Source organism: Vibrio sp. 10N.222.47.A9, from assembly GCF_963872585.1.
GTDB classification, from domain to species: Bacteria; Pseudomonadota; Gammaproteobacteria; order Enterobacterales; family Vibrionaceae; genus Vibrio; species Vibrio splendidus.
In genome coordinates this window covers 1-57,671 of record NZ_CAWNBB010000050.1, presented here as the reverse complement: position 1 = coordinate 57,671, position 57,671 = coordinate 1, and the positions used below count along the sequence as shown (strand labels likewise).

Sequence of the window (57,671 nt, the reverse complement as noted above, 5' to 3'; positions counted from 1 at the left end):
TTTGTTGATTCTAATGAAACGAGAGTATGATGTTGGATTAATGATAAGGAAATTCTACTCATGAGTGAACCTGTTACGAATTGGAAAACGCCACAAAACTTCTTATTACTGATTTCGATTGTTGTCCCTATTGCGTTTTCGAGCTGGATGGCTTTGCTGAATAACTTCGTGATTGAGAAAGCGAACTTTGATGGTGCCGATATTGGCTTGTTGCAAAGTGTTCGTGAGATCCCTGGCTTCTTAGCGTTTACTGTGGTGTTTGTGTTGGCATTCATTCGTGAGCAACGCTTTATGTTGATATCGCTGGCGATGTTAACTGTAGGCACGGCGATTACCGGTTTATTCCCTTCACTTACAGGTTTGTTGCTGACGACGATTTTGATGTCGACGGGCTTTCACTATTTTGAAACGCTGAAGCAGTCTTTGTCACTGCAATGGCTGAGTAAAGAAGAAGCGCCAGAGATGCTGGGTAAAATGATCTCTGTTGGTGCGTTAGCCTCGTTAATCACTTACGGATCTATCTGGGTGATGTTAGAACAGCTCAAACTCGATTTTGCTTGGGTGTATGGCATCACTGGCGGTATTGGCTTTATTTTGGTTTTGGTGATGACCTTTGGTTTCCCTGAATTTCAAACCAAGACTCAACAGAATAAGAAGTTGGTGCTGAGAAAGCGTTACTGGCTCTACTACGCTCTCACCTTTATGAGTGGTGCAAGAAGACAGATCTTCACGGTGTTCGCAGGCTTTTTGATGGTAGAGAAGTTCGGTTACTCGGCTGCTGACATCACGCTACTGTTCTTAATCAACTATCTGTTTAATTTCTTGTTCGCAAAACGCATTGGTAAATTTATTGGTGTAGTGGGTGAGCGTAAGGCGCTGATCTTTGAGTATGTGGGTTTGATTGGTGTGTTTGTTGGTTATGGCTTGGTGCAAAGCGCTGAGTGGGCGGCAGCACTTTACGTGGTCGATCATCTGTTCTTTGCGTTGGCATTGGCGATCAAAACCTACTTCCAGAAAATTGCGGATCCTGCTGACATGGCATCAACCGCGGGTGTCTCTTTCACCATCAACCATATTGCAGCGGTTGTTATTCCAGTTGCGTTTGGTGTGATTTGGCTGTCTTCTCCTGCAACGGTTTTCTACATTGGTGCAGCAATGGCAGTGGTTTCTTTGGCGCTGTCTTTAAACATTCCTAAGAAGCCTGAAGAGGGTAACGAAGTCCGGATATTTAGCTGGCGCTAAGTTGGTTTCAATCTGATGAGATAGACAAATAGCTCCAATAGCGATATTGGAGCTTTTTTGTATGTGCTATTTGGTAGTCAAAGGCGTGATGTACTAAACGGATTACTTCTTATGCCACCTGTTTTTCTAATGAGCCTGAAAAGCGCTTCTTGTAGCTGCGTAACATGCTCAGGCTGAATATAGCTGTTACGGTTTCCGCGAACAGGATACTTGCCCAAATTCCTTGTTCTGGGAATAGCTTTGGCAAAATTATGATGCCCAAGGCGACGAACACAAAGCCGCGGCCAAGAGATATCAGTGTCGCTTGTTTTGGTTTAGCTGTTGCCTGAAACAGGTTGGCGATCACTAAGTTGATGCCCATCAGTGGTACAGCAAAGAAGAAGAACGTTAATGCAGTGGCTGACAGTGCAATCAAATCACTTGAATCACCCAAATAGAGGGCTGCGATTTGAGGCGCAAGCAGGTACACAATAACCATAAACACCAAGCCGCTACCAATGGCACTTTTTAAACCTAAGCGAAAAATCGCTTCGATTCGGTTTGGCTGGTTGGCACCATGATTAAAGCTGATGATTGGCTGGCAGGCTTGAGCGATTCCGACCATCACAAACAAAGCGAATACCCCGATATTTGCCGTTAAGCCATAGGCGATAATATGATTCTCACCAAACTGATGCAGCAACACGTAGTTGAACAGCAAGATTGTCATCGCGGCGGTTACCTCAATAAAGAAGGTCGGTGTACCTATTTTTAGGATGCTTGGCAGTTTGTCCAAACCAATTCCTTTTAGGCTCAGTTCCAAGGTGCCTTGTTTACGTACAAAGTGGCTCAATAGAATACAAGCGATAACACCTTGCGCAATGGCTGTACCGTAGGCTGCCCCTTTCATACCCCAGCCCCACTTTAAGACGAAGAAGTAATCCAACACTAGATTGACCACAGCACCTATCGACATCGCGTAAGTCGCCAGTTTTGGGTTGGTGTCGTTACGAACAAAGCACGACATGACCCAAGCTAACGAGTACAACACAAAGAATGGCAGCATTACAGCCAGGTAATCGTGAGTCAGTTCAGCCATGTATCCAGAAGCGCCCATTAACGCAATCATGTCGTCTAGAAAATACAGAGCAATGCTGACTGAAATGGTGCTAAGCACGGCGGTACTGAGCATTGATTGACTAAAGAGGGTTTGACCCGACGCTGAATTGCCTTTACCAACTTCGATAGACATAAGCGCTGCGCCGCCAATGCCAACCATCATCGCGATAGCGGTAAATATCGAGAAAGCAGGGATGGTCAAAGCGATAGCACCAAGCCCATCAGGGCCAACACCACGTCCGACGAACCATGCGTCTCCCATGATGAAGAGAGACTTGATCACCATGCCAGTTAGCGCTGGCCAAAGGTACTGATAAAAAGATTTAGATATAGGATCGGTTTTAAGGTTGATGGCCATTCGAGAGTGCTCCCAACAAGTTGGATGTAACCAATGTGGATGAAATAAAGAGGGAGCATTATCCGAACTTAACTGGGCTCTAAAAAGGGATGATCTGCGTGTTATGTTGCACTATCTGCACATCGAGTTCGAAACTCTGCTGGCGACTCATTCATCTGGCCACGGTAAAAACGGCTGAAATAGGCGGGGTCTTCGAAGCCAAGTTCAAAGGCGATGGTTTTAATTGTCTTGGTCGAAAAAATCAATTCTCGGTTCGCTTCCAAGATGATTCGATCGTGGATCAATTGGGTGACCGTCTTACCTCGTTCAGCCTTCACGATCTCATTGATGCGCTTGTTAGTTATCGATAGCGCTTGCGCATAAAACTCACAATGTTTGTGGGTAGTGTAGTGTTGCTCAATCAAATCGACCACTTGGTTTACTCGGCTGTCGCGCACTTCGCCTTTCAATGATGATTGGCTGGCGAAACGTAATATGTAGCGCAAAAAGCTATTCATGAGGGACTCTACCAAATCCCAGTCGCTCTCTTCTCGTGCACACTCCTCTTTAATCATAGTGAAAATAGGCAGTAGGTAGCGGTTGCCTTCTTCACTGCAATCTAAGTAGGGAGGACGACTTTGATGCATGGCAAAAACGGTGTCGACCAGCTGTGTGTTGCGATGGTTGGTTTTGACAAAGCCCGGCGTAAACACCAGTAAACGAGCGCTTTCTCCCACTAGTTCAGATCGGTGAACCTGACCCGGAGCAATGGTAAAAATACGGCCGACCTTGTTGTCATAGTCTACAAAATCAATGCTCTGACTGCCTAAGCTATCTACGCACCACACCAACTCCCAGTATTCATGTCTGTGCGGTTCTAAGAATGCGTCGTCGCTGTTAGTCAGTTCCTCAACCCTACAAGGTTGACCTTTAATCAGACGCATGTGTTTGATGGGAGTTCTCATGACATTCCTTGGTTGAAGACAGATGGTGCAGTTAAGACTAGAGTCGGTTGTTCTCAGCGTTTCTAATGTAGTCGATTGCGACTTTTAAGTCATTCGCTTGCCATTATCAATGAGTGATGGGCAGTGAAAGAATGGACGCGGTGAAATAGATAGGAGTGTGAGAGGGGAGTGAGTTAAAACTTAGATTTGAGCCGCTAAATAGAACCCTAGAAGCGCATTGCGGGCTTCTAGGGTAAATTCATAGAACTTAGTTGCTACTTACTGTTTTCAAAGAAGAGCGCAGCTTGAAGATTCCCTTTGGTGCCTTGGTCAGCAAGATGCCACAAAGTAGAGGGAGCATCATAAGCAGAGACTGTTCAGATAGAACCTCACCATTGATGTAGCAAGAGATCAGTAGCGCAACCACTGGGAAAATCAGGAAGCAGATAGATGCTTGGAAAGGCGTCGAAACTTGTCCTAATTTAAAGTAAGCCACAATGCCACCAACACTCGCCAAAAAACCTAGGTACACGACTGCTGAGATTGAATCCCAAGTGAAGGACTCAACATTAACGCTTTCACCCATCGCTGAAACTGCGAACAAGAATAGAGAAGCAATTAAGCTCGGTACGGCGTTGTAGGTAAGTACTTCGATGCCTTTACAGTGCTTTTGAACTAAAACATACATCACTGCGTGAATGGCAACAGCAAGGCCTAAGCAAACCGTGCCAATAAGGTAGTCATCACCACCCATTTGCATTTCATTGCCAAGGATTAAACATAGGCTCACAACAGCTGTGACCAAACCAAAGATTTGATGTTTCGCCAATCGTAGACCTAAGAATAAACCCGACATCAGCATGACAGCGACTGGCATATTGGCGAAGATGATCGACGCTAGACCAGAAGAGATGTATTGCTCACCATAGATCATCAAAGTGAACGGAATAGCAAAATACATCAGTGCCACAATAAGCAGCCATTGACGTTTACCTTTAGGGAAAAGCAAAGGTTGGTTGAAGACTTTTGCTAATACCGCAAGCAGAGGTGCTGCAAGTAAAAAGCGTAACGCAGTGGCAAAAATAGGTGGGATAGAATGCAATGCCACTTCCATAGCGAACCAAGTGGTTCCCCAAATTAAGCAAACAGAGACAAAAAGCAAGATAGTTAGCGACTTCGAATTCATGGTGACTACTCATTAATAATTATTTTAAATCATAGGCTTGTGGTGCCTTAATGACGTGGCACAGTATAGAAAGGTAGTCGGAGAAAAGTTTTGCCTTTTTATCTCTAATTTGAGTTTATTGTGGAAATTAAATCTCTAATATAGTTATTTTGAAGAAAATTATTTTATTTTAGATAACTTAAACAAAGTCATTATTCTTTGTGAGGTTTAATGTTGGTCGATAAATCGTCAGTTTAGCGACGTATGGCAATTTGGTTGAAAGATATTAAGAATAAGATTCAGCGTGTTGTTTTAGGTGTTCAATAAAGGCGCGAATTCTGGCTGGCACCTGTAACCCATAATTATGGACGACATAGAAAGAGGCTTTAAGAACTTGATCTTTGGGCAAGATGTTTACCAATGTCCCTTTTTTCAGGTCTTCTTCAATTGCTTGTTTAGGTAAACAGGCAATCCCTAACCCATTTAAGGCCATCATGCGGATGGTCGGAACGCTATCTCCGATTCGACTTGCCCTGAATTGATACGTGCTTACTTTGCCCTTATTAATTTCAAAGCTTCTTTGGCTGTTGATTCCTTCCCACTGATTGGCAATGTAGTCATATTGGGAGAGGTCACTTGGCGTGATTGGCTGCGGTATTTGCGCCTTAGTAAGATAATCTGGGTGACAACACAGTACCTGATGAAGCTCTCCGAGCTTAATTGCACGAGACGTTGAATCAGGAAGAGCCCCAACAGTGACCGACAGGTCTATGTATTTCTCGATAAGATCTACGCGCATATCGTTGGCCAATAGTTGAGGCTCGATACGAGGGTGGCTTTTCATAAACTCACACATTGCAGGTCCAATAAGATGTGTCATCAATGTGTGTGGGGATGTGATGGTGATAGTGCCTGCAAAATCAGAACAGGACTCGCGTACTTCTTCTTCCGCAAGCGACATTAATTTTCGCATTTCTAAGCATCGTTGATAAAAACGTTGTCCAGCGTCGGTTAAGGATTGGCGACGTGTTGTTCGAGTGAGTAATTTCACACCAAGGTGTTGCTCAAGCCCTTGTAAGTGATGGCTAACGACAGATTTTGAGAGATCTAGCTTATCAGCCGCTTTCGTTATGGAGCCCGATTCTACAATTTGGGCGAACACTTGCATGCGATGTAATTCGTTTTTCATGGTGGTTTATTGTCTTATTAAATCGAACTATGTTTCAAATATTATTGTATTTATCTATTTTAACAAACAAGTAAGATTCTCCTCGTACCTTAACAAAATAAGAAAACGGAGAAAATGATGACTATTTTAGTGCAATTTACCTTGAGCCATACTGAAGATAAAACGGCAGAGATCGTTGAGTTTTTTAACGAAATATTGCCAGATACTCGTACTTTTAACGGCAACCTTTCTGCGGAGCTTTATCAAAAAGATTTGGCAGAAAATTCCTTGGTTTTATGTGAAGAATGGGAAAGTACCGCTCACTTTAATGAATACATTGCTTGGCGCAAGGATATTGGTGATTTTGACCGTTTAGGCGCGATGCTTACGGATATGCCAATTATCACCGTCATGTCAAAAATCGTCACAGCCTCTGAGGGGTAATGATGAATAAGATATGGAGCCCTTCTTCAGTACCCGCTCCGGCCGCTAATTATCATCAATGTGCGTTGATCCCCGCAGGTTCAACGCGGTTGCACATCGCTGGGCAACTAGGGATTGATCGCGAAGGGATGGTGGCTGAAAGTGCGGAACAACAGATTGTACTGGCTTGGGAAAATCTGAGAGGTGTGCTTCAGGCAAACCAAATGGATATCGAAGATTTAATCAGTGTAAGGCTGTACTTAGTTGACCGGAATGATATGTCTGACTATCAAGCCGCAAAGCAGCGATTGCCCTTTGATGTTGGTGGTCGGTCTCCCAACGACATTACTGTTTGTACAAGGGCTCTTTGACGAGCGATGGAAAGTTGAAATTGAGGCCGAAGCGGCGAAACTGATTTAAGTCGATCGCTGTATGCTCAATTGATACGAAAGACATGATATGAAGCAAAAAGCCCCTTTATTTAATCAGACTATAAAGGGGTGAGAGCTACCACACGAAACGGTAAACTAAAAACGAAGGTTGAAGCCTAGCTCAACGCTACCATCAGAACGAAATACGTCTCCCGGACTAACGCGCTTTTGACCGAATGTATATTTCACATACGGTTCCACCCATTTGGGTTTCAGCGTAAAAGTAACGTCTTGGCTGTTGTAATAGCCTTTTGAACCCGTTAATTGGCGGTCATGACTGAATGAATAAGAAAAGTTCATAAACTGTGTGGGAGAGTAACTGGTACCAACCGTGTTCTTCCATTCCCTATCTGTCATATCTATGAGGGATAAAGAAACATCGCGCCATTCATGCGATGTGTTCGCAAAAACCATAATATTGTTTGTGATAGCTGTGCCACCAAACAAGCCTATGTCGTAAATATCGATAAGATCTGCTCGGCCATAACTCACGAACGCTTCAGTATAAAAGTTACCCAACATCAAGCCGTAGCCAGTCCCAATTTCCAAATAACCTTCAGAATCTATTTCTGCACTAATATTGATTTCTTCAGTCGCTTGAATTACGCCGGATACTGTACCTATCCAGCTGTCTCCGGCTTTGGCTGTTTGAAAACTTAAACTCGGCTCGTGGTAGCTTAATGTTTGTAATTGATGGTCGTTTGCATATATGGCGAAGGGCATCAATAAAGTGATCAATAGTCGTTTCATCGTGTTCTCAACTCTCAAATAAAAAGGAGCCGCTAATAAGCGGCTCCTTTGCTTTTATCTTTATTATTTTTTATTAGCTGCGGCTAGCGCGGTCTTTTACTGCTTGTTTAATTTGCTGACGTTGTTCTTGAGAAAGAGATTGAATTTTTTGTTTCAGCTCTGCTTTTGTAACATTTTGGTTGTCACGGTCTATGTTGGAGCCATCAAATTTATTATTGATAACTGAACCGCCAACTTCAATGTACCGGATAGAATCGTCTTGGTTACGAACGATTGCTACTTGGTGCCAGTTATTATTATTGTTGTTAGTAATATTTAAAACAGTCAGATACTTACTATCGGTTTCGACTCGGATTTCGTAGGTATCTTTTAGTTTATCTTGGATCTTGTTTACGATACCTTCAATGTTACTACCGTCGAACTTGTGATTGAATATTGTCCCACCAATTTCAACATAAAGCAGATTACCGTCTACATCGCGACGCACAACAACTTGATGCCAGTTCCCATTTTCGTCATTCTTAATGTCGTAAGCAGTTAGGATCTTTGTATCGATAATTACTTCTGTGGTGAAGATGTCACCTAATTTATCTTTAAAGCCTGGTAGCTCGTTATCGGGGATTCCTTCGATAGGGTTTGATGGTGTAGCGTCTTCTATAGGATTAGATGGCTCTACATAAATCGGGTTTGAAGGTGTAACAGGAAGTCCATAGTCAGGATCGATAGGACCATGTACATCAGAAGCTATTAAGCGCCCGTCTTCTACACTGATTACAAACGTACCACCGTGTGTGCCTACAAAGATTAGCTCACCATTTTTACTTTGAACATCACCAACTTTTTGTCCTTCTGCATCACTTACAATGTTATTTTCTACTGTGTACGCTTGTCCGTTAATTAGAACATAACTTTTTCCGTCAGCGCCACGTACAATTAACGAATTATGTTCACCTTCATCGCCATTGATACGAGCAACTTCTACGTTTTCGCCTTGGAAATATGTAACATCAGCAATGCCATCTTGTGGATCAATACCGCCGCCGTTATCACTTGAACCAGAAGAAGAACAACCCGCTAGGAAAGAGGCTGCGATAAGTGTGCTTAATAGTTTTAGTTTCATTGTTTACTCTCAAATATTGTATAGGAACAAAGGTTGCTTCTTGCAGTGTTATGTGGCGTTCCTAGCCGATGAGAGAAGTATAGGGATGGAACAAAAAAGCCTCTAATCCCTTAAAAGAATAGAGGCCTTAACGATCAGTTATTAATGAAACAGAGTAAAGAGGGTGATAACTACTGGTTATTATTGAGTTGGAGAACCAGTATTTTCTTAAGCCATAGTGTCATTGGACTATTTCTATTTTTATGGTGGTAATAAGCACAAACGGTTGGTTGATAATAATTACTATCAAACAATAACTTGATAGTTCTTAATGACGTCTCTTGCTCAACTTCTAAGAATTTAGATGCTGGGAATAACATGTCTGAATTTTTGACGACATCAATAACTGCAGACGGCAATTCTGAACGGAAACCAATGTTTGCTTTCAATCCTTTTACTTTTAGTATTTTCTCCGCTTGTGATTGGTGTGAATTCCAATCAACCGCAATGACTGAAGCTAATTCAAAGTTAACTCCGTCTTTAACTTCCAAAGACTCTTTTTCGTATGGGTGATCTTTCCTGACATACCCTTTGAAAGTATCTTGTGCAATGGGCTTTTGCAGTAGCTCTTTAGGTGCGTGGTTGATCTCGTAGTTCAACCCGATGTGGACTTCATCATTAATAATGTCAGTCATGGTGGTACCAGACCAATTCAATAGCTGAATTTGCACTAATGGCGCTTCAGAACGAATGGCATTAAAGAGCTTGCTTGAAAGGGACGACAGCAAATATGGGGATAGTGCGACTTTTACCACTCCTTGTAGTTCGGCGGGGTTAAAATCATTGCTGTTATTAATGGCAAAAGAAAGTTCATCAAGTATTGGTGAAATGCTTTCCGCTAACATTGTCGCGTGATCAGTCGCGCGCAAGCCATGGTGTGTTTTTACAAACAGTTCATCGTCAAAATGGTCACGCAGCCTTTGTAGGGCTTTACTGACCGCTGGTTGAGATACAAAGAGACGTTCAGCTGCTTTTCGCATGTTTCGTTCTTGATGCAAGATGATAAAAGTGCGAAGAAGATTTAAGTCTAAGTTGGAGAAGAGATCTTTTGCCATATCGAACGCCTGAATTGATGATTGAATTCATAATAAGGTGTGCGTCGTTAGAGAACAAATAGATATCTTATATAGATGTGAAGTCGGTAAAATAAAACCCGCACTTGGCGGGTTTTTGTGTAGGTCGTTACTATATGTAGATTCTACTGCGTAACAGGCTTAACTTGTTTGGTTTGTCTTACCGCAAGGATAAGCTGCGGTAGTAGTGACATCACGATCATGCCAGTCATTAGTGAATATTGGACTGGAGTAAACGATTCACCCATCAACACCATACCGGTCACGATGCCCGCAACTGGGTTTGCAATACCACCGAAGGTGAAATCAACCACTGACATACGTTGTAGCAGCCACACATACATGCCATAACCCAGAGCTGTGTTTAGTCCAATCACCCACAATAGCCCCATAGCATTACGAGAATCGAAATGAGTGACAGCGTTAACATAAGGCTGCGGGTCGATGAACGCATGAACGCCAGATGCGACAGATAAAATCGTACCGCCTAGAATCAGCTGCCACGTTAATACTTTCCACCAGTGCATGCGATTACCCAGTGATTTGGTAATGCTGCTGCCGATAACGATACACATGATTGCCGCGAACATGGCACCTAAACCGATCGGGTTTAATGCGATCTGACTTGGATTAAACAATATCCACGCTAAGGTGATCAAGCCAATACCAGACAGGGCTTGAATCAGATGTGGGCGTTGCTTTTTCACTACCCAGTGGAAGATCATCGCGAACACCGGCACAGAGATCATACCCACGCCAGAGATCGCCGAAGGTAGCGTTAGCGCCATTACGAAGATCAAGCCAAAGAAGGTCGCAATATTGATAAGGCCCAATGTGAAAATGATCTGCCACTCGCCTTTTTTAGGCAGCGTTGGTTTTACCGCTAGCAATAACAAACCAGCAGGTAATGCACGCAAAGCACCCAATAATAATGGTGGCCACCCCTGTAGCGTAAATTGCGTCACTGCATAGGTTGTTCCCCAAAAGAATGCGGGGATCATTGCTAATAATATGTTCATCTGAAATATCTTTACGTTAAGATAACTATTGTGTGAACTGTATACTGAGAACTAGTGGTTGTAAAGTATCTTTATGTTAAACTAGTTTGAAGTAATCAGACTAATAACGGAGCGAGATCGCAAATGGATGCTATCGACCGCGTAGTAGAGCAATGGGCAAAGGAAAAGCCTGAGCTAGAAACTGAGCCTATGGCAATGATGGGCCGGATTATGCGTATTGCCAAGTATATGGAGACGCAAGTTGCCGAGCTTCATAAAAAATACGACATGAAGCTGGGTGAGTTTGATGTGCTGGCGACGTTGCGACGTTCTGGAAAGCCTTACCGACTGACTCCGTCAGAACTGATCGGGTCGATGATGCTGACATCAGGCGCGATGACCAATCGCCTTGATAAGCTAGAAGCCAAAGGGCTGATCAGTCGTGAGCACAGCAAAGAAGACAGACGCAGCGTGAGTGTTCAGTTAACAAAAGATGGTCTTGTTCTGATTGATCAAATGATGACAGAGCATGTCGAAACGCAGAAAAAGCTCGTTAAATCACTGTCTACTAGTCAAAAGAAGAATACTAACCAGTTGCTTAAAACATGGCTGAGTGCTTACGAGTAATTGACTGGCTGGATCGGCTTGCTGAATTTATTGAACTGAGTTAACTCAAACTGATTTGAAAACCGAAGTGATGAGCTTCGGTTTTTTTGTGTTTGTTAAACGGGGTTATTTCTCTGACTCATTTAGATGGCTTAGGCTGAGCCGAGGTTCTCCAGCACTTCTCTAGCTTTTTCAAAGCGAGTGTTTCAATGAATTTAAGGCAATGGTAACAGCATTGAGGTTGTTCAATCTTCGGATTTAGTCAGTAATTTGTATGCGAGTATATCTACTAAAATTTCAAACAAGTTGTTCTATTTTTCTCGTTATCATCTTAATGCTCAGTCGAATAACCTATCGGCAATGAAACTTATCAAGGCTTAGAACTATGAACACTAGATTGAACGACACACTGACTTTTTTCACTCGTATTTTATTGGCTTACTTGTTTATTCAAGCGGGTTGGGGAAAGCTATTTAGCTATGAAGGAACGGCGGGATACATGGCATCTCAAGGCGTCAGCGCTCACTTGTTGCCTTTGGTTATTTTGCTTGAACTCGGTGGTGGGCTTGCGATTCTAGCTGGGTTTATGACTCGCTTTACAGCGTTCTCGATTGCACTTTTCTCTTTGATTTCTGGTGTTATGTTTCACTTCGACCCAAGTTCATCGGGGCAAATGATTCACTTCTACAAAAACGTCTCTGTTGCTGGTGGGTATCTAGCGTTAGCGGTACTTGGCGCGGGATCGTTTAGTGTTGATTACTGGCTGTCTAACAAGTTGAAGGAAGACGCTAAATGGACGCGCTTAATGGTTCTTGTTCGTTAGTGCTCTTTGTCTAATCACACGTTATTCGTTAGTGTTGTTGGCGCAACTTATGAATAAAAAAACCGAAGCCTAATCGCTTCGGTTTTTTGTTCCTGTCTAAGAACTTCAAGTATAGCGAATTGGCGAGTTAAGCTTGGATCATCTCGTCACTGAATAGCTCAGCACAACCAATACCATTAATGGCGCAGCTTTCATCAATGTCTGAAATGTCACCGCTGACGCCGATAGCACCCAGTACCGTTTTATCCTTGTCTCGAATCAGTAGCCCCCCTGGAACTGGCACCATGTTTCCGTGTGCGAGCACGTTTACGGCGGAGATGAATGCTGGTCGGTTGTCAGCATCTTGGGCGAGTTTTCTAGAGGAACAACCCAGTGCGAGTGCCCCCCACGCTTTAGCAATCGCGATGTCTGGTCGCATCATGCTAGAGCCGTCTTGACGTTGCAGAGAAATCAGTTTGCCACCGCTGTCTAAGACGGCGACCGTCAAAGGCTCAGTGTGGATCTTGTTTCCCGCTTGTAAGGTGCCATCGATGATGGTTAACGCTTGTTGTAGAGTCAAACTTCCCATGTTATCTCCTAGTTTTTCAAGGGGCCGTGTACCAAGCTAAGTCAGCCAATCATTACTCTAGTTGTGAATATCATCGACTGATTCAGCTCGGTACAAGAGTCCTAACTGGACTCTTGTAATAGCCCATAGCTGGGTAAAGTTAGGAAGGCAGCGAACTCTTCGGCTGTAGAAAGTTGATAGAAAAGATCGGCTGTCTCTTCAAATCGACCTGCTGCATAGCGCGAGTCTCCGACTTCATGTTTTATGGTGTCTAGCTCTTGGTAAAGCCAAGAGTGGAATAGTGATTTGGTAAAGGTTTGGCCATCATCGAGTGTTACCCCGTGGTGGATCCATTGCCAAATATTGGCTCTCGAGATCTCAGCGGTCGCCGCATCTTCCATAAGGCCGTAGATCGGTACACAGCCGTAGCCTTGAATCCAAGCTTCGATGTAATAAAGCGCGATGCGTATATTCTTACGAACGCCCGCTTCGTCGCGACTGCCTTCACAAGGCTTTAGCAACGAGTCTGCATTGATCACGTGCTCTGGGCTTTGGAAATCCATTTGGTTTACTTTGCCATCAAGGTGCTTATCAAAGATCGACATTGCCAAATCAACCAGTGCAGGGTGCGCGACCCATGTGCCATCGTGACCGTTTTGAGATTCTCTCTGTTTGTCTTCAATTACTTTGGCAGTCACACGCGCCATCTCTTGTGGGTCTTTCGCTGGAATAAAGGCAGACATACCACCCATTGCCAATGCACCACGAGCATGACAAGTGCGCACCAACAGTTGGCTATAGGCGTTGAGGAATTCTTGATCCATGCCGATGCCGTGACGATCTGGCAGGATGCGGTCTTTATGGTTCTTCAGCGTTTTGATGTAGCTGAATATGTAATCCCAACGACCACAGTTCATCGCTACGATATGATCGCGCATTGCATACAAGATCTCTTCCATCTGGAACACGGCTGGTAGCGTTTCGATCAATACTGTCGCGCGAATAGTGCCTTTGGGTACTTGGAAGTAGTTTTCGGTGAAGCTGAAAATATCGTCCCACCACTGTGCTTCTTCCATGCTCTCAAGTTTGGGAATGTAGTAGTAAACCCCTAAACCTTGTTGTGCACGTGATTGATAGTTGTGGAAAAAGTACAAGGCGAAGTCCATCAAGCAACCGCCGATAGGCTGATTGTTGAATTGGATGGATTGCTCAGGAAGGTGGATCCCTCGTGGGCGTGCGATAAGCAGTGCAGGATCGTCGTTTAATTGGTAACGCTTCTGCTTCTTTTCATCGAAGTAACTAATGGTGCCAAGGTTGGCATCTCTTAGGTTGATTTGCCCTTCGACCATATTGGCCCAAGTAGGAGAAGACGCATCTTCAAAGCAGCACATGAAGACTTTCGCGCCTGAGTTTAGCGCGTTGATCACCATCTTTCTTTCGATAGGCCCGGTGATCTCTACTCGGCGATCGAGTAGCTCTGGTGGCGGTGTCGCCACTTTCCACTCTTTATTCTGGCGAATGGAAATGGTGTCTTTTCTGAAATTGGGTAACTCACCCTCGTCATATTGAGCTTGTTTTATGTCGCGGTCACTTAGCAGGGCATGACGGCGATCTCCAAACTTATTGACGAGAGCTTCTAAGAATTTTAATGCATCTTTAGACACGATCTCTTTGTACTCGGAGTTGTCCATCTTCCCAAGTACCTGCATACATTGTACTTCTTCTTTCTCTTTTACGTCATTCATCATTGTTGTCTCCTTTAAACAATACGATGTCACTTTGTATACAAAACGCTATTTTTAAGGATATTTATATTGCATAAATTGTAAACAAGCAAAGGGTATTTAACATTTATTTATCATTTGGTCTTTTTGTAATTTATTTTTACGTAAAGATATTTTATATAAAGCAATGAATTGTAAGCTTTTCAGGGTTAGTGCTTACTCAAGGTGGTCGTGTGATGTAACAAAATTGTTTCATTTTGGGGTTGATAAATAGCGAGGATGGTTCATAGTACACAAAAGTTAGTTTAATTGTATACAATCTGAACTGGAGGTTCGAATGGCAATTATGAAAGCGATTGAAGCAGCGGTAGAGGTGCTTAAACGTGAAGGTGTAGACATCGCATTTGGTGTTCCCGGCGCAGCAATTAACCCTATGTATGCGGCTATGAAAAAGCTCGGAGGAATCGACCACGTCTTAGCTCGTCACGTAGAGGGTGCATCCCATATGGCTGAAGGGTACACGCGTACTAATCAAGGCAATATAGGTGTGTGTATTGGTACTTCTGGTCCTGCGGGAACGGACATGATCACGGGTCTTTATTCTGCGACTGCAGATTCGATTCCAATTCTATGCATCACCGGCCAAGCGCCACGTGCTCGTCTTCACAAAGAAGATTTTCAAGCGGTCGATATTGAATCTATCGCTAAACCAGTGACTAAGTGGGCGACTACGGTGCTGGAACCTGCACAAGTGCCACGCGCATTTCAAAAAGCCTTTCATTTAATGCGTTCGGGTCGTCCGGGTCCAATCCTGATTGATCTACCGATTGATGTTCAGCTGGCTGAAATTGAATTTGATATCGATACCTATGAACCGCTAGAACCTTATAAGCCGCAAGCAACCCGCGCGCAGGTTGAGAAAGCATTAACCATGATGTCTCAATCTGAAAAACCGCTAATTGTATCGGGCGGTGGCGTGATTAATGCTGGCGCGTCTGAATTGTTGCAACAGTTTGCCGAGATCACTGGAGTTCCTGTGATTCCAACTTTGATGGGTTGGGGCTCGATCCCAGATGATCATGAATTAATGGCAGGCATGGTAGGGCTACAAACTTCTCACCGTTACGGTAACGAAACCATGCTCAACTCTGACTTTGTGTTTGGTGTCGGTAACCGATGGGCAAACCGTCATACCGGCTCTGTCGATGTTTACACTGAAGGCCGAAAGTTTGTTCACGTTGATATTGAACCAACCCAAATCGGCCGCGTGTTCTGCCCAGATTTAGGCATTGTCTCTGATGCCAAGGCAGCGCTGGAGTTAATGGTTGAAGTGGCGCAAGAGTGGCGTGATGCTGGCAAACTGCCGAACCGAAATGCTTGGGCCAGTGAGTGTCAGGAACGTAAATCGACCATGCTGCGTAAAACCAACTTCGATGAAGCACCAATGAAACCGATGCGTGTTTATGAAGAGATGAACAAGGCGTTTGGTCGTGATACTTGCTATGTGAGCACCATTGGTTTGTCGCAAATCGCTGCGGCTCAGTTCCTGCATGTTTATAAGCCGCGTAACTGGATCAACTGTGGTCAAGCTGGCCCATTGGGTTGGACAACGCCAGCCGCATTAGGCGTACGAGCTGCTGATCCAAATCGCGATATCGTTGCTATCTCTGGAGATTACGATTTCCAATTTATGATCGAAGAACTGGCAGTAGGTGCTCAATTCAACCTGCCATACATTCATGTGTTGGTGAACAACTCATACCTAGGCTTGATTCGCCAAGCACAGCGCCAATTTGATATCGATTATTGTGTACAACTGGCGTTTGACAACCAGAATGCGCCAGAGCTTGAAGGCTACGGTGTTGACCATGTTGCCGTTGTTGAAGGCCTAGGCTGTAAGGCAATTCGAGTGCGTGAACCAGACCAAATTGCCGCTGCGTTTGAGCAAGCCAAAGAGCTGATGAACAAGCACAAGGTGCCAGTGGTGGTTGAGCTGATTCTTGAGCGTGTGACCAATATTGCGATGGGCGTAGAGATCAATGCGATCAACGAATTTGAACCACTTGCCGAAAGCCGCGACGATGCTCCAACGGCGCTGGCGTACAAGTAATCATTAAGTAATGTGTATCCGTAGAGTTGAGGTTTAGCTCTACGGACAGTCTCCAATAGAGCGAGGCTTTACTACAAATAACCAGATTTTTACAGATAAAGAATAAGGACAGAGTCATGGCAAAATTTGCAGCAAACTTGTCAATGTTATTCACGGAAGTTGATTTTATGGATCGCTTTGAAGCTGCCGCAGAAGCGGGCTTTCAAGGTGTGGAGTATCTTTTCCCTTACGCCTTTGATGCTCAGGCAATCAAAGCAAAGCTCGACGCTAATAACCTAGAGCAAGTGCTATTTAATTTGCCCGCGGGTGATTGGGACGCTGGCGACCGTGGTATCGCGGTAGACCCTGCGCGAGTTGAAGAATTTCAAGCGGGTGTACCTAAAGCCATCGCTTACGCAAAAGCGCTCGGTTGTACTCAAGTGAATTGCTTGGCCGGGATTGTTCCGCAAGGTGTGACCCAACAAGATGCGCAATCGGCGTTTGTGATTAACCTGCATTACGCGGCGAACGCGCTAGCAGCAGAAGGCATCAGCTTAGTGATAGAAGCGATCAATACCCGTGATATTCCGGGCTTCTTCTTGAACACGACTGAGCAAGCCAAAGCGATCATAAAAGAGGTAGGGAGCGATAACCTTTCTATCCAATACGATATTTATCACATGCAAATTATGGAAGGCGATCTTACGCCGACCATGCAACAAAATATTGGCCAAATCGCACACGTGCAACTGGCGGATAATCCAGGCCGACACGAACCAGGTACCGGAGAAATCAATTACCCATTCGTGCTCAATTATCTTGATGAGCTTGGTTATCAAGGCTGGGTTGGCTGCGAATACAAGCCAAAAACAACGACGACAGAAGGCCTTGGTTGGCTACACCAGTACCGTTAATTGCGTCTGGTAACCCTCAAACGTTAAGGAGAACAACATGTCTAAAATTGCATTTATCGGAACTGGCATCATGGGTAAGCCTATGGCGAGTAACCTTCAAAAAGCAGGTCACGATTTGATTCTGTCGGATCACTTTAATGCAGCACCTGCCGACCTTGTGGCTGCGGGCGCAACGGTCTGTCATTCACCAGCGGAAGCGGCTGAAGCAGCAGATATCGTTATCTTAATGGTGCCGAATACACCACAAGTTGAAGATGTCCTGTTTGGTGACAACGGCGTCGAGAAAGGTCTAACTGCGGGCGGTGCAGCTGGAAAACTGGTTATCGACATGAGTTCGATCTCGCCAATCGCGACCAAAGCAATTGCAGCGCGAATCAATGAAGGTGGTGCTTCATACCTTGATGCACCGGTATCAGGTGGCGAAGTAGGCGCTATTAATGCAGCGCTGACTATCATGGTGGGCGGTGAGCAAGACGCCTTTGATAAAGCACGACCTCTGTTCGAAATCATGGGTAAGAACATCACGCTAGTAGGCGACAACGGTGCGGGTCAAACCTGTAAGGTCGCAAACCAAATCATCGTTGCTCTGAATATCGAAGCCGTGTCTGAGGCGTTAGTATTTGCTTCGAAAGCAGGTGCTGATCCAGCACGCGTACGTCAGGCGCTATTAGGTGGCTTTGCTAACTCTAAGATCTTGGAAGTGCATGGCGAGCGCATGGTTGAAGGTACATTTGATCCTGGATTTAGAATCTCGCTTCACCAGAAAGACCTGAATCTTGCGCTAACGGGCGCACAAGAATTAGGTGTCGCACTACCGAATACGGCTAACGCTCAAGAGCTATTTGGCGAGTGCGCCGAAATGGGCGGTGAAGGTTGGGACCACTCTGCGCTTATCCAAGCGATTGAGAAACGTTCTGACCACTCGATTCGTTAATTAATTAGGGCTGCTATCGATGCGTAGCCCAACAGTTTGTTTATAAATCGCGTAGTTTCGTCTCCTTTTACACGCGTTCCTGATACGAGGCAAAGGTTGAAGTTGTTCCTTTCCAACTTGATCTTAGCAGGCACCCTTTGGCCTTGTATCGGGGTTCTTTTTTTCTCCGTCAACTAAGGAGTGGATGATGGACATTGATGCTAAGCAGTTTCTGCAAACCCTTTTCTCAAGTGCTGTTAATCAGGCGCTACCTAAAAATCACATCGAACCTTTTCTTCCTCAAGACATTTTTTATCGCTCTGCTAATCAAGCCGGGCGTACTGTGGTGATAGGAGCAGGAAAAGCAGCCGCGTCGATGGCCGCAGAGCTTGAAGCGGTTTGGCAGTCAAAGAAACAGCAAGATCTCGCACTGCGTGATCTTGAAGGCTTAGTGGTGACTCGTTATGAGCACACCGCCCCTTGCGAACATATCGAAGTGATTGAAGCTGCGCACCCCGTGCCAGATGCGATGGGCTTAGAAGTGAGCCAACGTATGCTGCAATTGGTGAGTGGCTTGAGCGCTGACGACACGGTTATTTGTCTATTGTCGGGTGGCGGCTCTGCACTATTAAGCTTACCCGGTGGTGACATCAGCCTAGCAGAGAAGCAACAAATCAATAAGGCGCTGCTTAAATCAGGCGCCGCCATTGATGAGATGAACTGTGTGCGCAAACATCTATCTTCGATAAAAGGTGGTCGACTCGCCAAAGCTGCGTATCCAGCAAGAGTTGTGTCACTGGCGATTTCGGACGTGCCGGGTGATGACATCAGTGTGATTGCATCGGGCCCAACCGTACCCGACACCACCACGCGTTTTGATGCGATGGCCATTTTAGAACGTTATCAAATAGAAACACCACGCTCGGCATTTGAATGGCTAAATAATCCAGAGTCAGAGACCATTAAGCCAGATGATGCCTGTTGGAAGAACGCGGAGCACCATATTATCGCCACCCCGATGTCGGCATTGGAATCCGCTGCAGCAGAAGCTGAAGGCTTAGGTATTCCGGCTTATGTGTTGAGTGATTGCATAGAGGGAGAAGCGCGAGAAGTGGCGAAGGTTCATGCAGCGCTGGCTAAGCAAGTGGCTAATAACAAGCACCCATTCGAGACGCCTTGCGTGATACTTTCCGGCGGGGAAACCACGGTAACCGTTAAGGGAAATGGTCGCGGTGGGCGTAACTGTGAGTTCCTTTTAAGCTTGTATAACGAGCTCAAAGGCCAAGACAATATCTTCGCATTGGCTGCCGATACCGACGGGATTGATGGCGTGGAAGACAATGCGGGCGCATGGATCGCGCCTCAAACATGGCAACAAGGTTCGAGCCTGTCGCTTAAAGCGCAAGACTACCTCGATGCCAACAACAGCTACGATTTTTTCAAGCAAGTCGATGTGCTTCTTACCACGGGACCAACGCTGACCAATGTGAATGACTTCAGAGCAATATTGATTCTTTAACTTGAACAGTTCAAAAACACGGTATGGAATGGTCGCTTCTTAACAAATAGAGCGGCCATTTTATTGTTATCAATGCGGTGACCTTGAGTTCTGAGATTATCTTCTGGACTAATGAAGCACGTTGATTACTATGATTTTAGTAACGAGCTGTAAAGGATGCAATATGTCTAGGATCAGACAAAAGAATCAAGATTTAATCATCGAAGTCGCGTGTGAACAATTCGCTACTCATGGTTATGCCGCAACAAAAATGGCAGATATCGCAAAAGCGGCCGACATTCCCAAGCCCAACGTCTTCTACTATTTCAGCTCTAAAGATAAGCTCTACAACGCTGTGCTTGAAACCGTCACTCAGCCATTACTGGAAGCGTCTCGTCCGATTGAAGAGCTCAACGATCCTGTTGAAGCCTTGTCCCAATATATTCAAACCAAACTGATCATTTCTCGCGACCATCCACATGCCTCTAAAGTGTTTGCCAATGAAGTGATGTCGGGCGCTAAGGTGCTGCCGAAAGAGATTGGCGATGAGCTGTATAAGCAATCCCAGATGATCCTCGATAAGTTCTCAACATGGTCGGCACAAGATCTAATGGACGATGTTCCTGCACATCATTTAATGTTCACCATCTGGGCAGCCACCCAAACCTATGCTGATTTTGGCTGGCAGATTTGCAGCGTGATGCAGAAAGATAAGCTCGATGATAAAGACTATGAAGATGCCGCTGAGTTCATCACCCAGTTGGTGATTAAAGGGTGCGGTGTGAAAGGAAAAGCTTAGTTATTTGACCTCAAATTAATACAAAAAAGGACATCATTCGATGTCCTTTTTTTGTCTGTGTTGCTTTATGGAATAGTGACCTTTATGTGTCGCTTCGAGAAAAAATGGCGGTACAACCACAAGTGTCTGGTATTGAGTCTGAATGCGCGTTATCAGTTAGAGTTGATGTCCAGCCATAACTGTCTCCGATACGATTGACGATGATTAAACCAAGGCCGTGTTCTGTTTTTGTATCATCACTCAGCCCTGCACCAGTATCAGTAACTGAAATGGTATTAGAGTGGATGATTACCGTGATTTTACCTTGCGTGGTGAATCGAAGCGCGTTTTCAATGTAGTTCTTAAGCACCATATTGACGATTGGCAAAGGCATGTTAAGCGTAGTATTTGGCCCAATGTTTAACTGTAGTTCAACACCTGGAGCTAACATCGTGCGGTACTTCGATAAATCGATAGCGGCTTCATCGATAGCCGTTAGTGTCTTTTCGGTGGAAGAGTTCTCTTGTTTAACAATGTTCAGCAGTATTTCAACGGTGGCGCTCATGCCATTGGCTGCGCCGAGAATACGATTACGTTGTTTGGTTTGAAATGCTAGGTCGCTAGGCTTCATTGCTTGCAATTCGGCAGCGCCAGTCACAATCGCGATCGGTGTTTTCAATTCATGGCTCGCGTACTTCGCGAACATCATCTCTTGCTTTGATAGGCGGTCTTTCATCTTTGAGTAGCTATTGAGGTGCGAAGTGAGCAACTGCAGCTCATCAACGGTGTTGGTCGGGACGTGGAAGTTATCGGACTCATGCTTGCTGAGTTGGGTGCTTAGGTTTTCAATTGGTGCCATCAGTTGGTCAAACACCCGCTTGAGGGTAATGCGTAACACAATGATCAACCCAAGCATCAGCAAGGTCGAGGTTGCCATCAATACGCCCCAACTGTCGTCCCACAAGTCCATGTCAAAGGAGCTGATGGCGATGTAAGTCGGAATGTTATTGCCTTGGTCTTCGAAGGAAAAGTGATAGACGACCACGCCGGGAATAAGAGTGTCATTTTCAGAGAGTCTTATTTCAAAACGTTGGCGATCCACTGTATCCAGTGCCATGGGCGGTAGTTTTTTTAGTTGGTCGGTAAAGTCGCCTTCACCATAATAAGCCGTCACGTTGTCCGAGAGTTTTAGGCTACCTTCGGGTGAAAGGCGTTTGTAGAATTGTTCTGCCACACCTTTAAATGATTTCAGGTGGCTCTCGATTTGAGCTTCTTCCTGCCAAACTAAACGAAGCGAGAACACAAAAAATACCACGCATGAAGAAACCAGTGCGATGACAGCAAAGGTACGCATGGTGCGGATCCTGACATCCTCGATGGAGTTGCCTAGCTTGGTTCGAATTTTCATGTTTATTGCGGCTTGCTTGCAGATAAAATCAATTGAAAACCGTGTTTAGGAATCGTCTTCAACATAGGAAACTTGAATGGCTTATCGAGGACGTTTCTTAACAAATAGATATGGCTACGGAGTACATCTTTGTCAGGAATGTCATCGCCCCACAGCATGTATATCAAGCTTTCACGAGATACGACGCCGCCTTGAGCTTTCACTAACTCTCTTAGAACTTGGAACAAGATTGGTGTTAGGGTGAGGGGTTGTTTGTCTCTGGAGGCGGTATGGGTTTTCTCATCAATCGTTACCTCGCCATAGCTTAAGATCTTTTGAGCAACCAAGCCTTTATTGCGTTTGATCAGCGCGCAAAGACGAGCTTCCAGTTCTGGAAATTTAAACGGCTTAGTGACAAAGTCATCGGCGCCGGAATCGAAGCTGCTTAATAGGTCTTCTTGGCCATTTAACGCGGTTAGCATCAAAATCGGTGTCGTTATGCCATTTTGGCGCAATTTAGCTGCCACTTGCATGCCGTTAAGCTTGGGCAACATGACATCGAGAACAATCGCGTCGAAGTCATTGTGCATGGCTAGATTAAGACCTTGTTCGCCATCAGAAGCAAAATCTGCGATTGCCTCTTTAACCTCTAAGAAGTCGGCAATAATGCCTTGTAGTTCGATATTGTCTTCAATGACTAGAATACGGCTGCGTTCAAGCATCGACTTGCTCCACTAAAATATCTGCTCTCATTAAAACGTCTGTTCCCATCAAAACATCGACTCCCAGAAAAAATGTAGCCTACCTAAAATTATGTCGAATTTATGTCTAATTGATAGCGTTGATTAAAAAAATGGAGCTTCATCAGATTCTTTTTCAATGTCGAATCGACTTCGACTTTAATTCGACAAAGCCAGTTCAACAATAGTTCACATCAATAGGTGAAGGTTGAATTATGAAAACTAAAATTATCGCGCTGGCAGCACTTCTCGGTGTCTCAACGACTCAAGTACCACTAGCTCAAGCAACAGAGCTGATCGGTCACGTTCAAGGGTTAAACAGACACAGTGTTGTGGCTGAGGTGCCCGGTGTGGTGGAGATGAATAACCTTGAAGTGGGTGACGCCATAAACCAAGAACAAATACTGGCTCAGATTAAAGCCGATGATTTTAAGTTTAGCGTGGATAAGGCCAAGGCCAATCTTACCCTTGCGCAGGCTGATCTAGCATTACGAAAGGCTACATATAACCGCTATCAAGCTCTCATCAAAAAGAACAGCCTTTCAATGGGGGAGTTAGATACAGCGCGTGCCGAGTTTCTCAGTGCTAAAGCTTCAGTTTCCGTCGCTCAAATCGATTACCAACAATCTCTAGTGGATCTCGAAAACACTCAAATTGAATCTCTTATCTCGGGCTATATCTCTAACAAACCCGCGCAATCTGGAGCTTGGGTGAGTGAAGGCGATTTGCTTTATGAAGTGGTCAATATCGATAAAGTCACTCTGTCATTTATGGCGAGTGAGTATGACTTAAAGCATTTCATCGTTGGTCAGGAAGTCGTGGTGTGGTCTGAAACTAACCCAGAGATAAAAATGGAAGCGAATGTGCAGCGTATTGGTGTCGAGATGCAAAATTTAACTTACCCAGTATTGGTCGAGATCACCAACCAAGGGCATCAATTTAAGCCGGGGATGTCGGTTTACGCCTCGACAGATCTTTCGGTGACAAATATAACAGCTGCTCAAACTGCATCGAACTCGAACCAAGGTAAAGGGCAGTAGAGATGAACTTTTTAGCATATTTCGCGAATCGTCAGTTTTTGGCTCGCATCATTACGGTAATGGTGCTGCTGACGGGGGCTATGTCGTTAATGCAACTCAAGTTGCAAGAGTATCCCGATGTCGCGATGGACACGGCGGAGATCGAAACCATTTATCCCGGCGCGACGGCTCAAGATATTGAACTGAATATCACGAATCCGATAGAGAAAGAACTTCGCTCTGTGGATGGCATTGCCTACTTTTCATCAGAATCCTCAGAAGGGCGTTCTTTTATTGAGGTCGAATATTTACCCGGTGAAGACGCGGCGGTGATCTTGCGAGATATTCAACAAGCCATCGATCGAGTCGGAAACTTACCCAAAGATATTGATTCGCCACCGGTTGTGACTCAACAGAAAACCTCCTCTTTGGATGTGTACCATTTTGGTGTGAGTTTATCAGACAGCAACACCGAACTTGAGTCATTACAGCACTACGCGTATCAGCTAGAAAAGAGAATCAACAACCTTGGTGGCGTAGGTTCTATCAAGCTTTCTGGATTTAACGAACGAGAGTTTTGGGTCGAAGTTGACCCTGAGAAAGCACGCCGTTACCAAGTTGCTTTTGATGATGTGAGCACCGCGATAGAGCAGCATAACCTGTCTCAATCGGGTGGCTTTGTAGAGTCATGGAGCCAAGAGCAGAAGATCGTCACGATGACCAAAGTGGCGTCGACCAGTGATGTTTCTGATATCGTAATTAAGGCGTTAGATTCAGGTCAGGTCGTGCGTGTGTCTGATGTAGCAACGGTGATTGATACCTTTGCGCGAGCAACCGAAGATCCCGTTCTGAGTGGGAAACCTGCGGTGATTTTCTCAATCACAAACAGTGGCAGTGCGGATGTCATTACCACCATCGACAGTATTAAAGCTTTGTTGGGCAAAGAAAGCGAACGCATTGGCGATCAATTCATTTTCCAGACCAGCCTCGACCTTGGCAAAGACATGGGTGAGAAATTCGCTATCGTGGCCACCAATGGTGCGATAGGTCTGGTGTTGGTTCTGCTGATCTTGAGCATGATCCTGCAACGACGCGTCGCCTTTTGGGTATCGGTTTCTATCCCGTTTTGTGTGTTCGGTGTGATGATTGTTTTGCCGATTATTGGGCTTAATTTAGACAGCATCACATTGGCTGCATTGTTGTTGGTGATCGGTATTATCGTTGATGATTCAGTGATCATTGCTGAGAGTATTTTCCAAGAGAAGGAAGCGGGTAAAAAAGGTGTTGATGCTGCGGTGTCGGGTACGTTAAAGGTGATCAAGCCGTTGATGGCAAGCCTTGTGACAACGGCTTTGGTATTTATCCCAATGATGTTTATTCCGGGCACCATGGGCAAGGCGGTTGCGGTGATTCCAATTACCGTTATTGCTGCGCTCGTGTTCTCATTCATTGAATGTACCTTAACGCTGCCAGCGCATTTATCGTTGGCGAAAGAGAGCAACTCAAAGACACAAGAAAAGGATCGATTTGAATGGATAGCGAACCACTACCGTTCGCTGCTCAGTCTCGCTCTGAATTATAAGAAGTCAGTGATTGTATTGGCGTTGGTTGGCTTCTCCGTTGCTGGCTTTTTGGTGTCTTCGTTGAAAGTGGATATCTTCCCGACAGAAGCGGGTAAATACATTGAGGTCTACACCGAAGTGAAGGCAGGCACGCCGCTAAGCAAGGTGCGAGAAGCCCATCAGTCGATAGAGCAAGCGATTGAATCCCTGCCGGAAACGGAACTGGTTAGCTATGAATTGGTTTACTCATCACCGGTATCGCAGGGCATCATCAACCTAACGAACTTTGACCAGCGCAGCCGTTCTGCAGAGCAGATTATTACGGCGCTTAATGAAGAGTTGAAAGTGGTGTCTGATGGCATGTTCATCAAGTTCTCGATTGATGCTGGTGGTCCTCCTCCCGGCGCCCCTGTTGAGGTACGTGTACTTGGCGGAACCGAGAGTGAACGTAATCAAACCGTGGATTTGGTGATGACTTGGCTAGAAGATTACAAAGGCGTGACCAGCATTAATCACAGTGAGGCACTGAAAGATCCTCAGCTGAATATTGTTCCTCAGTATCACTGGTTGGCGAAATACAACTTAACGGTGAGTGACTTATCGAATGCGCTGCGAGTCGGCTTTGACGGTAATAGCGTGACCTCCACTTGGCTTGGCGATCAAGAAGTCGATATCCGTGTTGTTCTGGACGAGCAATTTCGCGATATCGAGAAATTGAAAACGACTAAAATCTACACGGCAGAAGGGCAACAACTACCGCTCAGCCGACTAGCAACGGTTGAACCGATAGAAATCCCTCGTCTGATTAAGCACTATAACGGAGAGCGTGAAGTGACGGTATCAGCGGCTTTATCTGACGAGAGTATTAGTTCAGTCGCATTAGCCGATGAGCTAATCACAGAGCTTACAGGTCAATATCCATCGAGCGTGACCATTAGCGTTGGTGGCGAAGCGGAAAGTACCAATGAGACCATGAGTGGCTTTATGGTGGTGTTCCCCGCGGCAATGGTGGCGATCTACTTTGTATTGGCGGTGATGTTCAACTCATTGTTGCAACCGCTGCTGATAATGGCGGTTATCCCGTTTGCGATTATGGCATCATTAATGGCACTCGTGGTTCACATGCAGCCGATGTCTTTGTTTGGTTTGATTGGTGTTCTAGGCATGACAGGCGTGGTGGTCAACAACTCACTAGTGTTGATTAACCGAATCAACGAGCTAAGAATCGAAGGTTTAGATGCGATAGACGCAGTGATGCAAGCTGCGGTCAGTCGCCTTCGCCCGATTGTGATGACATCACTGACCACGGTTGCTGGCTTGCTTCCTCTGGCTTATGGATTAGGTGGAACAGACGTGTTTATGGGGCCAATGTCGCTAACACTGGGCTATGGTTTGTTGTTCTCTTTGCCCGTTGTGCTCTTGGTGATTCCTGCAATGTATGCGTTGTTCTTTTCTCGATCTAACAACAGTGAGTCATGACGCGCGGTTTTGTGACTTGTTGTGCAATAACTCATTTATCTTGAATTCGGTTCGATTAGGTATGCCATTTCATTTAAATGACAGGTTATAGTATCGCGAAAATTGACGGCACTTACTCTTCTGAAAAGCGAAAAGCTGGAAACTTATAGATGAAGCCGCTAACAATATTACACGCACAACATTAAGGTTTAGCAATGACGCTTAAAAGCTTGGCATGCACCATCAGCGCAGTTCTACTGGCAGGTTGCGGTTCAACGGTCGCGACGCAAACATACAACGCTGATCTGATCATCACCAACGGACAGGTTCTCACCATCAACTCTGAAATGGATGTGATTGAAGATGGTGTGGTAGTGGTGAAAGACGACCAGATTATCGCAGTTGGTAACGAGGATTTGATCACTCAATATCGCGCTGAAAAGGTGATTGATGCTCAAGATGGAATCGTTATGCCGGGCATGGTCAATGCACACAACCATTTACCTATGATCGCGTTCCGTGGCTTAGGAGAAGAGGGCATCTCGAACCGCTTATTCGCTTACTTCTTCCCTCTAGAAGCCGAAAAGCTAAGCCGTGAACTGATTTACAACGCAACCAAGCTTGGCTCTATCGAATTGGCACAAAGCGGTGTGACCACTTATGTTGATATGTATTACCACATGGATGAAATGGCAAAAGCGACCAAAGAAGTTGGCTTACGTGCCGTGTTGGGCGAAACCGTGATTAAGTTCCCGGTGGTCGATGCTAAAGAACCTTACGGTGGGATTGAGTATGCCAAAGGCTTTATTGAGCAATACAAAAGCGACGAGTTAATCACACCTGCTTATGCACCACACGCGGTGTACACCGTGAGTAAAGATAAGCTGTAAGAAATCAACAAGCTGTCTGCTCAATACGATGTGCCAGTGCTGATTCACGTTGCTGAATTCCCGAATGAAGAAAAGCGCATCAAAGACGAAACCAAAGCTACGTCACCGGTCGAATACATGGATGAAATCGGCGTACTTGATGAGCGTGTAGTGATTGCTCACGGCATCCACCTTTCAGAAAATGACCAAAAGCTTCTCAAGCAAGCTGACGCGGGTATCTCATACAACCCAATGGCGAACGCCAAAGGGGCGACAGGCATTGCGCCTGCTTGGGAGATGTATCGTGCCGACATGCGCATTGGCTTAGGAACAGATGGCCCAATGAGCTCCAATCAAGTCGATATCATGCGTACTCTAAGTTACGCAGCAAACATGCAACGTTTGAAGCATTCAGACCGCACCATTATGATTCCTGAACAGGTTATTGAAATGGCAACATTAGGTGGTGCGAAAGCCCTACACATGGAAGACCAAATTGGTTCTCTTGAAGTGGGTAAGAAGGCGGATATCGTGATTGTAGAGACACAATCGGCAAACATGATGCCAAGTTACGACCCATATGCGACATTGGTTTACCAAGCGAACCCAAGCAACATCGACACCACCATTGTTAACGGCCAAGTCGTGATGGAGAACCGCGTGATGCAGACGGTTCAACTGGATGAAATCCGCCAAAGTGTCGATGAGTTTGAAACAGATATCAAAGCGTTTGCCAAAGAGCTTTCAAAGAAGGCGATTAAATCTAAGAGCTTGATGGATTAGGAAGTAAATCGGATTCCAAAATCGAATAGAAGTAACAAGGCCGACATCATGTCGGCCTTTTTTTGTTACGAACTCTCTCCAGAACCTTACTCCTTGAACCTCAGTTCTTTGGATGACAGCAACACTTGGTTAATTGAGGTTGCACTTGGTTAGTTAGAGAAGATCTTGATTAATTAAAGTAGCACTTAGCTAATTAGAGCAACTGTTGCCGTTAGGAATACCGCTACCTAAGAACTCGACGCGAATCTGTTCGATATCTTTTAGATACTGGTTGTTCACTTGCTCGGTTTTATCAAAGTTGTTAAGCGTGACATTCCATGAAGTGAATGGGGTGGGCTGGAAGTACGCGTATTCGAACTCATTCGCTACGGCGCCATCGCTAATGATGCTGATGTCGTTGGTGGTTGGATCATCAAGGCGGTAGTAGAACGCGCGTGACACGGGGTTAGAGCTGAACTGGTAATCTTGATTTTCGTATCGATCGGCATAGTTGCCTGAACTGGAGACTCGCAGGTTGAATTGCTTGCCATAAGGTAAGTTTTCACCCTCTAAGAACACTCGTACCGTGGATAGCCTAACGCGGTCAAACGAACAGAGTTGGACTTGCTCTAATGGAATAGAGAAGTTGAGCTGTCCGGTTGTTGCAAAGCTTTCGAGTTGTTCTGGGCTGGAAATGGTGTAGTTATCGATGGTGAAATCTTGTGGCGCGGGTTGGAAAGAAGACAGAGCATTCACATACTCACTTTCGATGGACGCCAAATCAAATTGGTAGTCCAAGTAGCTTTTGTTGAGAGAAGGCGTGATCTCGCTTGGCTTCAATGCCCAATATTCGTATGCCTGAACATAGTTAGATAAAGCAACGTACATCGGACGTTTGAAGTGCATCAACACTCTTGATAGTTCACGTTCAATCGAATCGAAGCTGTCGGTATCTACCTGGTAACCCCCAATTGCATCATTCAGTCTTTGCTGTTGATTGATGGTTACGTTATTGGTTAACAGTAAGTCGACCAGCTTTGCTTGTTCCTGAGCAAAGTTAAGCTGGGTGATGTTAATTGCCTTACCCAGAAGCACCTGTTTCTCAAGCTCTAGTAAGTACTGTCTTGTCCCTTTAATGCCTAAGCTATCGGCATATCTTAAGTTGCTGCGGATCTCGGTGATCATCAGATCCCACGCTAGATTGCTTTCATTGATGGTTGGGATATTGAAGTTAAAGCCATCCATCGCTTCCGATATCTTCTGGAACTTGATAGTTGATTTAATATCCGCGGTGAGCTGAGAGATACCAGAAATCGTTTTAGTGACGCTATCAATAATGCCCGTGACAGACTTGATATTGGTGACGAGGTTTTTCGCTTTTTCTAATGCTTCTGGGGTTTTAGCCAATTGCTCGGTTAGGTCATTGACCCCTGAAAGGTTGCCTGTGAACACGCCACTCACTGCACTGCCAATCTCGGCTATTGCTTTGAAAATCGCCAAAGCTGCGTTGAGTTGCTGCTGGGTTTTCCAATTCTCTACGCCAACTAGATAAGTCGTTCTTGCATCGAGAGTCACTAACTCCTGAGCTTTGTATTGGCTATCTACTTCGGTCAGGCTATCGCCTATCTTGTCTATGTTGGACTGGGTTTGTGTGATGATTGAAGTTTGTGCTCTAAGAACGTCTTCGATGTTAGCGAGTGCCAACTTAGCCGCTTCAATCTTGTCTTCAATGACCGTGTTTCTGTCTTGAATAATGTCCCACTGAGCTTGATACGCGACCATCGCTTTCAGATACGCTTCGTATTTATCTTGGTACAACACCTTATCGAGATAAGGCACATAGTGGCTCTCTTTGGTGCTGAAGCTAATGAATTGTTTGAACGCGACGGTTTGCAAGTAAAGGTCTGCAAGGATTGGATCGTCTTCTACCACTGAACCTGAGTAACGTAAGCTCTGTTCAACCCAGTTGATGAGGTCGAGGCTAAGTTCTGGGTTGGTATCGTATAAGCTGGCAGCCATATCAAAAGAACGATTAACAATGTCTGTAAAAGGCTCAGAAGCCAATTTCATTTGCCCTGTGATGTTCGAATCGATGGTGGTTCTTCGGTAGTGCTCTCCTGCTAAGACAACGGATTCGCCATCACCGATTTTCCCTGTTAGAGCGTCTCGTGTAATGCTGCCATCGCTTTGGAAAGCGAGCACATTAATCGGTGTCTCTATCTCGCCCGCAATCACAGAAATTGAGGCAGCAGAGCCTTGTTGTCCGAGCACAAATGTCGGCGTGCCTTGACCAACGATTTTGCGTGCAAAAATCAGGATATTTTGATTATTTACGAGCAAGTTGAAGTTCTCTGGAACCTCAATCGTATCTGCAAAAATGACAACTTTTGAAGGCTTAGTGACATAGAGGTTTTGCTCTGCAATCCAGTCACTTAGGTTGATGTGTAAATCGGATGTTGAACGCGATAGGACGCCAACATCGGAATAGGCAGATTGAACCCAGGTTGGGTATTCGGTTGAATTGGGTAAATTGTTCAGTTCAAGCCAGTCGCTAGAAAAAGCCTGTGGAGAAAATGAAAGAGAAATAATAATAGGTAGAAGTCTCATATTTATGTCCTGTCGAAATTAGTAGTCACCAAATTTTGGGTAGCAGAAGCCGCCACCTTAATTTGCTTAAGGTGCGGCTTCTTATTCGGAAGGTAATTTGGCTATCTTGTTATATTTTTAGCAGTTTCGTTGCTGTGTATAGCGTTTCTGTATATAGCGTCGATTTTATCTGTCGCGCTACTTTTCGATAGGTATAGGGACTAATCCATTTTTTGGATATATGCATTGTTTGCGAACGCTTTTGCTTTCTCACTAATATTACTCCAGTTACTTTCTGCAACTGTTGTATTCGCAAGAGCGCCTATCGCACCAAGCATGGTATCGTCTCTCATGATATCGGCATTATCTTGAGCTTGTTCTAGTGCAACGAGCAGTGAAGTGAAGTCGGCATTCATTTTCTGCCAATTCAGTTTCAGCTTATTAATATGTGGAATCGCATTTTCAATTTGCTGAGAAATTATCTCGATACTCTCCGAAGAGCGATGATAAGAGTTATATATTTTTTGCGTGTAAGTTAACTGCTCTTGAAGCTCTTTTACTTCGTTTTGTAATTCGTTACGAAGTTTGCGTGCTTTTTCTGCTTTATCGCCGTAGACGCCCATAATTGGCCCTGCAACCAGAGGGAACCAAGCATAAGTCACTGCGGTAGAGGCGACCGTAACGTAGTGAGTGTAATCTTTGTTGAGCTGAGTGATACGTGCATTGATGTCATTCACTCGTTGCTGAAGCGCACTGCCATCATCGCTTAGATAACCGTTATGGGTACCTTCCAACACATCTAGCTGCAATTTTTGCGTGTCCAGTGTGGCTGAAAATTCCAATAGATTTCCGCCAACGTCAGACACTTCTTGTTGGTATTTCATGGAAAAGTTCTGCAGGCTTTTTAGGTAAGCAATCGCCATTTTTCTGTTGCGTTCTACTGCTTCTATATCTTCCGGCAGTGGCGAGAATGCTTTGGCCAACATTTCATTCAAAGCATCGCTCAAAGGGGTGAGCATGTAGTCTTTAATTTGTGCGTAATTGGCCAAGCTTAATGAAAGGCCAACGATGCTTGGGTAAAGGTCTTTTTTCCAATAAAAGGCAGTATCGTGAATGTTTGAGTATTGCTCGACCAGTGCTTGAAAATTAGAGAAAGGAATGTCGTTAGGAATACTTAAAGTCGACTTCATACTGGCTTTTGTCACGGGCAGTGCTAAAGCACCTTCGACATAGGCTTGGATCTGATACCACTCTTGCTGTTTGAGAATAAAGTTGTCGGTATCTAAATCAATAAAGACGCCATTCTCACCAATTATCGTATCGTAGGTGACTTGAGGTATGTTTTGTTCAGCTGAAGCTTGGTTAATTTGAACTGGCGCTGCTTGAGAAGTGAAAGCAAAAGAAGAAAGTAGCCCGATTGAAATCGAAGATAGTACGAGTGTTTTAGTGATTTTTTTCATCGTTTAGCCCTGTTAGATTTGTTATTAGCTTTTTACAAAGACAATAATCCCCCTACCATTCGATGGCATTATTTAAATATTTATGAAGGGTTATTGAATAGTTTTATATTGTTATTTTTGTAATTATTTTTTTGTTTTTAAAATTGACCCCTTTAATGTGTTTTTTGTTTTTATAAGATTTGGTCAATCTATAGTAGATTTATAATGAAAAGTTATATTTAGATCACATATTTGGATTCATATTGATTGATTGTTGATCTATTGGATTTAATGATATTTAAGTCACTACTCTTGTGTCTTTTGTCAGGCTAGGTATAGAAAGGCCTCGAGAGGTTTTTATTCTATTCATAAATGCGATAAGTGATAAAAGTATAATTATCCTCATAATTCCCATTATTACTAAATCTGTTGATTAATTTGATGAATATATAAATAGAACGAGCGTTTTAAATTTGATCTGTGCCAGATAATGTTCAAGTTTTATATTAAGGAAAGTTTCTGTTAGTGGCTTTTTATTAGCGAGTGTTTTATTAGTGGAAATTATATTAGATGAAGTTAAATTAGATTCTCTTTAATTAATAACATTGTTTTGGATTTATTAAGGCTGGAATTATTTAAGGAAATAGATGGATACGTAGGTTGAGAGGACATCATGTTCATGGGGTTTTAGAATGTTTGCGATATTTTCGAATCTTTAGGATGTTCTGGGTGTTTGCCCATCAAAACCACTCACTTCTGCTTGAAGTGTTTGATGGGCAAGTGTCTGAGTTAGTTGTTATTCATCGCCAGCTTACCGAGCTTCATGGCGGCAGCATGGTGGCGGTGCATCAGTTGCTCCATGTCTACTCCAATTACTGCTCCATCGTTAACTCGCCATTTTCCGGCTACCATCACTTTATCCGCTTGTTGAGCTCCACAAAGTAGTAGTGCAGCCAGTGGATCGTGGCTGCCAGAGAAACGAATATCATCGAGCTTGAACATCGCGATGTCGGCTTGTTTACCTACTTCTAGCGTACCAATGTCGGTTCTGCCCATTGCGCGTGCCGAGCCTGATGTCGCCCAGCGCAGTGCATCAAAGTGTGAAACATTGGCAGAGCCATATTGCAGGCGTTGTAGATACATCGCCATGCGTACTTCGGCAATCATATTTGAGCCGTCATTAGAGGCAGAACCATCCACGCCTAGCCCGACTTTTACGCCTGCTGCTTCAAGGTCGTTGTTCTTACAAATACCGGAAGCCAACATCATATTGGAAGTAGGGCAGTGGCTGATGCCAATGCCTGCTTTGCCCAATCGTTTGATCTCTTCTGGGTTGAAGTGAATACCATGAGCAAGCCAAGTACGTTCGTTGAGCCAGCCGACATCTTCTAGGTAATCGACAGGGCGTAGACCGAACTTCTCGATACAGAAGTCCTCTTCATCGAGCGTTTCGCATAGGTGAGTGTGCATCATCACGTTTTCACGCTCACTGATCTTAGCGGTCTCTTTCATCAGGTCGGTGGTGACTGAGAACGGCGAACAAGGCGCGAGTGCGATTTGAATCATCGCCCCTTCATCGCGCTGGTGGTAATCGCGAATCAAGCGTTGGCTGTCATCAATGATGGTTTGTTCGGCTTGAATGGTGTGTCGTGGAGGTAGCCCACCTTCATCTTCCCCAAGGCTCATGGAACCGCGCGTGAATATCGCTCTCACGCCAAGTTTCTCTGCGGCCTCGACTTGTAAATCGATGGCGTGCTCTAGCCCGTTTGGCAGCAAGTAATGATGGTCTGACGCTGTGGTACAGCCCGACATCATCAACTCAACCAGAGCTAACTCTGTGGCAAGGCTCATCATCTCTGAGTCGAGATTGGCCCAAACTGGATAGAGGCTTTGTAGCCAATGGAAGAGCTCTTTATTCAGTGCGCCGGGGTAGGCACGCGTTAGGGTTTGATAGAAGTGGTGGTGCGCGTTGATAAGCCCTGGTGTTACAACATGACGAGAAGCGTCGACGCTGTAATCTACGGGCAAGGTTGGCTCTTTGTGTTTGCCAACCAGCTCAATGATTGTATTACCTTTAATGACAATTCCGCCTTCTGCATCAGCTAGTGAGCCAGTGTAGATTGCGAGAGGATTCTTAATCCAGATGGTTTCCATTCATAGTAGTCCTTAGCCATCTCAGCCTTTTCAGGGAAGAGGGTCTTTATTGGTATTTGCTGTTGGAAGATAAATTCGAATCAGGGCGTTAAAACGTTCAATGTTCTAATCATTCCCTGATTCTGTGAAAATCGGTTTTACGTCAGTCAGTGAACCAGTTAGTTCTAGACCGGGTTACTTTGAGACTTAGTTAGTTCCAGACTTAATTAGTTCGAGAGTTAGCTTAGCTAGCTAGTTCGCTTTGGGCTCAGGGTTTTCTGATGTCGCTTGAACGTCTGCTTCTGTACTTGCTTGTTGAATCTCTAATTGGTCGTTTGACTGTAACTCTTCTTCAGCTTGCTCTTTCATTTCTAGCTCAACTTGCGCTTGGCTTTCGGCTAGTGCTTCTTGCTCTTCTGCTCGTGAAGATTTCGGCAACACAAGGTTTAGCAGCACCGTCATGATGGTGCCTGTTGTAATGCCAGAATGAAGAAAGTTCGCAAGGTCATGCGGCAAGTGTTGCAGCAATCTTGGTTCGAAAGTGACGGCTAAGCCAGACGCTAAACCAACACAGATTACCAAGGCATTTCGCTTGGTGTCTGCGGCCTTGATCAACATGCGGATACCCGCGTAGGCAATCATACCGAACATCACAAAACCCACACCACCTAGAACAGGTTTCGGAATCGTGACGGCAATAGCGGCTAATTTCGGGAATAAGCCACCTAAAATTAGCAAACCACCGGTTGCAGCCACAACATAGCGACTTGCTACACCTGTGATACCCACAATGCCGACGTTTTGACTGAACGATGCCAATGGCATTGCCGTTAAAATCGAAGATAAGGTACTACCAAGACCATCGCCCAATAGGCCACGTTTTAAGTCTTTACCGCTGACTTGGGTTTGGCAGTTGTTGCCTAGTGCCATGAAATCACCCGTTGCTTCAGCGATAACCACGATGTACACCAAGCTCATGCTGATGATGGCACTCGCAGAAAAGGTGAAGCCATATTTGAAGGGTTCAGGTCCGCCAACCCAAGCGGCAGAGCTGATTTGCTCAAGGTCGACCATGCCGAGCGATAGCGCCACAATGTAGCCGCCCGCTAAACCAATCACGATGGCCGAAGCGGCAACCGCGCCTTTACAGTAAACCGATACGCCGACCACGATGCCTAGCGATACAAGGGCTAGAAACAGTTTAGGTAGTGTGGCGAATTGTTCTGTGTTGGCAGGAGAGTCTCCGACCCAGTTCATGGCAACTGGTAAAATGGTTAAGCCGATTAAGGTAACCACTACACCACTTACCACGGTTGGGAACAGTTTCCGAACCTTGTCCATATAGAAGCTGGCACCAATCACCACGAACGAGCCGATAAGCGCTGAGCCCATGATCGCGGCGACACCGCCTTCATTGCCGATTGAAATGGCGACGCCCAAAAAGGCAAAGCTCGAACCCATCACAACGGGCAGCCGAATACCAACAGGGCCAAAACCGAGACATTGAGCGACGGTCACAATACCTGACGCCAGCAGCGCAGCATTGATCAGCGAAACGATCTCGGTGTTAGGCAAGCCAATTGACGCGCCGACAATAAGGGGAACAGCGACGATGCCACCAATCGAGGCGAGCATGTGCTGTAATGCGAGTAGGAAGGTTAAGCCGTGAGGCGGTCTTTCATTTAGGGTGTACAGAAGTTTCATTTGATATTCCTCTGCCTGTGTTTCCGTTTACAGGCGATTGGCGGTCAAATAATGACTTCTACAAACTGCGTAGGGTCATAAAAAAGGTGCACTAACCGAGCGGATATTTGTGTGTTCCGCTGATTAGCACAATTAGCTTTTTCTTAAAAATGTTGTTCTAGCATGTGACTTGATAGCTCGGCCTGCGAACAAGCCAAGCGATAGTTACGTTGGGTGATTAACCGATGAACACGAGCTTCGCGACAAAAATAGCCGCTAAGAAGTACATCGAAATCGAGACGTCTTTTGTTTTACCTGTCGCCAGTTTCAGCACTGTGTAGGTAATGAAACCCAGTGCGATACCATTCGCGATAGAGAAGGTCAGAGGCATCATTAACGCTGTAATGGCTGCGGGAGCACCGTTGGTGAAGTCTTTCCAATCAACGTGCTGCATGCTGCTCATCATCACGAACGCTACGTAAATTAACGCGCCAGAGGTTGCGTAAGCTGGGATCATGCCTGCAAGTGGAGATAGGAAAATCGCAGCTAAGAACAACACCCCAACCACAATCGCAGATAGGCCTGTTCGTGCGCCTGCTGCAACGCCCGCTGCACTTTCTACGTAACTGGTTACTGGCGGACAACCCACACACGCACCTGCCACACTTGAGATACTGTCGGCTTTAAGCGCTTTGCTTAGGCCTTCAATTTTTCCCGTTTCAGGGTTAGTTAGGTTTGCACGCTCAGCCACGCCCATCAAAGTACCCGCGGTATCGAACATGTTTACAAAAAGGAAAGCCAAGATAACGCTGATCATTGAAACATCGAGAGCGCCCATAATGTCCATTTTTAGGAACGTAGGCGCTAAGCTTGGTGGCGCCGCGAAGAAGCCGTTGTAATGCACTAAGCCAAGCATCATACCGACGAGCGTTACACTCAAAATACCGATTAACACCGCACCAAATACTTTACGCTCACTAAGAACAGCGATGATCAGGAAAGCGATAGCGGCCAGTAGCGCTTCAGGTTTAGTGAAGTCACCTAGTGACACCAGTGTTGCTGGGTTTTCGACGACGATGCCTGCTGTTTTAAGACCAATTAGGCCTAAGAACAAACCAACGCCCGCAGTCATGGAGTAACGTAAACTCACAGGGATACTTTCAATGATCCATTGGCGGACTTTGTAGAAACTCATCCCGACAAACAAGATACCTGAGATAAACACCGCACCCAGTGCCACTTCCCAGCTGTAGCCCATTTCGCTTACTACCGTGAATGAGAAAAAGGCATTCAAGCCCATGCCCGGCGCAAGGCCGACAGGCCAGTTCGCAAATAACCCCATTAACAAACAACCGATAGCTGCACCAATACAGGTTGCGACGAATACCGCTCCTGCATCCATACCCGATGCGGCCATAATTTGTGGGTTAACGAAGATGATGTAAGCCATGGTTGCGAAGGTGGTGACACCGCCGACCAACTCATTTTTCACACTGCTTCCGTGGGCCTTAATTTTAAAGAGTTTCTCTAAAATTCCGTTATTCGCATCTTGGTTGAGTATTTCTGTTTTACTCTCACTCATGTCAGCAAGTCCTTTTATGTTGTGATCCATTTATTGAATACAGCGAGATTTCAATATTAAGTTTTAAGGTTTTTTCCTAGCCGCTATTTCTTTAGCTATCAGTTGATTAGTCATCAACTTCTAACTAATAACGTTATTAGTATTTTTATATGAGCGTGTTTAATGAGCGCGCATCATTTTAGATGCACGCACTAATCTGCTTAATATTTGTCGGTGAGCCTAGTTAGAAGTTCTAGGTCACGAGACTAACTGCCCCGATAGGTTGAGAAACTGTAAGGCGAGACGAGAAGAGGAACGTGATAATGCGCTTCTGGATCATCTAGACCAAAGCGAATAACAACATCGTCTAGGAAAGGCACGCCATCCAATTCCACGCCTTTACTTCTGTAGTAATCGGCTACGTAAAACACCAATTGATATTTCCCCGGTCGGAAATCATTCCCTGCCAGAATCGGCGCATCGGTTCGGCCATCGGAGTTAGTGATTACCGTCGCCAGCTTTTCTGTTGAGTCTTCATTGACCTTATAAAGCTCTACCTTGATCTCTGCACCCGGTAAGCCGTGAGTTGTGTCTAATACGTGTGTTGTTAATCTTCCCATAGTCCTTTAATAGCGCTTTTGGCGCTCCTCTGTTCCGTGGTTTATCTGTCTGTTTCGACCTTGCAAAGAATGCAACTGGTCACTTTGTTATCACTAACTATGTACGAACTGTACACAATTAGTAAAGTGAATTGTTGGAAAAATGTTAACCATTGTGTCGTTTTTCTGACTTTATAGATCTTGATTATCGTTTTTTGGTGAGTTTTGGTTTTATTAAGTTGTTGTTTTTAATTGGTAATGGTGCGTAAATTTAACTTGAATAACAAAGTCTTTACATTGAGATAAATAATTGTATACAATAAATGTACAGGGGTAAGGTTGCTCTGTTTATCGAGAATCCATTTGGTTGAATCATTTGGTGACTTACTTAAAGAGCGGCTAAGCCAACCACTTATGTTAGGAGTACTTGGATGAATAAGGATTATTCAAGAAATTTGATCGGTTACGGAGCTAACCCTCCAAACCCTCAATGGCCAGGTAATGCGCGCGTCGCGGTTTCTTTTGTATTGAACTATGAAGAGGGCGGTGAGCGTTGTTTGTTACATGGAGACGACGAGTCTGAAGCTTTTCTTTCAGAGATCCCGTCAGCACAGCCGATCAAAGGCGAACGTCACATGAGCATGGAATCCATCTATGAATATGGCAGCCGTGCGGGTGTATGGCGTGTTCTTCGCTTGTTCGATGAATATGAAATCCCATTGACCGTCTTTGCGGTCGCAATGGCGATTGAGCGTCACCCAGACGTAGCCAAAGCCATGGTCGAAGCGGGGCACGAAATCTGTAGTCACGGTTATCGCTGGATAGACTATCAATACATTGATGAGTCAGAAGAGCGCGACCACATGACCAAAGCGATCGAGATCATCCAACAAGTGACGGGTCAACGCCCACAAGGTTGGTACACAGGTCGAACTGGGCCAAATACGCGTCGCTTGGTTGCAGAAGAGGGCGGTTTTCTTTACGACTCAGATGCCTATGATGATGACCTGCCTTATTGGCACACCGAGACTGGTCATCCGCAATTGGTGATCCCTTATACACTCGATGTGAACGACATGCGTTTTTCAACAGCGCAAGGCTTTAACTCTGGTGAGCAGTTCTTCCAATATCTGAAAGACACGTTTGATACCCTTTATATGGAAGGCGAAACCGCACCGAAAATGATGTCGGTTGGGCTGCATTGTCGTCTGATTGGTCGCCCCGGTCGTATTGCTGCATTAAGACGTTTCTTAGATTACGTAAAACAGCACGACAGCGTGTGGTTATGTCGTCGAATCGATATCGCCAACCACTGGCACCAACATCATCCATATCAACCAAATAACGCTAATCATCAACAGCAAAAGTAGCAGTGAAGCAAGGAGGCTTAATGTGACTGAATTTCGATCATGCCAACCAACAACCATGGACCGCGATACCTTTGTCGCTCACTTTGTTGATGTCTACGAACACAGCCCGTGGGTTGCAGAAGTGGTGTATGACCAAGGTTTGAATGCCGAAGACGACCATATCGAGAATCTTCATCTGAAAATGGCATCGACCTTGTTAAGTGCAGACCAAGGCAAACAGTTGGCTTTGATCAACGCTCACCCGGATTTAGCCGGTCGAGCCGCAGTAAACGGCGAACTCACCGAGTCGTCGACCAAAGAACAAGCGGGGGCGGGCATCGACCAGTGCAACGCCGAAGAATTTGAAAAATTCACTTCTTACAACAACAGCTACAAAAGTCGCTTCAATTTCCCTTTTATCATGGCGGTGAAGGGAGCCAATCGTTACCAAATTCTTGAGTCGTTCGAGATGCGATTAGGAAATGATAGTGAAACTGAGTTTGCTACGGCGATTCAAGAGATCAACAAGATCGCGATGTTTCGTCTCTGGGATATGTAAGTTAACGGAGTTAACAGCTATCTCAGCCCAGTCTTAGTGCGCTAAGAACTTGATTTATCAAAGCCTTATTGAATAAAGCATAAGCCACTGAGTTCTCATTTTATTATTACTTGATTAATTGGATAGGATTACACGGACATGACCCAAACATTTGAACAATACATAAACCTTGCAGACGAAAAACTCGGCGCAGAAGCTACCTTCGCAACAGACGATTTTTTCGCAGATAAAAGCCGTCTTCTCAGCCACGCAGCGCCAGAGTGGAAAGACGACTTATACGACGATAACGGCAAGTGGATGGACGGTTGGGAAAGCAGACGTAAACGTGGTGAAGGTTACGACTACTGTGTCGTTCGCCTTGGCCTAGCTGGCACTATTGCTGGCGTTGATATTGATACCTCATTCTTCACAGGTAACTTCCCACCTTCGGCATCAATTGACGCGTGTTATTCACCACAAGGTGAGCCAACAGACGCAACAGAGTGGCAAGAAATTCTGCCTTCAATGGCACTACAAGGTGATCATCATCATCTTGAAGCGATTGAAAGTGACCAAGTATTTACGCACCTACGTTTGAATATCTATCCAGACGGCGGTGTCGCTCGCTTACGTGTTTATGGCCGACCAAGTGTGGATTGGGAAGCAATTGATTCTCTGCAACAAGTCGACCTAGCATCGGTTGAACACGGTGGCCGAGCATTGGCATGTAGCGATGAGCACTATGGAAACAAAGCCAACATCTTAGGTCCTGGCCGCGGTGAAAACATGGGTGACGGTTGGGAAACAGCGCGTCGTCGTACACCGGGTAACGACTGGGTAATTGTGGCATTAGGCCACCCAGGTAACATCGAACGTATCGTTGTTGATACGGCTCACTTCAAAGGTAACTACCCTGACAGCTGCTCAATTCAAGCCGCTTACGTGAAAGGTGGTACCGACGACCAAGTCGAAACACAAAGCCTATTCTGGCGTGAACTGTTGCCTGCACAAAAGCTGCAAGCGCACGAGATTCACGAATTCATTTCTGAGGTAAACGACCTTGGTGCGATTACCCACGTACGTGCAAACATATTCCCAGATGGTGGTATCAGCCGTTTGCGTCTATTTGGTACGAAGGCGAAATAGGTAAGGAAATCAGATATGAGTAATGGAATACGTCGTTTATCCATCGAACCGTTAACCAAGCAGGCTTTTGCAGAGTTTGGCGATGTTATCGAGTCCGATAATAGTGATTTCTTCATGATCAACAGTGGATCAACACGTCGCTACCACAAGCTAGCGACAACGGATGTGCAAGACCAAGACGGAGAAGCGATCATCAGCATCTTCCAAGCCACACCGTTGAGCTACCCACTGACCATCAAAATGTTAGAGCGTCATCCACTTGGCTCTCAGGCATTCATTCCATTACTTGGTCAACCCTATTTAATTGTTGTTGCGCCAAAAGGCGACGATCCAACATTAGCCAATAGCCGAGCTTTCTTGAGCAACGGCCGTCAAGGAGTGAACTATCACAAAGGGGTGTGGCATCACCCAGTTCTCGCCCTCACCGATCAAGACCAGTTCTTGATCGTCGATAGAGGCGGCGAAGGGCATAACTGTGATGAAGTTTATTTCGACAGCGACCGAGTGGTATTGCATTTGGACGATCTGCCAACGGACGACAATAAGGAAGAGCAACGCTTAGCTAAAGCGTTGTGATACAGGAGTTTATTATGGATCCGCATATTACAGAATGGTTGAATCTAGCAATACGCTGGGCTCACATGATTGTTGGTGTTGCGTGGATAGGCGCATCATTTTACTTTGTTTGGTTAGAGAACAACCTTAACCGAGTAAACCCAAAAACGGGCCTTTCAGGTGACTTATGGGCAATTCACGGCGGTGGTATTTATCATCTAGAGAAGTACAAACTTGCGCCACCAGAGATGCCAGAGCACCTGCACTGGTTCAAATGGGAAGCTTACTTCACGTGGATCACCGGTGTGTGTCTACTGGGTGTGGTTTACTACCTCAACGCTGAGATCTACCTGATTGCACCGGGCTCTGGCCTTGATTCAACAACGGCAATCGCGATTGGTATTGGTTCATTCGTTGCCGGTTGGTTTATCTACGACTTACTGTGTGACTCACCATTAGGTAAAACACCCGTACTGCTTGGCGTTGTGCTGTTTGTATTGCTCGTTGCTGCGACCTATGGTCTAACCCAAGTGTTCAGTGGTCGTGGTGCTTACATCCACGTTGGTGCGATCATTGGTACCATCATGGTGGGTAACGTATTCCGCGTTATCATGCCTGCGCAGCGTAACTTGGTGAAAGCGATTGAAGAGAAGCGCGAACCGGATCCGGCATTGCCAGCGAAAGGTCTACTGCGTTCTCGTCACAACAACTACATGACCCTGCCAGTGCTGTTCATCATGATCAGTAACCACTTCCCAAGTACTTATGGCTCGGAATACAACTGGCTGATTCTTGCTGGGCTAGCGATCTTCAGTATCTTGGTGCGTCACTACTTCAACACACGTCATGGTAGCCAAAAGTTTGCATGGACAGTGCCAGTAGCTGCATTGGGTATGATTACGCTCGCGTTTGTGACCTCACCTTATGCGAAAAAGCAGATGACTCCGGTTGTACAAGCGCCAGTGGTTCAAGAAGTGCAAGTCAGCGCGACGGAATCGACGACAGAAGAGCTTGCTGAAAACGGCACAGCTTCAACTTCGGCTAGTTCTCAAGCTGCACCAGCAGACCACGCAATGCAAACTGATAGCGCAGGCGTAAGCTTTGAGACCATTAATAAAGTCATTCAAGAGCGCTGTTCTGTGTGTCACTCATCAACCCCAAGCCACGCCGCTTTTGCTGCTGCGCCAGCCGGTGTGATGTTTGATACCCCAGAAGAGATTAAAGCCAATGTACCAAGGATTGTTGCTCAAACGGTAACAACCAAGGTGATGCCGCTCGGCAACATGACTCAAATGACCGACGAAGAACGCGCACTCATCGGCACATGGGTAGAGCAAGGCGCTACGCTTCAATAATGATGTGAATCCTTTACCTAAGAGCATGAGTCTTAGGTGAGGCTTGGGGAGAGTTTGGTTTCGGGCACGCGCCAAACTCATCCCACCCTGTTTCCCCGGTTCCTATAACCGGGGCTTTTTGTTTTTGGACAAAGGGGACGCAGATTTATCATTCAGTTGGTGACTCTATGTGCGTACCTGGCTTACAATTGTTATATATGGCTTTAGATGTGCGTAAAGGCTCGTTTTTCGGCTCGAAAGTTGTTAACTGGTCACCATATTTGACTAATCCATTACTTACAGGTAGTCTTTATGTCATAGCAAATTTGCAATGGATGAACGGAGGAGTTCACTATGGAAAAATACCTTCTTAAAGGCGATGATCAAGGTTTAGACTTTTTAGAGTAGATTATTGCAAATGAAAAAAATTCTGATGATAAACGCCAGCTTCTTAGCTGGCGTTCTTGTATGTAGTCTAGTTTATGTCGGTGTTCCGGCAATTGTCGATAGTAAAAACTTTCCTTTAGCTTCTGCTTTGGCAATTATTGTTTCGGCATCAATAGCTCTTTCTTCTGCATTTTTTACAGTTAGTGACGGCAATAAACGAACGCGCGAAAAAAACACGATTGACGTTATAGGCAAAGGTCAGGGGCAGATTGGGCCTGAATACCTTTTTATTAAACGTTACTTAAAAGATAATGAGAATCAAGAAAGCGAAGCGTTAAAGTACTTGGCGAACAACAATATTGAGTTCAAAGAGATGCAACCAATTTTGAGTAAACTCAATGAACTTGAGCACTTGTGTGAGGGGATGTTCAAAGGTTTTTATGATAAAGATATTATCCTGAATACTAGAGGAACTGCGATCATACGCATTTGGGAACGATTAGAACCATATATGCTTGAACGTAGATGTATTCAAAACTCAAAAACAGAAACTCATTTATCTTTTAGTCAGAAAGACGAAAACAAACCTTTTTTCTGGCTTGAATCTGCATATACATTATTTATCTCAGATGAACGACCAAAGAAAGAAATGAGGTTATTAATCGTTGCAAATGTTTTACTACTTCTTCCCTGTCTTCCTGCATTGATTTCGATTATAAAGGTTATTTTGAATTCACCAACTGATTAGTTAGTCAAGGCGTCATAGCTAACTTGACGCTATTTCTACTTTCTTTTGATCTCTATTTCTGATCTGGCTGTTCTGTGACGTATCGGTTTAATGTAGCTATGAATATTGCATTTAATCGAAGTCGGCGGTGTAACTTGTATGCCAAATTGACTGAACATAGCTGTCTCATTGGAGTGACCCCTTTTTTGTAATCATTGCATACAGTGAACCTCTACCCATGGCACTTTTAGTCCAAATTGACTTTAGTTAGGACAAAAAATGGAAGACTTGATAGTCGCGTATTTTAGGGCATTGAGCTCATTCTTTAGGTATCTGTTTCAGTCGATATTGATTGAGTTCATTGGTTACGGAGCTGGCTGGATAGTCTGTAAAGTATTCACATTAGGGCGCTTCCCCCCATTGATTCCAACTGAAAAAGAGCGAACCAGAATCTCTTATATCGGAGCTATTAGCATCGTGTTGCTTCTGTTAGCAATTGGTGTGTTCAATAGTTTGTGATTCGGAGTGAGGATATATGAAATTTTACCCTGCGGAACAATACCAAGCGGCTTGCAACGAGCTGTTTATCCGATACGAACGTGACATCAAAAAGCTAATCCCTAATGCGAGAGTTGAGCATGTAGGCGCATCTTCTATTCCTTTTGCCGTGTCTAAGGGCGATCTAGATATTTTCGTAGGTGTTGAACTTGGTGAACTTGAGGGTGTTATAGAGAGACTCACAATAACATCCTCAATGAGAAACTCGATACTTTAAGAACGCCGGAACTGTGTATGTTGGAATCTACATCTTCTGATGATGTGGCCTTGCAAGTGGTCGCCAATGGTTCTGAGTTCGAATGCTTTCTAAGGTTTCGTGACAAGCTACGTGCGAATCCGGAATTAGTTCAGCAATACAACACCCTCAAAATGTCTTGCGAAGGTTGGCCGCAAGAAGAGTACCGTGAAAAGAAGTCTGACTTTATCGAGCATGTGCTGGATCTGAAATAGCAACAGTGCCCCTCACCTCTAATTGTCCAATTAACAAAAGTTTTATTAATACAGTGTGTTAAGTCAAAAAACATTACCTCTGAAGATTGACCCTCCTAAATTTCCTTCAAACTATCTTACCACGGTTTAATAGCTTAAATTTACGCAACTAAGCTCACACATATTGCATAGGGTATTAGTGGAGGTATTGGTTTGTGTTATGTTTCGTATGATTTTATAAAGCGTGACTTATCCATTGAAAGCAAAGTGTTTTCTTTCGGATTAATTTCAAGATTTGTCTATTGGTACATCAACTTGGCGCTATCAAAAATCGATTGCTCTACGCCAATAATCAATACCACCTTAGGAAAGGACATGTCTGAAGTAATAGAAAACACCCCTGCAATTGTACTCGCGTCTCGATGGTCTCGGTTTTGGGCGTTTGTTATCGACGGCCTCATTTATGCAGCTGCTATGATTCCAGTGGTCCTATATACCGATTTGTTCGATCGAGCCGTTTCTAATGGAGTCATAGAGTTACATGAACAAATTATGATGTTTGTTTATGGCTGGGTGATATTCCTCTTGTCTAATGGCTACTTACTGCAAAAGAAGGGACAAACGATCGGTAAAAATGTAATGGAAATTGCGATTGTTGATATGGATGGCAAGCAACTAGGGCTATTCAACATAATGATCAAACGAATTTTACCTATGAACATCTTTGTTTATATTCCTGTTATTGGTCAATATATATCGATTCTTAATTACCTGTTTGTTTTCGGTAAAAACAGACGCTGTTTGCATGACTTAATTGCAGGAACTCAGGTTATTAATGTTTCAGTGCCGAGAAACTTAGATTTCAGTACTATCGAATAGAAATTCGTAATCAAGCACTTACATACTTTAGGAACTCCATGATTCATAAGCTTTTCTCAGCCATTTCTATTTATAGGTATTTACCGAATAATATCTATTATTTAGCACTGGCTAGAATGATTCTGGGAATGGGTAACTTTATCGTTCCATTTTTAGTCTTACTGTTAACCGATAAGTTGGGTTATTCCGCAACAGTCGCAGGTTCCCTTGCCATGGGTGTGACGGGCTCTTACCTTTTAGGGAGCTTTTTAGGTGGGAGATTAGCGGATAGGTTGGGACATAAACGGGTCATGGTGTTTGGCGAGTTTATGTGTGCTGTATTATTGATTATTTGTGGTTTCTTTGCCGATGCTCCGGTAGTCGTACCTGTGTTTTTGTTTTGTGCCTATTTCTTTGGCGGTTTAGCGTTGCCCGCGAGTAATGCTTTAGTTGCGGACCTTTCTACCCCTCAGAATCGTGATGCAGTCATGTCACTGAGTTATCTAGCCTATAACTTTGGTTCAGCTCTTGGTCCTGTTATGGCTGGGTACTTGTTCTGGAATCACACTGACTGGATATTTTTCGGCAACGGGTTTGCGGCTCTTTTTTGTGTTTTTATTGTGGCTGCATTTGTGAAGTTGCAACCTGGAACGGAATCGACCAGCGAGAGTGAACTGGAACAGCCCGTTTCTGGTTCGGTTTGGTCAGTTTTAAAATCAAGGCCACGGCTTTTGTTGTTCACTTTTCTATGTGGATTGCTGTGGTATTCGCTAAATCAAATGACTATGGCGAGTCCATTGTATTTGAGCCATGTGTTTGGAGAGCAAGGCCCAATTATTTTCGGGCAACTCATGACTTACGCTTGTGTTGTAGTGGTGCTGATTACGCCAATCTTAATGAAGTTCACGTCAGGTAAGGCTGAAACCGTAAGCCTTGCTTATGCAGGCTTTATGTTTGCCTTTGGTTATATGCTCGTCATGTTGTTTCCCAACATTCCTGTTCATTTTTTTGCTTGGCTATTTCTATCTGCGGGCGAGGTTCTTCTTTTGACAAAAGAGGGCATATATTTAGCAAACAACTCCCCTTCGAGTCATCGTGGACGCATTCAAGGCGTGCTCATTACCTTGCGAACGGTTTTCGTTATGCCTAGTTTTATCGTGATTGGCTACTTTATCGATGATTATGGGTACACTTTCACTTGGTTTAGTGTGATATTAATTTCAGTTGTTGGTGCCGTTGGTTTTTATCTTATGTCAGCTAAGGGGAAGCAATCTCCAGCGTTAGTCACCGAGTAGTTATTCGATTTACTAGCAGTAGTATCTTTTAGTCACCAAAGGTAGGCTTATGATTACAATTAGAAAAGCGGCTGAGTCTGATGCTCAGGATATTTTCGATATTCGAAGCCGTGCCATTGTCGAGAAGTGCTCGGCTTATTACTCAGAAGAACAGCTGTCAATATGGACTCAGGGTGGAATGTCTGATGGATTCATAAGCGATGTAGCCCAAACTTTTCACGTTTCAGAAGTTGATGACCGAGTGATTGGCAGCGGTAAGATCAACATCGAAACCGGTATGGTTGATGCTATTTTTGTTGACCCTGACTTTGCAGGAAAAGGCGCAGCGAAGCAGATGTTGCAGTTCTTAGAGGAGCTCGCGATTCAACACAACTTGCCATTAATGAAGTTAGAATCGACCCTGAATGCCGCTACGTTTTATCGTTCGTGTGGCTTTATTGGCGATGAACTTTCCACTTATCACTCGCCTAGAGGTATTAGCCTCGATTGCATCCCTATGGAAAAGCCGGTGGTTGCTTAAATAAACAGCGCTAACTCCAATTGTTGGTGCTGTTTTTACTTTCCTCTTACACTCTTTTCAAATATCGAATTTAGTATCAAATTTCTCTTTGTTATACAGGCAAGTCTCTCATTATGAAGAACTTCTTTGATAGCGAACTCATGCTCTCTAGCTCCTTGAATTTCGTTTTGCTATCGCTTGGGCTAACGCTCCTTTTTCATCTTCCGATTTGGTGTGGGTTCAATTTGAGCCGACGAAAGTGGAAGCTCATGGATTATTTATGGCCGTTTTTAGCGGGTATTGGGATGCTGGGTGCGGTGTCTGAGATTCGTGCGAAAGTAGCGGGTGATTGGGTTGAAACAGAACAAACCAGAGCGGTGGCGATTTTAGAATCGGTTCAGCAGTTTTCTTTGGATAAGCTGCGAAGTGATACCTGCACCGGTCAACCATCTTTAGATAATCACGCTCAGCACCATGAAGCGTGTTTGTGGTATCTGAATACGGCGATCACGTTCAAAGATGTCGATTTCACCTTGTTACCCAACGCATCGGATTTTACGGTTCCTGCGCCGAGCGTATCGCTGGTGGAAAGCGATGCCGTGTGGGTGGATGGTATGCTGAGTCAGTATGAGATGCAGAAAAACCAATACATAAAAACCAGAGAAGCGCAGGTGAAGAAGCCACTAGAAAGTATCTTTTGGTATGTGAGTCCTTACTTAGTGTGTTTTGCGATTGCGTTACGTTTGACGAAAGTCACCGCAGAGCTCAAATTAGATAAGTGCGCATAACTTGAGTTCCTATACCCAGATAGAAAAGGTGAAGTAATGAATGTGAGTGAGTTTTCTCAGTTGGTGGGTTTGTCGGCTCATACGCTTCGCTACTATGAAAAAATCGGCTTGTTGAAAAATGTTCAGCGAAACAGTAGCGGCCATCGAGTCTATACATCGAAGGACGTCACCTGGATTGAGTTTGTGAAGCGCTTAAAAGACACCGCAATGCCACTGGATGAGATTCTAGAATACGCAAAGCTAAGGGAGTTAGGGCCAGAATCGGCTTCGCAGCGCCAAGTGTTGCTCGAACAACATCAACAGAATTTGCGAGCTCATATCGAAGAACAACAAAAGCACATGGCAGCATTGGAAGAAAAAATTAGTTTGTATCGAGATGGAAAAGTCCGTTGACTTAGAGTCGACTCTAACTTGTAAGGTGTTCCTGTAAATCATAAAAAGGAACAAACCTATGAATCAATCACGTTTCGACATCGGCTTAGAAAGACTTAATCATATCGACGGAGAAGCAGGGCAACAGGTTATTGAAAGCCTGCAAGACATCTGCCCTGATCTTGCAAAATATACTATCGAGTATCCTTTTGGTGATATCTATTCACGCCCCGGTTTGGATTTGAAATCACGAGAGATCGCGACCGTGGCAGCCCTTACCGCACTCGGCAATTGTGCCCCTCAGCTTAAGGTGCATTTGAATGCGGCACTCAACGTCGGATGCAGCGAGGAAGAGATTAAAGAAGTGATACTGCAGATGTCGGTGTACGCTGGTTTTCCTGCTGCGTTAAATGGCATGTTCGCATTTAAAGAAGTGCTTGCGGAGAGAGGCACTGCTTGAGATAAATAGAAAATATAGTCTGAAAAGGGAGCGTCAACTTTACTAAGTTACGCTCCTTTTTTATTGATTGGCTGAGTTTTAAAGGTCGTAAACCTGAAGGTTCGCGGTTCTTTAAGACGACATAGACAGCGCGAACGACAACAAGATCGGCAAGGTGACCACGCTCAGGAAGTTTCCGAATAACACCATTGACGCGACCTTGGGTGGCTCGACATTGAACCTTTCTGCAAACAGGTAGTTCATCACGGCAGGTGGCAGCATGGTGAACAGCACCATCATTTGTAGGTGCAGCGTTGGCAGTGGGATAAAGAAGTAGATGATGGCGAAGGCGATGGCACCGGTAAACAGCGATTGAGCCGTACACAGCAAGCCAACTTTGAGTCCGCTTAGCTTCAAGTTGACCATTTGCGAACCCAACGACAACAGCATGATAGGCACGGCTGCTTGGCCGAGTAGCGATGTTGCTTCGTAGATTGGATTCCATACTGCAATGCCAGACAGGTTGAATGTCATCGCTAACGCTGCGGCTAAGAATATCGGCATCTTGAGGATCTGTTTGATCGGGTTACCTTCGCTTAGGAGCGCCAAACCTACACTAATATGGACACATGCTGACACCACAAACAGCAGTACTGCAGGAGCTAACGCGCTTTCGCCAAAGGTATACGTGAACAGAGGAATCGCGAGGTTGCCACTGTTGCGGAACATGTGTGGCGGAGCCCAAGCTTTGAAGTTGAGCTTAAAGATCTTACAGATTGGTATCATCAATAAAGCGGGCACCAACACCGCGACCAAAGAAGCGGTGATGAGTGGCAATTGTTCGGTGTCGAGAGGCATGGTGGTCAGCGATGCAAACACCAGCGCAGGAATGCACACATCCATGTTGATGCGATTGATCGGTTTGAAATCGGGCTTGAGCCAACGACCTACCGCAAAGCCAGCACTGGCTAAAGCAAAAACGGGAAACAGAATGCTGACGACCTGTTCGAACATAGAATTCCTTTCTAGATGTAGTGCTTCCATTTAGCTGAGAAACGAATGTTCGAGAGAGACGCTAAAGTGAAGTATGAAATCGGGATGTATAAACATTAACCTATCAATATAATGACTTGGCGTCACCGAAGATCGTTGTCTGTGAGTGGTTAATTTATATTTCTTTGAATGAAGCACAAAAAAGACCAGTGGCATCAGCAACTGGTCTTTAAAGGCTAGATAAATCTGGACGGATTTTTAATTAACGACGGTTGCCGCTATCTAGCGATTGTTACTTGGTTTTAAGCCTAACTAACAAGTTTCTTGTAATCTTTGAAGTTCACATCGTAGGCCTTTTCGCCGTAGATGTAAGTCTCGCTAACGGTTCTGTCGTCACCCAAGCTCATCAATACAAACAACTTCTCTTCAAGCTTGGTGGTTTGTTCCATTCTAAATCGCATCAGTTGTGTAGCGTGTAGATCCAACACCACAAAATCCGCTTCTTTACCGACCTCTAGGTTACCGATCTTGTCTTCTAGATGCAGCGAGCGTGCGCCGCCTAGTGTTGCCAAGAACAGCGACTTAGCTGGGTGCAGCTTCTTATGCTGTAACTGCATAATCTTGTACGCTTCACTCATTGTTTGCAGGATTGAGAAGCTGGTGCCTGCGCCTACATCAGTACCCACGCCGACACGAATACCGTGATCTTCCATCTCTGGTAATCGGAACAAACCCGAGCCTAAGAAAAGGTTAGACGTTGGGCAGAAGGCGATGGCAGATTCAGTATCGGCTAGGCGTTTACATTCACAATCAGAAAGGTGAATACCATGAGCAAATACCGAACGTTTGTGCAGCAGACCATAGTGGTCATACACATCTAGGTAGCTGTCGCGTTCTGGGAACAGCGATTTCACCCACTCGATCTCTTTCTCGTTTTCAGAAAGGTGAGTGTGCATGTACACGTCTGGATATTCTTCTAGCAGTTTGCCTACAGTAGCCAGTTGCTCTGGTGTGCTGGTTGGCGCAAAGCGAGGTGTCACCGCGTAAAGCAAACGGCTACGGTTATGCCATTTTTCAATCAGTTCCTTGGAATCAGCATAGCCAGATTCTGGTGTGTCGGTGAGGTAATCAGGCGCATTGCGATCCATCAATACCTTACCTGCGATCATTCGTAGATTACGCTTCTCAGCTTCTTCAAAGAATACGTTAACCGACTCTTTGTGTACCGTGCCAAACACGAGTGCCGTGGTGGTGCCGTTGCTTGCCAATTCGTCTAGGAATAGCTTCGCTACTTTGTGTGCGTAAACTGGATTTTTGAAGCGCTTTTCTTCTGGGAAGGTGTAGTTCTCTAACCAATCAAGAAGCTGCTCACCGTAAGACGCGATCATCCCTGTTTGAGGGTAGTGGATGTGCGTATCAATAAAGCCAGAGGTGATTAGTTTGTCTTTGTATTCTTTAACTTCGAGTGTTTTAGGTTGGCGAGCTAATACCTCATTGGCATGGCCTAAGTCGACGACATGGCCGTTCTCAACCACTAAAACACCGTCTTCAAAATAGTCGTAAGACTCATCGATACCGACGTCTTTTGGGTCGGCGACGCTGTGTAAAATGCTGGCGCGATAAGCTTTGCGTTGCGTTGTCATGTTTACTTCCTTTTAATGACTTCAGCGACGTTATGGCCACTGAAGCTTTGCGACTTTTATTAGGCGATCTTCTCTTCCAATGGTGGTTCGCCTACGTCGCTTGGTTGACTGTGTTGATCGGTCAAATCCTGATTTCGATATTGTTGGGTTGGGCGCTTTTGTTCAAGTGCTTGGCCTTGATAGTGTGCGATCAGTTCACCCGCAACCGACACCGCAATTTCCGCAGGATGTTTGCCATTCACCGCACTTATACCAATCGGGCAAAGCATGGTTTCAATTTGTTCTTGGCTATAGCCGCGTTGCTCTAAGCGGAAGTCGAACTTCTTGCGCTTAGTGAGCGATCCAATCATGCCAAAGTAACGGCTGTCTTCACGGTCGATAATGGCTTTGGTTAGGTCAAAATCGAGCTGGTGGTTGTGCGTCATCACTAGGTAATAGCTGTTCGGTGGCATGTGTTTCACTTCACCGACTGGATCGTCTGAGACAAGCTTTTTCACACCGTGTGGTAGCGTTTCAGGAAATACTTCTTCACGTTCATCAATCCAGGTCACGCGGAAGGGTAGGGTTGCGACAATGTGCAGCAGCGCTTTGGCAACATGACCTGCGCCAAATAGCACAAGGTGGTTCTGCTGAGTGCCAATCGGCTCAAAGCTTAACGTTGCCATACCGCCACAACATTGGCCTAAGCGAGCGCCTAGGTTGAAGCGTTCCACTTTGAGTGACTTTTCGCTGGCAATCAGCATCTCGCGAGCCATTTTAGTGGCCACATGTTCAAGATGACCACCACCAATCGTAGCGATGATTCGGTCACGAGTGACAAGCATTTTGGTGCCCGCATCGCGTGGAACGGAACCTCTGTCTTCGAGCACCGTCACCATCACACACGGTTCGTAGTTCTCTTCCAGTTTTGCCAGTTCGTGAATCCAATTATCCTTAAACATACGTCCTCCTAAATCCCTTTTATGCTTCCTAAGCTATTTATAGGTGCTCTAAGCTATTTATTGCGCCCTAAGCGGTCTATAGAAACCGAGCCCTAAGCCGTTTCTGATTGAGCATCGACCGAAGTCGGAGCCGTTTCAGTGACTTCCTGAATCGCCATCAGAATACGTTCTGGCGTTGCAGGTGTGTTGAGCTTAGGAATCGCGCCATCGACGGCGACATAGCTAATGGCGTCTTTCAGTGCGCTCCATACTGACATACCCAACATGAAAGGCGGTTCACCCACGGCTTTCGAGTTGAAGACGGTGTCTTCTGGGTTGTTACGGTTTTCTAAAAGGTGCGTTCTGAAATCAATTGGCATATCAGCAATCGCCGGGATCTTGTAACTCGCAGGACCATTGGTCATCAAGCGGCCTTGCTGGTTCCACACCAACTCTTCCGTTGTCAACCAACCGACACCTTGCACAAAACCACCTTCGACTTGGCCGATATCAATCGCAGGGTTCAATGAAGCCCCCACGTCATGCAGAATATCGACACGCAGAATCTTGTTCTCGCCGGTTAGGGTATCGATGATAACTTCTGAGCAAGAGGCACCATACGCGTAGTAGTAGAACGGGCGACCGCGTGCTTTCTCGTGATCGTAATAGATCTTCGGAGTGCGGTAGAAACCAGTGCTCGATAGCGAGATTTGGTTAAACCAAGCCAGTTCAACAAATGAGTTGAAGGTCATGATCTCATCGCGAATCTGCACCATGCCGTTCTTAAACACCACCTCTTCAGGCCACACTTTGAAGTGCGCAGAAGCGAAGTCAATCAGGCGCTGCTTAATGGTCATTGCGGCGTTTTGCGCGGCCTTACCGTTGAGGTCGGTGCCCGATGAGGCTGCGGTTGGTGATGTGTTCGGAACTTTGTCTGTGTTTGTAGCGGTGATCTGGATACGTTCGACATCGACTTGGAACTCCTGTGCAACGATTTGTGCCACTTTGATGTTCAAGCCTTGCCCCATTTCCGTACCACCGTGATTCAAATGAATACTGCCATCGGTGTAGATATGGATGAGCGCACCTGCTTGGTTCAAGAAAGTCGCAGTAAACGAGATACCGAATTTCACGGGTGTGATAGCAAGGCCTTTCTTCAAGATAGGGCTTTGCTTGTTGAACTCGGCAATGTCTTTACGACGTGCGTGATAGTCACTGCTGCGTTCAAGCTGTTCGGTTATCTCAGGTAAAAAGTTGTCTTCAACGGTTTGGTAGTAATGGGTCACGTTACGGCCTTCTTCGCCGTAGTAGTTCGCCTTACGTACTTCCAAAGGATCTTTTTTCAGGTAACGCGCAATCTCGTCCATGATGTGTTCAATGGTCATCATGCCTTGCGGGCCACCAAAGCCACGGTAAGCGGTGTTCGATGCGGTATTGGTTTTGCATCGATGACCAACCACAGTTGCATCACCTAGGTAATAGGCGTTGTCTGAGTGGAACATTGCGCGGTCGACAATAGAGCTTGATAAGTCTGGTGAGTAACCACAGTTACCTGCAACGGTAATGTCGGCACCTTGTATCACACCATTGTCGTCAAAACCGACCGTGTATTGATTGTAGAACGGGTGGCGTTTACCGGTTTGCTGCATGTCTTCATTGCGTAGCAAACGCATTTTGGTTGGTCGTCCGGTGAGGTGAGCAATCACCGCGGCCATACACGCTGGAGAGGCTGCTTGAGTCTCTTTACCACCGAAACCACCACCCATACGACGCATATCAATCACGACTTTGTGCATCGGTACGCCAATTACTTCCGCGACCAGCTTTTGAACTTCGGTCGGGTTTTGAGTCGAGGTGTACACGATCATGCCGCCGTCTTCGGTTGGCATCACGCTACTGATTTGGGTTTCTAGGTAGAAGTGTTCTTGGCCGCCGATCTCTAGGTCACCAGAGATCACGTGTTTCGCTTTTGCCAGTGCGGCTTTCGAGTCACCACGTTGTTGAGTGTGGCTTTCTGTTACGAAGTGTTCTTTCTCTAGCGCTTCTTTTACATCAAGAATCGCAGGCAGTTCTTCATATTCAATGATTGCAGCGTGTGCGGCTTTACGTGCAGTTTCTAAATCGTTAGCTGCCACGGCAATCACAGGTTGACCGTAGTATTCTACTTTGCCATCAGCAAGCAGTGGGTCACCCGGTAGGATGGCGCCGATATCCAGTTCACCCGGTACGTCTTTCGCTTGAATAGCAATTGCCACACCTTCGAATTCGTAACATGGAGATAGGTCTATTTTGGTGATGTTAGCGTGCGCTTGCGTGCTCAGGCGTGCGTATACATGCAGCTGATTTGGGAACTCTAGGCGGTCATCAATGTATACCGCTTCGCCCGTGACTTGCTTGGCTGCACTGTCGTGTTTAACGCTTTTACCTACGCCAGTTTTTAGGTCTTGTTTTGCAATGGTAACCATCTCTTCGTGGGTCATCGCATTGCTCTTGTGAACAGAGGAATTTGATTTAGACATAAGACGTTACCCTTGTTTCGATTTGGTTGTTTTTGTTCTGTTGTTCAATGAAGTAACGACGCAACATATTTGCTGCCGACAATGAACGGTATTCTTGGCTTGCACGGAAATCAGATAGCGGCTCAAAGTCGTTATACAGTTCCTGCATCGCTAACTTAATATTAGCGTCTGTCCACGGTTTGCCTAATAACGTATTTTCACAACGAGTTGCACGCTTAGGCGTTGCTGCCATACCGCCGAAAGCGATACGAGCGTAAGAAACCTTGCCATCTTCAATTTGAATATCAAACGCGCCACACACCGCAGAGATGTCGTCGTCTAAACGTTTCGACACTTTGTAAGCTCGGAAGCTGTCGTTGGTTGGCTTAGGAATGATGATCTGTTCAATGAATTCACTCTCTTTTTGCGCCGTCACTTTGTAGCTGATGAAGTAATCTTCAATCGGCATCGTGCGTGACTCGTCTCCGCAGCGAAGTTTGATTTTCGCGTCGAGAGCAATCAGCAGAGGAGGGGTGTCACCGATAGGCGAGGCATTCGCCACATTACCGCCGATGGTGCCTTGGTTGCGCACTTGCAGTGAAGCAAAGCGATGCAACAGTTCACCAAAATCTGGGTAGTGCTTTTTCAGTAGTGCGTAAGAGTCACTGATAGGCAGGTTGGCACCAATGATTAAATCGGTGTCGGTCTCTTCACATACCTTCATATCTTCAACAAGGTTTACGCTGATCAGCGTTTCAATCTCACGATGGAATTGCGTCACTTCCAGTGCTAAATCCGTGCCGCCAGCAACTAGTTTCGCGTTCGGATGTGCTTGAAACAGCTTGGCCAGCTCATCAGTGCTTTTTGGGGAAAAAGCGGTGAGGTGACCAAGGCGTAAGTTGGCCTCGGTGTCTTGAATACCTTCTAGCTTCTTGATGGTGTTGCGTTCAAGTTCAGCAAATTGGTCGATCAAAGGTTGGTCTGTTGAAAGCGACATCGCAGCATCAACAATTGGTCGGTAGCCTGTACAGCGACATAGGTTACCCGCCAGTGATTCCATGACGTCTTCTTTGCTCGCATCGGGTTTGTTCTTGCCTAGTGCAAACATCGACATGATGAAGCCCGGCGTGCAGTAACCACATTGTGAACCGTGAAAATCAACTACTGCCTTCTGCACTGGGTGCAATGAGCGATCTCGATTTTGCAGATCTTCTACTGTGATCAGTTGCTTGCCATGCAGCGCTGAAACGAACGTCAGGCAAGAGTTCACCGAGCGGTATTGCAGTTGTCCATCAATCACTTCACCGAGAACTACCGTACATGCACCACAGTCACCCGACCCACAACCTTCTTTGGTACCGGTTTTATTAACCTTGGTACGAAGGTAGTTGAGCACTGTCATATTTGGCGACAGATTATCTTCACGTCTTATTTCCTGATTGAGCAAAAAAGTAATCAAGAGACCTCCTTGTAAATCGACATATTTCCATGTGTATTCTTTTTGACTTCTAGGTCAATAATTATCCATCCTGACCCTGTGGTCAACTATTTATTTACAAAAATGCAACAAATAGTCTTTTGTGGGGATTGTGTACAATTTTATTTTAACTTTAGTTGCTTGTTTTATAAGGGGTTGAATTAAAAGTGAACAGTTTTATGGTGTGAATGAATTGATAGCTATGTATACAAGATAAAGGAGGGGCTTATGGCACTGTTGGAAGTGATTCTGTAGAGGCTAAGATCGTTGTTGAGGGCAAAATAGACAGTATTTTTAGATGGATGTGAGTCGATCGTCGTATTTGTTTTTAGAGGAGAGGGCACAAAAAAGAGAAGTAAACACTAAGGCTTATACCAATTCCATTAAT

Annotated in this window: 47 protein-coding genes and 3 pseudogenes; 27 read left to right on the top strand and 23 right to left on the bottom strand. The window is 45.2% G+C overall.

The annotated features are described in order from the left end of the window. The first annotated feature begins 60 nt into the window (after positions 1-60). A complete protein-coding gene (locus AACT19_RS16045; protein WP_076647328.1) occupies positions 61-1,242 on the top strand; it encodes an MFS transporter in 1,182 nt (393 codons plus the stop codon). Between the two features lie 109 nt (positions 1,243-1,351). Here the strand turns inward: AACT19_RS16045 and AACT19_RS16040 are convergent, their stop codons facing one another. The 4 genes from AACT19_RS16040 to AACT19_RS16025 all read right to left on the bottom strand — a co-directional run bounded on the left by AACT19_RS16040 (position 1,352) and on the right by AACT19_RS16025 (position 5,975). Continuing rightward, on the bottom strand, positions 1,352-2,698 hold the full coding sequence (locus tag AACT19_RS16040; protein WP_065681041.1) for an MATE family efflux transporter: 1,347 nt from the start codon (positions 2,696-2,698) through the stop codon (positions 1,352-1,354). Positions 2,699-2,799: 101 nt separating this feature from the next. Further along, a complete protein-coding gene (locus tag AACT19_RS16035) occupies positions 2,800-3,642 on the bottom strand; it encodes a helix-turn-helix domain-containing protein (protein ID WP_017096162.1) in 843 nt (280 codons plus the stop codon). Between the two features lie 247 nt (positions 3,643-3,889). After that, positions 3,890-4,807, bottom strand: coding sequence for a DMT family transporter (locus tag AACT19_RS16030; protein WP_076647325.1), 918 nt, complete (start codon positions 4,805-4,807; stop codon positions 3,890-3,892). Between the two features lie 265 nt (positions 4,808-5,072). Then, positions 5,073-5,975: a LysR family transcriptional regulator gene (locus AACT19_RS16025; protein WP_054546176.1), complete on the bottom strand. Its 903-nt coding sequence runs from the start codon at positions 5,973-5,975 to the stop codon at positions 5,073-5,075. Positions 5,976-6,089: 114 nt separating this feature from the next. Here AACT19_RS16025 and AACT19_RS16020 point away from each other — a divergent pair, with 114 nt between their 5' ends. Both AACT19_RS16020 and AACT19_RS16015 read left to right on the top strand, forming a co-directional pair. Further along, a complete protein-coding gene (locus AACT19_RS16020; protein WP_017083047.1) occupies positions 6,090-6,398 on the top strand; it encodes a putative quinol monooxygenase in 309 nt (102 codons plus the stop codon). Further along, positions 6,398-6,797: pseudogene (locus AACT19_RS16015) on the top strand (RidA family protein). Before AACT19_RS16020 ends, AACT19_RS16015 begins: the two are co-directional and overlap by 1 nt. Before the next feature lie 107 nt (positions 6,798-6,904). Here the strand turns inward: AACT19_RS16015 and AACT19_RS16010 are convergent. From AACT19_RS16010 to AACT19_RS15995, 4 genes are all read right to left on the bottom strand, one after another. Next, positions 6,905-7,558 carry a hypothetical protein gene (locus AACT19_RS16010; protein ID WP_076647403.1) on the bottom strand — a complete coding sequence of 218 codons (654 nt, stop codon included), beginning with the start codon at positions 7,556-7,558 and terminating at the stop codon, positions 6,905-6,907. Positions 7,559-7,631: 73 nt separating this feature from the next. Then, positions 7,632-8,678 (bottom strand): hypothetical protein, encoded by a 1,047-nt coding sequence (locus tag AACT19_RS16005; RefSeq protein ID WP_076647322.1) that lies wholly within the window; start codon positions 8,676-8,678, stop codon positions 7,632-7,634. A 170-nt stretch (positions 8,679-8,848) separates the two neighbouring features. After that, positions 8,849-9,772, bottom strand: coding sequence for a LysR family transcriptional regulator (locus AACT19_RS16000; protein WP_076647319.1), 924 nt, complete (start codon positions 9,770-9,772; stop codon positions 8,849-8,851). Between the two features lie 143 nt (positions 9,773-9,915). Then, positions 9,916-10,809: a DMT family transporter gene (locus tag AACT19_RS15995; RefSeq protein WP_076647316.1), complete on the bottom strand. Its 894-nt coding sequence runs from the start codon at positions 10,807-10,809 to the stop codon at positions 9,916-9,918. Between the two features lie 123 nt (positions 10,810-10,932). On the opposite strand from AACT19_RS15995, the gene AACT19_RS15990 reads away from it, so the two are divergent. Further along, positions 10,933-11,415 carry a MarR family winged helix-turn-helix transcriptional regulator gene (locus AACT19_RS15990; protein ID WP_017095306.1) on the top strand — a complete coding sequence of 161 codons (483 nt, stop codon included), beginning with the start codon at positions 10,933-10,935 and terminating at the stop codon, positions 11,413-11,415. A 364-nt stretch (positions 11,416-11,779) separates the two neighbouring features. Continuing rightward, positions 11,780-12,217, top strand: coding sequence for a DoxX family protein (locus AACT19_RS15985; RefSeq protein WP_076647313.1), 438 nt, complete (start codon positions 11,780-11,782; stop codon positions 12,215-12,217). A 127-nt stretch (positions 12,218-12,344) separates the two neighbouring features. Here the strand turns inward: AACT19_RS15985 and AACT19_RS15980 are convergent, their stop codons facing one another. Together AACT19_RS15980 and aceB are read right to left on the bottom strand one after the other, a co-directional pair. Further along, positions 12,345-12,785, bottom strand: coding sequence for a GlcG/HbpS family heme-binding protein (locus AACT19_RS15980; RefSeq protein ID WP_017088617.1), 441 nt, complete (start codon positions 12,783-12,785; stop codon positions 12,345-12,347). A gap of 101 nt (positions 12,786-12,886) precedes the next feature. Next, the gene (aceB, locus tag AACT19_RS15975) at positions 12,887-14,512 is read right to left on the bottom strand and encodes a malate synthase A (protein WP_076647310.1); all 1,626 of its coding nucleotides are present in this window, start codon (positions 14,510-14,512) and stop codon (positions 12,887-12,889) included. Between the two features lie 313 nt (positions 14,513-14,825). On the opposite strand from aceB, the gene gcl reads away from it, so the two are divergent. From gcl to AACT19_RS15950, 5 genes are all read left to right on the top strand, one after another. Further along, the gene (gene gcl, locus AACT19_RS15970; RefSeq protein WP_076647308.1) at positions 14,826-16,598 is read left to right on the top strand and encodes a glyoxylate carboligase; all 1,773 of its coding nucleotides are present in this window, start codon (positions 14,826-14,828) and stop codon (positions 16,596-16,598) included. A 116-nt stretch (positions 16,599-16,714) separates the two neighbouring features. Then, complete coding sequence (hyi, locus tag AACT19_RS15965) at positions 16,715-17,491, top strand: hydroxypyruvate isomerase (RefSeq protein ID WP_017075254.1); 777 nt, start codon at positions 16,715-16,717, stop codon at positions 17,489-17,491. A 37-nt stretch (positions 17,492-17,528) separates the two neighbouring features. Continuing rightward, on the top strand, positions 17,529-18,425 hold the full coding sequence (locus AACT19_RS15960) for a 2-hydroxy-3-oxopropionate reductase (RefSeq protein ID WP_017076971.1): 897 nt from the start codon (positions 17,529-17,531) through the stop codon (positions 18,423-18,425). A gap of 187 nt (positions 18,426-18,612) precedes the next feature. Continuing rightward, a complete protein-coding gene (locus tag AACT19_RS15955) occupies positions 18,613-19,923 on the top strand; it encodes a glycerate kinase type-2 family protein (RefSeq protein WP_076647305.1) in 1,311 nt (436 codons plus the stop codon). 163 nt (positions 19,924-20,086) lie between these two features. Beyond that, the gene (locus AACT19_RS15950) at positions 20,087-20,701 is read left to right on the top strand and encodes a TetR/AcrR family transcriptional regulator (RefSeq protein WP_076647302.1); all 615 of its coding nucleotides are present in this window, start codon (positions 20,087-20,089) and stop codon (positions 20,699-20,701) included. A gap of 82 nt (positions 20,702-20,783) precedes the next feature. On the opposite strand, the gene AACT19_RS15945 is transcribed toward AACT19_RS15950, so the two are convergent. Together AACT19_RS15945 and AACT19_RS15940 are read right to left on the bottom strand one after the other, a co-directional pair. After that, a complete protein-coding gene (locus AACT19_RS15945) occupies positions 20,784-22,034 on the bottom strand; it encodes an ATP-binding protein (protein WP_076647298.1) in 1,251 nt (416 codons plus the stop codon). A 56-nt stretch (positions 22,035-22,090) separates the two neighbouring features. Continuing rightward, positions 22,091-22,789 carry a response regulator transcription factor gene (locus tag AACT19_RS15940; protein ID WP_076647295.1) on the bottom strand — a complete coding sequence of 233 codons (699 nt, stop codon included), beginning with the start codon at positions 22,787-22,789 and terminating at the stop codon, positions 22,091-22,093. A gap of 233 nt (positions 22,790-23,022) precedes the next feature. Between AACT19_RS15940 and AACT19_RS15935 the strand changes: the two genes are divergently transcribed. The 3 genes and pseudogenes from AACT19_RS15935 (at position 23,023) to AACT19_RS15925 (ending at position 28,498) form a co-directional block, all read left to right on the top strand. Next, positions 23,023-23,847, top strand: a complete 825-nt coding sequence (locus AACT19_RS15935) for an efflux RND transporter periplasmic adaptor subunit (RefSeq protein WP_076647292.1) — start codon at positions 23,023-23,025, stop codon at positions 23,845-23,847. Positions 23,848-23,849: 2 nt separating this feature from the next. Further along, positions 23,850-26,867 (top strand): efflux RND transporter permease subunit, encoded by a 3,018-nt coding sequence (locus tag AACT19_RS15930; RefSeq protein ID WP_076647289.1) that lies wholly within the window; start codon positions 23,850-23,852, stop codon positions 26,865-26,867. 194 nt (positions 26,868-27,061) lie between these two features. Then, positions 27,062-28,498, top strand: a pseudogene (locus AACT19_RS15925) (amidohydrolase). A gap of 189 nt (positions 28,499-28,687) precedes the next feature. On the opposite strand, the gene AACT19_RS15920 reads toward AACT19_RS15925, so the two are convergent. The 6 genes from AACT19_RS15920 to uraH all read right to left on the bottom strand — a co-directional run bounded on the left by AACT19_RS15920 (position 28,688) and on the right by uraH (position 38,499). After that, entirely contained in the window at positions 28,688-31,084 is a 2,397-nt protein-coding gene (locus tag AACT19_RS15920; RefSeq protein ID WP_076647286.1) for a hypothetical protein, read from the bottom strand. 200 nt (positions 31,085-31,284) lie between these two features. Further along, entirely contained in the window at positions 31,285-32,523 is a 1,239-nt protein-coding gene (locus AACT19_RS15915; protein ID WP_076647282.1) for an alpha-xenorhabdolysin family binary toxin subunit A, read from the bottom strand. Positions 32,524-33,291: 768 nt separating this feature from the next. After that, a complete protein-coding gene (locus AACT19_RS15910) occupies positions 33,292-34,656 on the bottom strand; it encodes an 8-oxoguanine deaminase (protein WP_076647279.1) in 1,365 nt (454 codons plus the stop codon). 231 nt (positions 34,657-34,887) lie between these two features. After that, the gene (locus AACT19_RS15905) at positions 34,888-36,339 is read right to left on the bottom strand and encodes a nucleobase:cation symporter-2 family protein (RefSeq protein ID WP_076647276.1); all 1,452 of its coding nucleotides are present in this window, start codon (positions 36,337-36,339) and stop codon (positions 34,888-34,890) included. A 217-nt stretch (positions 36,340-36,556) separates the two neighbouring features. Further along, positions 36,557-37,900 (bottom strand): NCS2 family permease, encoded by a 1,344-nt coding sequence (locus tag AACT19_RS15900; RefSeq protein WP_017061593.1) that lies wholly within the window; start codon positions 37,898-37,900, stop codon positions 36,557-36,559. 245 nt (positions 37,901-38,145) lie between these two features. Then, positions 38,146-38,499 (bottom strand): hydroxyisourate hydrolase, encoded by a 354-nt coding sequence (uraH, locus tag AACT19_RS15895; protein ID WP_017083063.1) that lies wholly within the window; start codon positions 38,497-38,499, stop codon positions 38,146-38,148. A 410-nt stretch (positions 38,500-38,909) separates the two neighbouring features. Between uraH and puuE the strand changes: the two genes are divergently transcribed. The 14 genes and pseudogenes from puuE (at position 38,910) to AACT19_RS15825 (ending at position 49,773) form a co-directional block, all read left to right on the top strand. Beyond that, entirely contained in the window at positions 38,910-39,848 is a 939-nt protein-coding gene (puuE, locus tag AACT19_RS15890) for an allantoinase PuuE (protein WP_017083064.1), read from the top strand. A gap of 22 nt (positions 39,849-39,870) precedes the next feature. Further along, positions 39,871-40,386, top strand: coding sequence for a 2-oxo-4-hydroxy-4-carboxy-5-ureidoimidazoline decarboxylase (gene uraD, locus AACT19_RS15885; protein ID WP_076647273.1), 516 nt, complete (start codon positions 39,871-39,873; stop codon positions 40,384-40,386). Positions 40,387-40,524: 138 nt separating this feature from the next. After that, a complete protein-coding gene (alc, locus tag AACT19_RS15880; RefSeq protein WP_076647270.1) occupies positions 40,525-41,511 on the top strand; it encodes an allantoicase in 987 nt (328 codons plus the stop codon). Between the two features lie 15 nt (positions 41,512-41,526). Beyond that, positions 41,527-42,087, top strand: a complete 561-nt coding sequence (locus AACT19_RS15875; protein ID WP_076647267.1) for an ureidoglycolate lyase — start codon at positions 41,527-41,529, stop codon at positions 42,085-42,087. A 14-nt stretch (positions 42,088-42,101) separates the two neighbouring features. After that, on the top strand, positions 42,102-43,421 hold the full coding sequence (locus tag AACT19_RS15870) for a urate hydroxylase PuuD (RefSeq protein ID WP_076647264.1): 1,320 nt from the start codon (positions 42,102-42,104) through the stop codon (positions 43,419-43,421). 397 nt (positions 43,422-43,818) lie between these two features. After that, entirely contained in the window at positions 43,819-44,535 is a 717-nt protein-coding gene (locus AACT19_RS15865; protein WP_076647261.1) for a DUF4760 domain-containing protein, read from the top strand. 258 nt (positions 44,536-44,793) lie between these two features. Further along, the gene (locus tag AACT19_RS15860) at positions 44,794-45,033 is read left to right on the top strand and encodes a hypothetical protein (protein ID WP_017086627.1); all 240 of its coding nucleotides are present in this window, start codon (positions 44,794-44,796) and stop codon (positions 45,031-45,033) included. A gap of 16 nt (positions 45,034-45,049) precedes the next feature. Beyond that, positions 45,050-45,522 (top strand): annotated as a pseudogene (locus AACT19_RS15855) (GrpB family protein). A 354-nt stretch (positions 45,523-45,876) separates the two neighbouring features. Then, a complete protein-coding gene (locus AACT19_RS15850; RefSeq protein WP_076647258.1) occupies positions 45,877-46,380 on the top strand; it encodes an RDD family protein in 504 nt (167 codons plus the stop codon). A 38-nt stretch (positions 46,381-46,418) separates the two neighbouring features. Next, positions 46,419-47,654, top strand: a complete 1,236-nt coding sequence (locus tag AACT19_RS15845; RefSeq protein WP_076647255.1) for an MFS transporter — start codon at positions 46,419-46,421, stop codon at positions 47,652-47,654. Positions 47,655-47,703: 49 nt separating this feature from the next. Continuing rightward, positions 47,704-48,174 carry a GNAT family N-acetyltransferase gene (locus AACT19_RS15840; RefSeq protein ID WP_076647252.1) on the top strand — a complete coding sequence of 157 codons (471 nt, stop codon included), beginning with the start codon at positions 47,704-47,706 and terminating at the stop codon, positions 48,172-48,174. Positions 48,175-48,422: 248 nt separating this feature from the next. Next, positions 48,423-48,941 (top strand): hypothetical protein, encoded by a 519-nt coding sequence (locus AACT19_RS15835; protein WP_076647250.1) that lies wholly within the window; start codon positions 48,423-48,425, stop codon positions 48,939-48,941. A 36-nt stretch (positions 48,942-48,977) separates the two neighbouring features. Beyond that, on the top strand, positions 48,978-49,334 hold the full coding sequence (locus AACT19_RS15830; protein WP_076647247.1) for a MerR family transcriptional regulator: 357 nt from the start codon (positions 48,978-48,980) through the stop codon (positions 49,332-49,334). Positions 49,335-49,392: 58 nt separating this feature from the next. Further along, the gene (locus AACT19_RS15825) at positions 49,393-49,773 is read left to right on the top strand and encodes a carboxymuconolactone decarboxylase family protein (RefSeq protein WP_017083073.1); all 381 of its coding nucleotides are present in this window, start codon (positions 49,393-49,395) and stop codon (positions 49,771-49,773) included. Between the two features lie 111 nt (positions 49,774-49,884). On the opposite strand, the gene AACT19_RS15820 is transcribed toward AACT19_RS15825, so the two are convergent. The 5 genes from AACT19_RS15820 to xdhA form a co-directional block, all read right to left on the bottom strand. After that, the gene (locus AACT19_RS15820) at positions 49,885-50,766 is read right to left on the bottom strand and encodes an AEC family transporter (RefSeq protein WP_076647244.1); all 882 of its coding nucleotides are present in this window, start codon (positions 50,764-50,766) and stop codon (positions 49,885-49,887) included. A 287-nt stretch (positions 50,767-51,053) separates the two neighbouring features. Continuing rightward, a complete protein-coding gene (gene guaD / locus AACT19_RS15815) occupies positions 51,054-52,388 on the bottom strand; it encodes a guanine deaminase (RefSeq protein WP_076647241.1) in 1,335 nt (444 codons plus the stop codon). A 59-nt stretch (positions 52,389-52,447) separates the two neighbouring features. Continuing rightward, the gene (xdhC, locus tag AACT19_RS15810; RefSeq protein ID WP_076647238.1) at positions 52,448-53,329 is read right to left on the bottom strand and encodes a xanthine dehydrogenase accessory protein XdhC; all 882 of its coding nucleotides are present in this window, start codon (positions 53,327-53,329) and stop codon (positions 52,448-52,450) included. Positions 53,330-53,421: 92 nt separating this feature from the next. Further along, positions 53,422-55,827, bottom strand: a complete 2,406-nt coding sequence (gene xdhB / locus AACT19_RS15805; protein ID WP_076647235.1) for a xanthine dehydrogenase molybdopterin binding subunit — start codon at positions 55,825-55,827, stop codon at positions 53,422-53,424. Continuing rightward, the gene (gene xdhA, locus AACT19_RS15800; RefSeq protein WP_076647232.1) at positions 55,820-57,265 is read right to left on the bottom strand and encodes a xanthine dehydrogenase small subunit; all 1,446 of its coding nucleotides are present in this window, start codon (positions 57,263-57,265) and stop codon (positions 55,820-55,822) included. Before xdhA ends, xdhB begins: the two co-directional genes overlap by 8 nt. Positions 57,266-57,671 lie beyond the last annotated feature (406 nt).

What these genes read in the sequence shown, in the direction of transcription:
- AACT19_RS16045 (WP_076647328.1), top strand. Translation starts at nt 61, where the DNA reads ATGAGTGAACCTGTTACGAATTGGAAAACGCCACAAAACTTCTTATTA.
- AACT19_RS16040 (WP_065681041.1), bottom strand. Translation starts at nt 2,698, where the DNA reads ATGGCCATCAACCTTAAAACCGATCCTATATCTAAATCTTTTTATCAG.
- AACT19_RS16035 (WP_017096162.1), bottom strand. Translation starts at nt 3,642, where the DNA reads ATGAGAACTCCCATCAAACACATGCGTCTGATTAAAGGTCAACCTTGT.
- AACT19_RS16030 (WP_076647325.1), bottom strand. Translation starts at nt 4,807, where the DNA reads ATGAATTCGAAGTCGCTAACTATCTTGCTTTTTGTCTCTGTTTGCTTA.
- AACT19_RS16025 (WP_054546176.1), bottom strand. Translation starts at nt 5,975, where the DNA reads ATGAAAAACGAATTACATCGCATGCAAGTGTTCGCCCAAATTGTAGAA.
- AACT19_RS16020 (WP_017083047.1), top strand. Translation starts at nt 6,090, where the DNA reads ATGATGACTATTTTAGTGCAATTTACCTTGAGCCATACTGAAGATAAA.
- AACT19_RS16010 (WP_076647403.1), bottom strand. Translation starts at nt 7,558, where the DNA reads ATGAAACGACTATTGATCACTTTATTGATGCCCTTCGCCATATATGCA.
- AACT19_RS16005 (WP_076647322.1), bottom strand. Translation starts at nt 8,678, where the DNA reads ATGAAACTAAAACTATTAAGCACACTTATCGCAGCCTCTTTCCTAGCG.
- AACT19_RS16000 (WP_076647319.1), bottom strand. Translation starts at nt 9,772, where the DNA reads ATGGCAAAAGATCTCTTCTCCAACTTAGACTTAAATCTTCTTCGCACT.
- AACT19_RS15995 (WP_076647316.1), bottom strand. Translation starts at nt 10,809, where the DNA reads ATGAACATATTATTAGCAATGATCCCCGCATTCTTTTGGGGAACAACC.
- AACT19_RS15990 (WP_017095306.1), top strand. Translation starts at nt 10,933, where the DNA reads ATGGATGCTATCGACCGCGTAGTAGAGCAATGGGCAAAGGAAAAGCCT.
- AACT19_RS15985 (WP_076647313.1), top strand. Translation starts at nt 11,780, where the DNA reads ATGAACACTAGATTGAACGACACACTGACTTTTTTCACTCGTATTTTA.
- AACT19_RS15980 (WP_017088617.1), bottom strand. Translation starts at nt 12,785, where the DNA reads ATGGGAAGTTTGACTCTACAACAAGCGTTAACCATCATCGATGGCACC.
- aceB (WP_076647310.1), bottom strand. Translation starts at nt 14,512, where the DNA reads ATGATGAATGACGTAAAAGAGAAAGAAGAAGTACAATGTATGCAGGTA.
- gcl (WP_076647308.1), top strand. Translation starts at nt 14,826, where the DNA reads ATGGCAATTATGAAAGCGATTGAAGCAGCGGTAGAGGTGCTTAAACGT.
- hyi (WP_017075254.1), top strand. Translation starts at nt 16,715, where the DNA reads ATGGCAAAATTTGCAGCAAACTTGTCAATGTTATTCACGGAAGTTGAT.
- AACT19_RS15960 (WP_017076971.1), top strand. Translation starts at nt 17,529, where the DNA reads ATGTCTAAAATTGCATTTATCGGAACTGGCATCATGGGTAAGCCTATG.
- AACT19_RS15955 (WP_076647305.1), top strand. Translation starts at nt 18,613, where the DNA reads ATGGACATTGATGCTAAGCAGTTTCTGCAAACCCTTTTCTCAAGTGCT.
- AACT19_RS15950 (WP_076647302.1), top strand. Translation starts at nt 20,087, where the DNA reads ATGTCTAGGATCAGACAAAAGAATCAAGATTTAATCATCGAAGTCGCG.
- AACT19_RS15945 (WP_076647298.1), bottom strand. Translation starts at nt 22,034, where the DNA reads ATGCGTACCTTTGCTGTCATCGCACTGGTTTCTTCATGCGTGGTATTT.
- AACT19_RS15940 (WP_076647295.1), bottom strand. Translation starts at nt 22,789, where the DNA reads ATGCTTGAACGCAGCCGTATTCTAGTCATTGAAGACAATATCGAACTA.
- AACT19_RS15935 (WP_076647292.1), top strand. Translation starts at nt 23,023, where the DNA reads ATGAAAACTAAAATTATCGCGCTGGCAGCACTTCTCGGTGTCTCAACG.
- AACT19_RS15930 (WP_076647289.1), top strand. Translation starts at nt 23,850, where the DNA reads ATGAACTTTTTAGCATATTTCGCGAATCGTCAGTTTTTGGCTCGCATC.
- AACT19_RS15920 (WP_076647286.1), bottom strand. Translation starts at nt 31,084, where the DNA reads ATGAGACTTCTACCTATTATTATTTCTCTTTCATTTTCTCCACAGGCT.
- AACT19_RS15915 (WP_076647282.1), bottom strand. Translation starts at nt 32,523, where the DNA reads ATGAAAAAAATCACTAAAACACTCGTACTATCTTCGATTTCAATCGGG.
- AACT19_RS15910 (WP_076647279.1), bottom strand. Translation starts at nt 34,656, where the DNA reads ATGGAAACCATCTGGATTAAGAATCCTCTCGCAATCTACACTGGCTCA.
- AACT19_RS15905 (WP_076647276.1), bottom strand. Translation starts at nt 36,339, where the DNA reads ATGAAACTTCTGTACACCCTAAATGAAAGACCGCCTCACGGCTTAACC.
- AACT19_RS15900 (WP_017061593.1), bottom strand. Translation starts at nt 37,900, where the DNA reads ATGAGTGAGAGTAAAACAGAAATACTCAACCAAGATGCGAATAACGGA.
- uraH (WP_017083063.1), bottom strand. Translation starts at nt 38,499, where the DNA reads ATGGGAAGATTAACAACACACGTATTAGACACAACTCACGGCTTACCG.
- puuE (WP_017083064.1), top strand. Translation starts at nt 38,910, where the DNA reads ATGAATAAGGATTATTCAAGAAATTTGATCGGTTACGGAGCTAACCCT.
- alc (WP_076647270.1), top strand. Translation starts at nt 40,525, where the DNA reads ATGACCCAAACATTTGAACAATACATAAACCTTGCAGACGAAAAACTC.
- AACT19_RS15875 (WP_076647267.1), top strand. Translation starts at nt 41,527, where the DNA reads ATGAGTAATGGAATACGTCGTTTATCCATCGAACCGTTAACCAAGCAG.
- AACT19_RS15870 (WP_076647264.1), top strand. Translation starts at nt 42,102, where the DNA reads ATGGATCCGCATATTACAGAATGGTTGAATCTAGCAATACGCTGGGCT.
- AACT19_RS15865 (WP_076647261.1), top strand. Translation starts at nt 43,819, where the DNA reads ATGAAAAAAATTCTGATGATAAACGCCAGCTTCTTAGCTGGCGTTCTT.
- AACT19_RS15860 (WP_017086627.1), top strand. Translation starts at nt 44,794, where the DNA reads ATGGAAGACTTGATAGTCGCGTATTTTAGGGCATTGAGCTCATTCTTT.
- AACT19_RS15850 (WP_076647258.1), top strand. Translation starts at nt 45,877, where the DNA reads ATGTCTGAAGTAATAGAAAACACCCCTGCAATTGTACTCGCGTCTCGA.
- AACT19_RS15845 (WP_076647255.1), top strand. Translation starts at nt 46,419, where the DNA reads ATGATTCATAAGCTTTTCTCAGCCATTTCTATTTATAGGTATTTACCG.
- AACT19_RS15840 (WP_076647252.1), top strand. Translation starts at nt 47,704, where the DNA reads ATGATTACAATTAGAAAAGCGGCTGAGTCTGATGCTCAGGATATTTTC.
- AACT19_RS15835 (WP_076647250.1), top strand. Translation starts at nt 48,423, where the DNA reads ATGGATTATTTATGGCCGTTTTTAGCGGGTATTGGGATGCTGGGTGCG.
- AACT19_RS15830 (WP_076647247.1), top strand. Translation starts at nt 48,978, where the DNA reads ATGAATGTGAGTGAGTTTTCTCAGTTGGTGGGTTTGTCGGCTCATACG.
- AACT19_RS15825 (WP_017083073.1), top strand. Translation starts at nt 49,393, where the DNA reads ATGAATCAATCACGTTTCGACATCGGCTTAGAAAGACTTAATCATATC.
- AACT19_RS15820 (WP_076647244.1), bottom strand. Translation starts at nt 50,766, where the DNA reads ATGTTCGAACAGGTCGTCAGCATTCTGTTTCCCGTTTTTGCTTTAGCC.
- guaD (WP_076647241.1), bottom strand. Translation starts at nt 52,388, where the DNA reads ATGACAACGCAACGCAAAGCTTATCGCGCCAGCATTTTACACAGCGTC.
- xdhC (WP_076647238.1), bottom strand. Translation starts at nt 53,329, where the DNA reads ATGTTTAAGGATAATTGGATTCACGAACTGGCAAAACTGGAAGAGAAC.
- xdhB (WP_076647235.1), bottom strand. Translation starts at nt 55,827, where the DNA reads ATGTCTAAATCAAATTCCTCTGTTCACAAGAGCAATGCGATGACCCAC.